Source organism: Arthrobacter sp. G119Y2 (genome assembly GCF_038069765.1).
Lineage (GTDB): Bacteria > Actinomycetota > Actinomycetes > Actinomycetales > Micrococcaceae > Arthrobacter_B.
The window spans coordinates 109,057-164,436 of record NZ_JBBPFS010000004.1; the positions used below are offsets into that span (position 1 = coordinate 109,057).

Below are 55,380 nucleotides of genomic sequence, written 5' to 3' on the forward strand. Positions count from 1 at the left end.
CTCTACCTGGCCCAGCTGTCGGCGGCTTCGGTCCTCGCTTCGCTGCCGGTGGTGCTGGCCGGATGGGTGGCCCAGAAGCAGCTGGTCCGCGGCCTGTCGATGGGCGCCGTGAAGTAAGAGGACGCAGTGAAATAAGAGGACGCCGTGAAATAAGAAGGACGCCGTGAGGCATGGAGGGGGCGTGAAGTACGGCTGAAAACGGGAGCCGCAGGCCGCTTAGTTTTCGCGGGCCTTGCGGGTTTCCTTCGTGTTGGCCTTTTGGATTGCCTTCACGAGTTCGTCTTTGGTCATGTTGGAGCGCCCGGAAATATCCAGCTTGGCGGCCACCTCGTACAGGTGTTTCTTGGACGCGTTGGCATCCACCCCGCCGGCCGTCTTCCGGGATGAATCCCGGCTGCCCGCCGCCTTGGCATCCGAGGGGCCGGATTCTTCCTTGGGCTCCCAGTGGTCGCCCACCTTTTCATGTGTGTGCTTCAGGGAGGCGTAGGCGGTCCGGGCCGCACGCTCCCCCTCGCCGTACTCCTCAACCGCGGAATCGTAGGTCTTCGCGAAGGTATCCTGAGCCTTCTTGTCGGAGCGCTGCAGGGTTGAGGGCAGTTCACTCTTCTTGGCGGAATCATTCTTGCCGGTCTTGGGCATGACGCGTCCTTTCCGGAAGTTGCTTCCGGGCTCACGGGCCTCGGAAGCGGGAAACAGCAGGTGCGGTTAGTAAGGGCACTTACTGTCTATCAAAGGAACGGTACCGGCTCAACCCGCCGCAGCGCCGGGGATCAGCACTCCACCACGTTCACGGCGAGGCCGCCGAGCGCGGTTTCCTTGTACTTGGAGCTCATGTCGCGGCCGGTTTCGCGCATGGTCACAATGACCTCGTCCAGCGAAACCCGGTGGTCGCCGTCGCCCCACAATGCCATTTTGGCGGCGTTCACGGCCTTTGCGGCGCCGATGGCGTTGCGTTCGATGCAGGGCACCTGAACCAGCCCGCCGATGGGGTCGCAGGTGAGGCCCAAATTGTGTTCCATGGCGATTTCGGCGGCGTTTTCCACCTGTTCGGGCGTGCCGCCCAGGATTTCCGCCAGGCCCGCAGCAGCCATGGACGACGCCGACCCCACCTCGCCCTGGCAGCCCACTTCGGCGCCGGAGATGGAGGCCTGTTCCTTGTACAGGACCCCCACCGCGCCTGCGGTCAGCAGGAAACGCACAACGACGTCGTCGCGCTCCTCCTGCGTGGCGGTGTCCATTCCGGGGCCGTAGTGGGTGGCGTAGAACATGACGGCGGGAATGATGCCGGCCGCGCCGTTGGTGGGTGCGGTGACCACCCGCCCGCCGGAGGCGTTTTCCTCGTTGACGGCCAGCGCCACCAGGTTCACCCATTCCTGCCAGAACTTCGGGTCCCGGTTCGGATCCTCGGCACGCAGCCGGGTGTGCCAGGCAGGTGCCCGGCGGCGGACCTTCAGCCCGCCCGGGAGCAGACCGGTGCGGCGGATGGCGGAGTTCTTGCAGTCCTCCATGACGTCGCGGATGTGCAGCAGGCCCGCGCGGATGTCCGCCTCGGTCCGGGAGACCTTCTCATTGGCGAGCATCACGCCGGAAATGTTCAGCCCGTTGTTTGTGCAGTGCTCCAGGAGCCCGACGGCGGTGCGGAACGGGAACGGCAGAGCCGCCTTGGTGGATTCCAGTTCCTGCCGGGCGGCGTCCTCCTCCCCCTCACGCACAATGAAGCCGCCGCCGACGGAGAAGAACGTGGCCTCGTGCAGCACGGCGCCGTCGGCGCCGGAGGCGGCGAACTTCATGCCGTTGGTGTGCCGCGGAAGCACGGTGAGCGGGTGCAGGACGATGTCCGCTTCGCCGTATTCCAGGATGCAGGAATCAGCTCCGGGAACCTGGGAGCACAGCTGCAGTTTCCGGGTGGCTTCGATGGTGGCGAGGCGTTCCTCGACCTCCCCGGGGAGGATTTTCTCCGGGGCAAAGCCTTCCAGCCCCAGCAGGACCGCAGTCATGGTGCCGTGGCCGCGGCCGGTCGCCGCAAGCGAACCGTACAGGTCCACGCGGAGGCCGGCCACGGCGGACAGGATGCCGGCGTCGACCAGCTCCCCCGCAAAAACGGCGGCGGCACGCATCGGGCCCACGGTGTGTGAGCTCGATGGGCCGATGCCTACGGAGAACAGGTCAAAAACGCCGACAGCCACTGGGATTCCTTAAACGTGCGCCGGTGAGGAGGCCAGGTCGGCAACCTCGGTGTAGAGCGGATGTGCGGAGGCCAGCGCGGAAACGCGGTCCTTCAGCGGTGAGAGGTCATCGTCTTCACCGGCAATGAGCGCCAGCGCAATGATGTCCGCCACCTCGCGGAAGGCATCCTCACCGAACCCGCGCGTCGCCAGCGCGGGGGTGCCGATCCGCAGGCCGGAGGTCACCATCGGCGGGCGGGGATCAAACGGGACGGCGTTGCGGTTCACGGTGATGTCAATCTGCGCGAGCCGGTCCTCGCCTTCCTGCCCGTTAAGGGCGGCGTTGCGCAGGTCCACCAGCACCAGGTGCACGTCGGTACCGCCGGAGATCACGGAAATACCCTTGGCGGCGACGTCGTCGGCGAGCAGGCGCTCGGCGAGGATCCGCGCGCCGGCCAGGGTGCGCTCCTGGCGCTCCTTGAACTCGGGCGTTGCTGCGATCTTGAAGGCTGTCGCCTTGCCGGCAATGACGTGCTCCAGCGGGCCGCCCTGCTGTCCGGGGAAGACAGCCGAGTTGATCTTCTTGGCGATGTCAGCGTCGTTGGAGAGGATGATGCCGCCGCGGGGACCCGCCAGGGTCTTGTGCGTGGTGGAGGTGACCACGTGGGCGTGCGGAACCGGGCTGGGATGCAGTCCGGCGGCCACGAGGCCGGCGAAGTGCGCCATGTCCACCATCAGGTAGGCGCCCACCGAGTCGGCGATGCGGCGGAATTCGGCGAAGTCCAGCTGCCGGGCATAAGCGGACCAGCCGGCCACGATCAGCTTGGGCTGGTGCTCCCGGGCCAGGCGCTCCACCTCGGCCATGTCGATCCGCTGGGTGTCTTCGGCAACGTTGTACGGGACCACGTTGTAGAGCCGGCCGGAGAAGTTGATCTTCATGCCGTGGGTGAGGTGCCCGCCGTGCGCCAGGGACAGGCCCAGGATGGTGTCGCCCGGACGGATCAGGGCATGCATGACCGAGGCGTTGGCCTGCGCGCCGGAGTGCGGCTGCACGTTGGCGAAGTTTGCACCGAAAAGGTCCTTGGCCCGGTCAATGGCGAGCTGCTCAATGACGTCCACGTATTCGCAGCCGCCGTAGTAGCGCCGGCCCGGGTAACCCTCGGCGTACTTGTTGGTCAGCACCGAACCCTGGGATTCCATGACGGCCACCGACGTGTGGTTTTCGGAAGCGATCATTTCCAGGCCGGACTGCTGGCGGCGGCGCTCGTTGTCGATCTGCTCCGCCACCTCCGGGTCAATCTGGGCGAGGTGCGAGTTCAGGTAATCGGTCACAGCTCGCCGCCGTTCTTCTCCGCGTACTCCTCGGCGCTGAGCAGGGCGCCCTCGGAGGTGGTGTTGACGGTAAAGAGCCAGCCGGCGCCGTACGGGTCCTCGTTCAGCAGAGCCGGGTTCTCGATGGCTTCCTGGTTGATTTCGACAATCTCGCCGGAGACCGGAGCGTACAGGTCCGAGACTGACTTGGTGGACTCGACTTCGCCGCAGGTTTCACCGGCAGTGATCACGGTGCCAACCTCGGGCAGGTCCACGTACACCACATCGCCCAGGGCGTCGGCGGCAACGGCGGAGATGCCAACCTTCATGGGGGTGGAGCCGTCCACCCACTCGTGTTCGGCTGAATAGCGGAGTCCTGCGTTCACTTTGCTCATGGGATGTGCCTTTCTAGATCTGCTGCATGCTTCGGGTTTAGTTCAAAGTCTAGGTCTGGGCGGCGGAGGAGCGGCATTTCGTCGCCCCTTAGACACCTCGCTCGTTCCTCGCTCGGCGATGCGGGGCTACACGAAATACCCCACCTTCGCCGCGCTCGGCTTGGGGTCTGGCTATTTCCCGCGCTTGTAGAAGGGGAGGGCGACAACCTCGAAAGGTTCGGGCTTGCCGCGGAGGTCCACCTCTACCGCAGTGCCCGGCTCGGCAAAGGCGGCGTCAACATAGGCGAGGGCAATCGGGTAGCCGAGAGTGGGGCTCGGGGCACCGGAGGTGACTTCACCGACCGCTGCACCGTCCTTCAGCACCGGGTAGTGCGAGCGGCCGGCGCGGCGGCCGGACCCCTTGAGGCCGACCAGACGGCGGGCCGGAGCCTGCTGCTTCTTGGCTTCCAGGGCGGCGCGGCCCACAAAGTCGCCCTCCTTGGACAGCGCGACGACGGGGCCGAGACCGGCAGCGTAGGGATCCAGCTCAAGGGAGAGCTCATTGCCGTACAGCGGCATTCCCGCTTCCAGCCGAAGCGAATCCCGGCAGGCCAGGCCGGCGGGAATCAGGCCCGAGTCCGCACCGGCGGTGAGCAGCGCGCCCCAGAGGGCGGCGGCGTCGTCGTTCGGAACGTAAATCTCGAACCCGTCCTCGCCCGTGTAGCCGGTGCGCGCGAGCAGCAGGTTGAGCGTGCGCTCCCCCGCCTCTTCCGCCACAACGAGGTCCACGGTGTCCGCCGCGTAGTACTTCATGCCGGTCACCTTCTCCGCCTGTCCGTTCGAAACCAGGGAAAGGACGATGGCCTCGGCGTTCGGGCCCTGCACCGCCACCAGCGATGTGTCGGCTGAGGCGTCGTGTACCCGGACGTCAAAGCCCGACGCGCGGGCGGCCAGCTCGGCGGCCACCACCGGCGCGTTGCCGGCGTTGGGCACCACCAGGAAGGAATCGTCGGCGAGGCGGTAGCTGATCAGGTCGTCGATGATCCCGCCGTCGGCGTTGGTGATCAGCGAGTACTTGGCCCGGCCCACCTTGACTGCCGAGAGCTTGCCGACCAGGGCGTAGTCGAGGAAGGCACCGGCGTCGGGGCCGGTGACCTCCACTTCTCCCATGTGGGAGAGATCGAAAAGCCCGGCGGCGCTGCGGACGGCGCGGTGCTCGGCCAGTTCGGAGCTGTATTTCAGCGGCATCTGCCAGCCGCCGAAATCGGTGAAGGAGGCGCCGAGGCGTTTGTGCTCTTCATAGAGCGCGGTGAATTTCTCAGTCATGGTCGCGGTTCCTTGCGCTCTAGTTTTCGAAGTCTTCGAGGGGCGGGCAGGAGCAAATGAGGTTCCGGTCGCCGGCAGCGCCGTCGATCCGGCCCACCGGCGGGAAGTACTTGTCCATCCGCTGGCTCCTCATCGGGAAGGCCGCCTGTTCGCGCGGGTAGGCGCGGTCCCACTCGTTGCCGGCAACAACGACGGCGGTGTGCGGTGCGTTGCGCAGCGGGCTGTCCTCAAGGGAGAAGTCGCCCGCCGCCACCTGGTCGATTTCGGCGCGGATGGAGATCATGGCGTCGATGAAGCGGTCTATTTCGCCCAGGTCCTCGGACTCGGTGGGCTCGACCATCAGGGTTCCGGCCACCGGGAAGGACAGGGTGGGGGCGTGGAAGCCGTAGTCCACAAGGCGCTTGGCCACATCTTCGGCACTGACGCCGGTCCGTGCCGTCAGCTCGCGCAGATCCAGGATGCACTCGTGTGCCACGAGCCCGCCCTTGCCCGTGTACAGCACCGGGAAGTAGTCGTTGAGCCGGGCGGCCACGTAGTTGGCGGAGAGCAGGGCGCTCTTGGTGGCTTCGGTCAGGCCTTCGCCGCCCATGAGGTTCACGTAGGCCCAGGAGATCGGCAGCACACCGGCCGAGCCGAAGCGTGAAGCGGACACCGGGATGTCCTCCCCTTCGGTCCAGGTGGCTGCGTCGCCGGGCAGGAACGGTGTCAGGTGGGATTTCACTGCCACCGGGCCGACGCCGGGGCCGCCGCCGCCGTGCGGAATGCAGAAGGTCTTGTGCAGGTTCAGGTGCGAGACGTCGCCGCCGAAATCACCCGGCTGGGCCAGCCCGACGAGCGCATTGAGGTTGGCGCCGTCAATGTAGACCTGGCCCCCGGCTTCGTGGACGGCGTCGCAGACGTCGCGCACGTCGTCGTCGAACACCCCGTGGGTGGAGGGGTAGGTGATCATGATGGCGGCGAGGTTTTCACGGTGCGCATCGATCTTGGCGCGCAGGTCCGCGTGGTCGATGGCGCCGTCGTCGGCGGTGGCGACCACCACCACCTTCATCCCGGCCAGGACGGCGGAGGCGGCGTTGGTGCCGTGCGCCGAGGCCGGAATCAGGCAGACGGTGCGCTGTTCGTCGCCGCGGGAGTGGTGGTAGCCGCGGATCGCGAGCAGGCCGGCCAGTTCGCCCTGGGAGCCGGCGTTGGGCTGGATGGATACCTTGTCATAACCGGTGATGGTTGCCAGTTTGGCTTCCAGGTCGCCGATCAGTTCCCGCCAGCCCTCGGTCTGGGAATCAGGGGCAAAGGGATGGATGGAGGCGAACTCGGGCCAGGTCATGGCCTGCATTTCGGCGGTGGCATTGAGCTTCATGGTGCACGAGCCCAGCGGAATCATGGTGCGGTCCAGGGCCAGGTCGCGGTCCGAGAGGCGGCGGAGGTAGCGCAGCATCTGCGTCTCCGAGCGGTAGGAGGAGAACACCGGGTGGGTCATGAATTCGGAGGTGCGCAGCACCTCGGCGTCCAGCTCGAAACCTTCGGCGGGACCCGCCGCGGAAGCCACGGCGCCGGCAGGAACACCGAAGGCAGCCGCAACGTCGGCCAGCACGGCAGGGGTGGTGGTTTCGTCGCAGGAGATGCCCACCGTGTCGGCATCGATGTGCCGCAGGTTGATGCCGCGTGCATCGGCGGCTGCCACGACGTCGGCGGCCTTGCCCGGGACGCGGGCCGTAATCGTATCGAAGAAGGACTCGTGCAGCAGTTCAACCCCGGCACCCGTGAGCGCGGCGGCCAGGGACCGTGCGGAGTTGTGGGCGCGGCGGGCAATCGCGGTCAGGCCCTGCGGCCCGTGGTACACCGCGTACATCGAGGCGACGATGGCGAGCAGTGCCTGCGCGGTGCAGATATTGGACGTCGCCTTTTCGCGGCGGATGTGCTGCTCGCGGGTCTGCAGCGCCAGACGGTACGCGGGAGTACCGGCGGAATCCTTGGAGACGCCCACAAGGCGGCCGGGCAGCGAGCGTTCCAGTCCCTTGCGGACAGCCATGTAGGCGGCGTGCGGGCCGCCGAAGAACAACGGAACACCGAAGCGCTGCACGGAGCCGACGGCGATGTCAGCTCCCTGCTCGCCCGGAGGCGTGATCAGGGTCAGGGCCAGCAGGTCAGCCGCGACGGTAACGAGGGCTCCGCGGTCCTTTGCTTCGCGGATCAACGCAGCCTGGTTGCGCACGACACCGGAAACACCCGGCTGCTGCAGCACGAGGCCGGTGATTTCGCCTTCGGGCAGGCCGTCGGCCAGGTCCGCCACGACCACGTCGAAGCCCAGGGCCTTGGCGCGGCCCTTGACGACGGCGATGGTCTGCGGAAGCGTCTCGGAGTCCAGGACGATCGCGCCGTTTGCTTTGGATTTGTTGGACCGGCGCATGAGCAGCACCGCTTCAGCGACGGCGGTGGCTTCATCCAGCAGGGAGGCGTTGGCAATGGGCAGCGCGGTGAGGTCCTGGACCATGGTCTGGAAGTTCAGCAGTGCTTCGAGGCGGCCCTGGGAAATTTCCGGCTGGTACGGGGTGTAGGCGGTGTACCAGGCGGGGTCCTCCACGACATTGCGCAGGATCACCGGCGGGGTGTGGGTTCCGTAGTAGCCCTGGCCGATCATCTGCACAGCGGTCTTGTTCCTGCCGGCAATGGAACGCAGCTGAGCGAGGGTTTCTTCTTCGGAGCGGGCCGGGTCCAGAACCAGGGGGCTCGCCTGCCGAATGGCAGCGGGCACGGCCATGTCCGCGAGAGCGTCCAGGGAGTCATACCCCACTGCTTTGAGCATCGCGGCGGCGGCACCGGCACGGGCGCCGATGTGGCGGTCAACAAACGCCGCGGCGGCCGGGGCAGCACCGGTCTCAGCGGTGTTGGCGGTTTCAGCGGTGGACAGATCAGCAGTCATGAGGGGCTCCAGGAAAGTCAGACGGGGTACGCCAACGAATGTTGCGTCCTCCCCGCTCTGTATTGGACCTGAGAGATTCCGCGGGGATGGCCCCGCTTGCACCGTCGGTGAGCGGCGTGCCGGGGCACGCCAACTGCTTTCCAGAGTTGCCTCGCTGTGGCGGTACAGGGGCCTGAGAGATTCCCGGGGAGGGTTTGCTCCTACGGCGCCCGGCGGTGCAGTTTTGCTGTTGCAGCTGCAGTTGTTCGTTGCAGGTGCACTTGTTGCTGCAGCTGCAGCCGCGTTCGGCGGCTGCAGATCGCGGGACTCTCCCGCCACGGCTGATAAAGGCATATTCACTTGTGTATTTCCACCAGTGACCCTACCCTGCGGCAGGTGTCCCATCAAGAGAGTGACGGCCTCCGCTGCTTCTTTGACGGTCTTCTTCATCCCTGCCCTTCCGGCCGGAGTGCTGCTTCCCCTCGGGAGCCGGCGCGGACCCCCGCGCCGGAGAGATCCTGACGCCAAATTGACATCGTCCGCGCCCGGCTTCCAAACTTGATTGTCGGCGGTGGCGCCAACTTCACAGGTGAGCTCTATCAGAGATGCCCGTTCCGTCTGCGCGGGGCGTCACGTGCGCCGGCTGGTGCCTACTGAGAAAGAGCCCAATGCCCGACCGTTTGTCCAGCCCAACACCCGCGCAATCCTCCCTGCCGTCCACCGGCACCTCCCCCGGAGGACCTCCGGCGTCCGGAACCCAAAGTTCTTCCGAGCCTGAGCTCTCCCGGTCCCTTTCCAACCGCCACATCCAACTCCTGGCGATCGGCGGGGCGATCGGCACCGGTCTGTTCATGGGGTCCGGAAAAACCATTTCAGTGGCGGGCCCGTCCGTGATCTTCGTCTACATGATCATCGGTTTCATGCTCTTCTTCGTGATGCGCGCGATGGGCGAACTGCTGCTGTCCAACCTGAAGTACAAGTCCTTCAGCGACTTCTCCGCGGACCTGCTGGGTCCGTGGGCGGGATTCTTCACCGGGTGGACCTACTGGTTCTGCTGGGTGGTGACGGGAATAGCTGATGTGGTGGCCATCTCCCACTACGTCACGTTCTGGTGGGCCGATGCTCCGCTGTGGATTCCTGCGCTGGCCTGCATCCTGGTGCTGCTGGCCCTGAACCTGCCCAGCGTGAAGGCGTTCGGCGAGGCAGAGTTCTGGTTCGCCCTGATCAAGATCCTGGCCATTGTCACCCTCATTGTGGTGGGTCTGGTGATGATCTTTACCCGCTTCGAGTCCGGAAACAACGACGTAGCCGGCTTTGACAACCTCTGGGCGCACGGCGGGCTCTTCCCGACCGGGCCGATGGGCTTCGTGGCCGGATTCCAGATCGCGGTGTTCGCCTTTGTGGGCATTGAACTGGTGGGCACGGCAGCCGCCGAAACCAAGGACCCCGAAAAGAACCTGCCGCGGGCCATCAACTCCATTCCGCTGCGCATCATGCTCTTCTACGTCGGCGCCCTGGCGGTGTTGATTTCGGTGGTTCCCTGGGATGAATTCAGCGCCGACGAAAGCCCCTTCGTGGGCATGTTCGCCCTCGCCGGACTGGGCGCGGCAGCCGCCGTCGTGAACTTCGTGGTCCTGACTTCCGCCGCCTCTTCAGCGAACTCGGGGATATATTCCACTTCACGCATGGTTTTCGGCTTGGCGCACGACGGCGATGCCCCCAAGGCGTTTGGCCGCCTCTCCCGCCGCAAGGTGCCGCAGAACGCCCTCTTCTTCTCCTGCACCTTCCTGCTTGCCGGAGTAGTGCTGCTGTACGCGGGCGAGTCCGTCAGCGCAGCCTTCACCCTGGTCAGCACCATCTCGGCACTGTGCTTCATGTTCGTGTGGACCATCATTCTGGTGAGCTACCTGGTGTACCGCCGCCGGCGGCCGCACCTCCACGAGAAGTCGACGTTCAAAATGCCCGGCGGCGTGGTGATGGTCTACGTGGTGCTTGCCTTCTTCGCCTTCATCATCTGGGCGCTCACCACACAGGCGGACACCCTGCAGGCACTGCTCGTCACCCCGATCTGGTTTGTCCTGCTGGGCGCGGTCTACGCCTTCCTGCGCCGGACTCCGCTGCACCAGGCGCGGGTGGCCGAGCACAAGGCCATGGTCGCGGCGGAACGGGCCGAGCTGGTTCGCTGACAGCGACGCGCTTCAGCCACGGGTAAAGGCGAGGTAGCGGCGGGCGGATTCCTGCACGATGCGGTCTGCGCCGCGGGAAATGATCCGGCCTTGATCAGCAGCGGGCGCTGACCGATGGCGAAGGCACGTTCGCACCCGATGCCGAGCACGCCCGGCCCCTGCGCATGCATGCTGCCACGGTGCGAGGGGGCCCGGCAGCGTGGCCAGAGTGGTCCAGGCCTGGCCCGTTGCCGGCACGGAGCACCGGCGCCGCCGGGATCCGGGACAACACGTGGCATGTCCCTAATAGACCACGGTTCCGGTGCTGCTGACAGTGCTGCCGGACAAGGCCGGCTTGTCGCTCGCCTCAACTTGGATTCCCAGGCTGTGGAGCGGAGTCTCGAGGGCCGCAGCGAGGTTCGGCACCACCGTCCCCTGGATCCGGTCCAGCACCGTCCTGATATCGGCGCGGGCATTGACCGTCACTTTCAGCGTCAGATCGGGTTCCTCGGCGTCTCCGCGCAGCAGCACCGTGGATCCCACCACTCCCGGGATCTGCTCGGTGTCATGCTGCACGGCGGCCGCCAGGACCGAGGGGTCGCAGACCGTGATGCCGCGGGCGGCGTCCTCCTGCAGCCGAAACGGTCCGGCGGCAAGCCTGCGCGGAATCTGCGCCAGTATCCACCAAAGGCCAAGCAGGCCCAGCAGCAGTCCGGCCGTCAGCGCGATGACCGGAGCGTAGTCCGGGCCGGTGACAGCTTCGGGCGGTCCGCTCAGGACCGGATCCGCTGCCGGGCCCGCCGTGCCGGTGGCCAGCAGCAGGGCCCAGATGCCCGCTGCCAGGCAGAGCAGGCCGAGCACGGTCAGCCAAACGCGGTTGGCGGTGCCGGGGTGCTGGCGCATGATGATCCCTTTCGCCCTGAATGTTCGCCCGAACAGCTTTTAACTGCTGGACCGGATGGACACGGAGATGGCCGGAACCGGGTCCAGCCCCGAGGCCTGGAGCCGGGACCGCACGCCGTCCGTGACCCAGTGCTGCAGATCGGCAGTATCCCGCAGTGCGGTATTGACGGTTACCCTGACCTCCCGGTCCGTCGCCGTCGCCGACGCCGATGACACACCGTCGATGTGTTCGCAGGTGGCTGCGGCCAGGCGGGCGACGGCCCGGCGGGACATCACGGCCCGGCTTTCCCCCGTGACCTCCCGGGTGGGCTCCAGCCGCAGGGGCAGTGAATGGAACTGTCCGGGGATGAGCGCGGCCAGCAGCAGAACCAGCCCGAGGACCACGAGGACGCTGCCAGCTATCCAGCTTTCCGTACTGTTCCAGCTCAGCTCCGCCAGCCAATCGGAGACAGCGGTGAAGAAAGCCGGCCACCGGCCCTGGGTCAGCCGGGCAACTGCCGCCCAGACCAGCAGCACTCCCGCAGCCAGCAGGACAAGCCCGCAGATGATGGCCGGCACGGCGCGGCTCGGCCGCGGACGCAGGGCCACGGGCGGCCCCCCGTTCACTTCAGCCTCCGGCGGCCGTCTGCCGGCTCCTCGGGCCGCAGCCAGGAAACGGTGACATCCACCTGGCGCACCTCCACCCCGGTCAACTCCGTAATCCGGCCCGACATCCGGTCCCGCAGCTGGTCAGCGAGCTGGCGGAGCGGTGCCGGATAGGGAAGGCCCACCTCAACCTTCAGCGATGCGACATTACCGGCCAGCTCGACGTCGGCCTGCGGACGCGCAGAGAGGTCCGCCTGCGCACCGATGCCCAGGAACCCTCCGGTGCTGCCGCCGACGCGGGTCTCATCCTTCGCGACCTGGCCGGCGATCTTCTCAAGGACCTTCCGGGACAACACGGTGGTGCCCCGGTCCCCCACTTCCCGGCGGGGCTGTCTGGGCGCCGGCGGCCGGGCACCTTCGATTCCGGGTGCACTCATCTGCTCGACGCTCTGCCGAACATGGATTGAAGGTCAAGTTTGCCGTCGGCAGCCAATCCCACCAGCAGCCCGATCAAACCGAACAGCACAGCCAGCAGGAAGGCATACCAACCGCCGAATGCCAGCACGATCCCCAGGACCAGGCCAACCGCCAAGCACCATTTTGTTGCGGACATGAGGTCCTCCTTCAGTAGATTGCCGCCGCGCGATCCGCCGCGGTAAGGCAGTATTTTTTTGCTCTTCCAACGGCCTTATTCCAGCCGGCCCGACGGCTGCTTCGGAGCCGAAGCGTCCTCGTCGCCGGCGTCGTCGTCGGGCAGGTGCACGTCGGTGACATTGACGTTCACCTCCAGCACTTCCAACCCGGTGGCGTTCTCCACCGAGCGGATGACGTTGCGGCGGATGCTCTGGCTGACCTCGACGATCGAATAGCCGTACTCGACCACGATGCTCACATCAACCGCTGCCTGCCGTTCCCCCTTTTCCACGCTGACACCGTTGCTGGCGTTGGTTTGGGAGCCGGGGATGCGCTCGGTCATCGAGTTGAAGGCCCGGCGCGCCGCGTTGCCCATCGCATAGACCCCCGGCACCTCCCGCGTGGCCATTCCCGCCAGCTTCTGAACCACGGTTTCCTCGATGGTGGTGTCACCGTGCGGAGTATGCAGCGGGCCCGACTTCCTTACCGGTTCCGTGCCGCTGGAGCCGATCACGGGGCTGGCCGCCACGCTCCCGGTGTTTCCGCCGGGCGGGCTGGGCTGCGGCTTCGACACCGAACCGGCGGATGGTCCGGACGGTTTCTGGGCATCTGCCATGTCACTCATCTCCTGCTCGGAACCGGCCCCCGGAGGGGCGGCATGAAGGTTCGGATACGCCGTTAATGACGCTCTCCGCGGGCAATCGTCACGCCGAACGGCAAAGTTGCCGCTCTCCGGCTGCGCGTGGCCCCGGACTGTTCCGCAGGGCCGGGGCGTCTGCGATATTGGAGACGGGCCGGCGCCCGCCGGACCGGACAGGGGCGCCATGGCCACGGCCGAATCGCCGGAAGAGTCCGGCGTCTTTCCGCAGTCCAGCCCGGCATGGCCCGGGCCGGACCTTCCTCCGGGGACCCTGGACGAGGCCACCATCGTGGCACGGGCCCAGGACGGTGACCTGACCGCTTTCGAGCATCTGGTGGAGAGGTACCAGGGGCGGCTTTTCCGGCTGGCTTACCGAATGCTCAATGACCGGGGCGAAGCCGAGGACGTAGTTCAGGACACCTTGACCGCCGGTTGGCGCGCTCTCCCCGGCCTGGACCGGTCCGGAGCTTTTGGCGGCTGGGTCTACCGGACGGCGACCAACCGCTGCCTTGATGTCCTCCGCCGCCGTTCGGCCCACCCGGAAGCCAGCATGGATCCGGCCGGACTGTGGCCGTCGCTTGCGGTGCAGTCCGCAGACCCGCACCGCACCGCGGAGATCGCGGCGGAGTTCGAATGCCTCACCCGCGCGCTGGCGGAGCTGCCGCCGGGCCAGCGTGCGTGCTGGCTCCTGCGCGAACTCCACGATCAGAGTTATGCCGAAATCGGCTCCGCACTGGGGATCAGCCCCGTTTCCGTGCGCGGGCAGCTGGCACGCGCCCGGGAGAAACTGGCCGAGGCAATGATCCAATGGCACTAGAGAACCAGCTTCCCCCTCCGGCCTGCGGACGCAGCCTCGCCCGGATCTGGCAGGACGCGGGCCGCCCGCCGGATCCGCATACCCTGGCCTGTCCGGACTGCCGCCGGGCCCGGAGCCGGCTGCAGACGCTGCACGCCGCCACCGTGAAACTGCGGGAACAGGACCTGAGACACCCGGCGTTCCGTCCGCCCCGCGGCATCAAACAAGCTGTCCTGGCCGAGGCCGGCGCCCAGGTACGGCACGGAGCGCGGCTTCCGCTGACGGGAACTCCGGACGGAACCGTGGAAATCAGCGAATACGACCTCGCCGCCGTCGTCCGTGAGGCCGCCGGCACCGTGGGCGGTGTCCGCGCCCGCCGCTGCCGGGTGGACCTGGTCCCCGGTACCGGCTCCGGACTGCGAATCCACTTACGGACCGCCGTGGCGCCCGGCGTGGACATCTGCCGCGCCATGGACTTCCTGCGCCGAAGAATCCGCGCCGCAGTAGCTGTTTCCGTGGGGGTCCTTCCGCACACAGTCCATCTGACGGTGGAGGATCTGTACGACGACTGAGCAGCGAAAGGCTCCTGTTCCGGAGCCCGGCCGCCCGGCCGCTCGGCGCCGGTGTAAACTGCCTTCCACTCGGTGCCGGCCGGTACCCTCAGTTCAGTTTGATCCAGGGAGATGCACGATGGCCGTAGAAGTAAGCGACATGTCCCCGGCGGAGGGGGCCGAAGAGATCCTGACACCCGAGGCGTTGGCGTTCATTGAGGAGCTGCACCGGCGCTTTAAGGCAACCCGGGACGAGCTGCTGGGGGCCCGCGTCGAACGCCGCAGCCGTATCGCGGCAGGAGAGAGCCTGGATTTCCTGCCTGAAACCGCCGGCGTCCGCGCGGGCGACTGGACCGTGGCGCAGGCCCCGGCCGCCCTGGCGGACCGCAGAGTTGAGATGACGGGCCCCGCGTCACCGGCCAAGATGGCCATCAATGCGCTGAACTCCGGCGCGAAGGTATGGCTGGCCGACCTGGAGGACGCCCATACTCCCAACTGGCACAATGTTGTGGACGCGCAGGTCAATTTGTACCGAGCCTCGCGCGGAAACCTGTCCTTCACCAGCGGCGAGGGTAAGCAGTATTCGCTTCGCGAGGACGTCCCGCTGGCCGTAATGGTGGTCCGCCCCCGCGGCTGGCACCTCCCGGAGAAGCATGTGATGATCGACGGCGAACCGGCCGTGGGCGCATTGGTGGACTTTGGGCTCCATTTCTTCGCGAACGCGAAGCAGCTGCTCAACAACGGCCAGGGGCCGTACTACTACCTGCCCAAGATGGAGAGCCATCTGGAGGCCCGCCTCTGGAACGACGTATTTACCTTTGCGGAGGACTACCTGGGCGTGCCGCCGGGCAGTATCCGCGCCACCGTGCTGATCGAGACCATTCCAGCCGCCTTTGAAATGGATGAAATCCTCTACGAGCTGCGCGACCACGCTTCGGGCCTGAACGCCGGCCGCTGGGACTACCTGTTCAGCATGATCAAGGTGTTCCGCGACGCCGGCAAGGATTTCCTGCTCCCCGACCGCGCCGATGTCGCCATGACAGCACCGTTCATGCGCGCCTACACCGAGCTGCTGGTGAAGACCTGCCACCGGCGCGGGGCCTTCGCCATGGGCGGGATGGCTGCCTTCATTCCCAACCGCAGGGAACCCGAGACCACCGCCAAAGCGTTCGAGAAGGTCACCGCAGACAAGACCCGTGAAGCCAGGGACGGCTTTGACGGCTCGTGGGTGGCCCACCCGGACATGGTGGACACCTGCCGCGGGGTTTTCGATTCCATCCTGGGGGACAAACCCAACCAGGTGGACCGGCAGCGCGACGACGTCTCGGTGACGGCCCGGGATCTTCTGGACGTCAGCACGGCCGGCGGGTCCGTCACCGAGGCCGGGCTGCGGTCCAACCTCTACGTGGCAGTGGCCTACACCGCGGTGTGGCTCTCCGGCAACGGCGCGGTGGCCATCCACAACCTGATGGAGGACGCCGCCACCGCTGAGATCTCGCGCTCCCAGGTGTGGCAGCAGGTGCGCAATGCCGTTGTCCTGGAGGACACCGGCACAACGGTGACAAAGGAACTGGTGGAGCGGATCCTTGCCGAAGAAACCGAGCGGCTGCGCGGCGAGGTCCCCGAAGATATGTTCGCCCGCTACTACGCTCCGGCCAGCCGGCTGATCGCCGACATCAGTCTCTCGGAGGAGTACGTCGATTTCCTGACGCTTCCGGCGTACGACCTGATCGACTGAGGGCCGCTGTTACGCCCCGGCCCGGCAGCCGGGGCGAACAGCGGGCAGATAGCCCCCGCTCCACCGGGCGACCGCGTCATAGGCCCTGCTGCGGACGGATGGCCCGGACAGGAAGACGTCGTGCAGGGCATCGGTGATTCGGGCCACGGTCACGGTGCTGCCCAGCGACAGCGCCCGGCGGGCCACCACGTTCACGTCCAGGGCGACGTCGGCTTTTCCCGCCTCCGCTGACCAGCGCGGCTGCAGATAGCTCTTGTCCGAGAGCAGCACCAGCACGGGAATTTCCAACTGAAGCCCGTTCGATACGATGTCCTGGGCGCGGAAAACCGCGTTCAGGAAGGCCGCAGTCACCGGGAAGCCCCGGAGCGGGCGCCACTGGAGGTTGTAGGTCCATTCACCGCCGAAGGCCGAGAAAACGGCCCGGGAATAGTTACCCACATCCACCGGGGGAAGCGGGGCCAGCGGCCGGCGCTGCGCCTCCAGTCCGATCAGCGGCGCGATGACCCGGCGGCCCAGCTCGGTGGCCTGGAATTCGAGCCAGGGGCTGTTGAGCACCAGCGCCGAGGCGGCAGACGGATGACGGGCCGCCCACAGACTCAGGGTCAGCCCACCCGTCGAGTGGCCCATGAGGATCAGGCTGCGCCCGGCCGCCGCCGCCGGATCCCCGGGAGGCCCGGCTGCTGCCGCCGCCGGGTCCGGGTGTCCCATTGCGGCGAGCGCGGCGGCAATGTCGTCGTCGTATTCCCCAAGGTCGCTCACGTACCCCGGTGTCTGTCCCGGCCGCAGGCTGCGGCCGTAATTGTGCAGGTCCAGGGCATAAAAACGGGCACCGGCTTCCGCCCAGTATTCCGCCAGCTCGCGTTGAAAAAAGTAGTCGGACCATCCGTGCACGTACAGCACGTCCGCTGCCGCCGATCCCGTTCCCCCGGGAGGGGTGTAGCGGACCAGCGTGGCCGGAGCACCGCCGGGGAGACCGAGGGTCAGCTGCTCGTATCCGGGCCCGAGGATATCCATGCGCCATCCGGCAGGCCCGCTGCCGGCGGCCTGTTCTGCGTCTGGCACTGGGTTCCCTTCGTCTGCCTGCGGGCGGAAGGCCGGGCAGTTACCCTCCATGCTTCCGTGCGGCCGCTGCCCGGTCAACGCAGCAGGCACGGGAGGCAGCGCTGCCGCCGCATGCACCCGGATCGGCGGATGTTTGGCAAGATGGCAGCATGACTCCGAGCCCTCACCACACGCCCGCTCTTCCGGCCCAGGAAGTGCGGGCCCTGGCCCGCGCCCTCTCCGCCGGGGATGTCACCGTTTTCGTCGACGGAACGGCGCTGCGCCTGCCGTCCGCCGCGCGGGATGCCGTGCTTGATGTGCTGGCCCGGCTGGGTCGCGGCGAGTCCGTCTCCGTGAGCTCCGGCGCCGGATCCCCGGCCGCTGCCGTGCCGGCCGAAGCCCCGGCCGCCGACGCTGCTCCCGCGGGAGCAGGAACGCGGGAACCAACGGCCCGCAACGGCTCAAACATGCCGCTGCTGACGACGTCGCAGGCTGCAGCTGCGGCCGGAATCTCGCACACCTACCTGCGCAACCTGACCGACGCCGGCATCATCCCCGTCGAATACCGCGGTACCCACCGCCGCATCCGCCTGTCCGACGTCGAGGCGTGGCTCGAAGAGCAGCAGGCCAAGTCCGCCCGGGGGCAGCAGGGTTGACCGCCGGGAGCAGTGACCCGCGCCACTCCCCTATGCTGGTGGGAACCCGGCGGAGATCCCGCCGTACCTGAGATTGTTTTGGAGCCAGCTGTGATCATCGGTATCCCCAAGGAAATCAAGAACAACGAGTTTCGCGTTGCCATCACGGCTTCCGGCGTCCACGAGTTCAAGACGCGCGGGCACACGGTGCTCATTGAGTCAGGGGCCGGTTCCGGGTCCGGCATCAGCGACGCCGAGTACGCAGCCGCCGGTGCCCGCATCCTCGATTCCGCCGACGACGTCTGGAATGAGGCCTCGCTCGTCCTGAAGGTGAAGGAACCGATTCCTGCCGAATACCGGTACTTCCGGCCGGACCTGGTGCTTTTCACGTACCTGCACCTCGCTGCCGCACCGGAGCTGACCCGCGCGCTGATGGACTCGGGCATGACGGCCATCGCCTATGAAACCGTGCAGGAAGGGCGCCTGCTGCCGCTGCTGGCACCCATGTCGGAGGTTGCCGGCAGGCTGTCGGTGCAGGTGGGCGCGCAGTGCCTGACCTCCCCGGCCGGCGGCCCCGGGCTGCTCCTGGGCGGCGTTCCCGGTGTCCGGCCGGCAAAGGTGGTGGTGCTCGGCGCCGGAGTCGCCGGCACCAACGCCGTGGCGGGCGCAGTCGGCTCCCATGCCGACGTCGCGGTCCTGGACATCAACATTGACCGGCTGCGCCAGCTTGACGCGCAGTATGCCGGCCGGATCCGCACCGTGGCCTCGAATGCCTTCGAAATTGAACGGGCCCTGCTCGACGCCGATCTGGTGATCGGTTCGGTCCTCATCCCCGGCGCCCGCGCACCCAAGCTGGTCAGCAACGACATGGTGTCCCGGATGAAGCCCGGCAGCGTCCTGGTGGACATCGCCGTGGACCAGGGCGGGTGCTTCGAGGACACCCGGCCCACCACGCATCAGGACCCTACCTACCGGGTTCACGGCTCCCTGTTCTACTGCGTGGCCAACATGCCCGGCGCGGTTCCGAACACCTCCACCTATGCCCTGACAAACGTGACCCTCCCGTACGCCGTCGCCCTGGCTGACCGCGGAGTGCGGGGCGCCTTTAGCTCGTCGGGCGCGCTGGCCCGCGGCCTGAACATTGCCGGCGGCAAAGTTGCCCACGCCTCCGTGTCGCAGGCGCACGGGCTGGAGCTGGTGGAGGACTGGACGCAGCTGGTGCCGGCTTAGCGGCCCGGGCGCTGCCGCCGGGCAGCGGCGCGCGGCGGCAGTGCCGCCAACCGGCGGCAACCGGCGGCAGCGCCCGTCAACCGGCGGTGAAGTGGGTGGTGCCGGGCTCTCCGTTCAGGCGTCCGACAATCTCCCCGGCCAGGTCCCGGACCTTAATGTTGCGCCCGTTGGAGGCCCGGCGCAGGGTCTCGAAGGCCTCCTGCTGGGTGCACCGGTTCTGGCCCATGATGATTCCGACCGCAAGGTCAATGTCGGTCCGGGACGCGAGCACTGCCTGGAGGTCCTCAACCGTTGCGGCGTGCTGCGACACGCGAACTGCGAGCAGCAGGGCGTGGGAGGCTTCGGCGGCATAGGTGCGGGCCACCCGGCGGAACTCCTCGTCGAAGACGTCCGAATCCTTGGCATAAAAATTCATGGCGGCCTTGGCCTGTCCGCCCAGTCGCAGCGGAACCGAGTACATGGAGCGGATACCGCGGTCCCGGATGTGCTCCATGTACTCCGGCCAGCGCGCGTCGGCGGCGGCGTTGGCAACATGGACCTCGTCCTCAATCCGGATCGCGTGCAGGCATGGCCCGTCGCCGAAGGCGTACTGGATTTCATCCATCTGCAGTGCTTCACTGTCGCTGCTGGCCACTGTAAACCGGTGGTCGCGCGAGCGCTGCAGGGTGATGCCGCAGTAGGTGGTCCCCCGCGAGGAGAGGGAGGATGCGGTCAGCACGGCGAGGGCCTGCAGGAAGTCCTGCACGTCCTCATGGTGCACCAGGAGGTCCTGGAGCTGTGTCCACGAAACGGAATCGGTCTTCTGGTCTTCCACGCTGTTCCTGCCTTTAATTCCGGTCATTCAACGCCGCCGGCCCGGCCCGGTCCGGAATTGTTCGGACCGACGTTCGATATTACGATAAGAACCTCACGGTCAAGACGCGGCCATGGCTTTCTGCGAACCCCCAGCAGAGGACAACCATGGATTCCGCAGTTCAACTCCCCGTCTGCCGTCAGTGCGGCGTGGACGATTACCTTATTTTCGAGTTCTTCACGCCTGCCTCGGACGGCGTTCCCGGGACGGTCAGCTACACGTGCTCCGCGTGCGATTCCTTTGCGGGCCACGAGGTTCCTTCCAATTGGACTCCCCCGGGGTGGCACCGTGAGCCCTGACCAGATGTCGGCCGACCCCGGTTACGTTCCGCGGCTGCTCGCTGCGGCCGCCTTCGTCACCAGGCGGGCCACCGACGAGTCCCTGACTGAACTCCGTCTGACCCAGGAGCGCAGCGCCATTCTGGCCATTCTCTCTTCACTGTGCACCAATGAGCAGACGCTGGCCGAAACCTCGGGGCTGGAACCCGCGTGCGTCCGCGACTGCGTGCAGGCCCTTGAGGGCTGCGGCTATGCCGCGGCCGAACCCCGCGGCCGGTGGACCATCACCGCGGCCGGCGCCGAAATCCGCCGGCAGGCCGAACAGGCGGAAGCCCGGCTGCTGGCGGGCGGCAACGACGACGGCCTCCGGCAGGAGCTTTCCTCCCTGATCCGGGCGCTCGCTCCTCGGCCCCGGCGCCCCGGGGCCTCCCGGCTGCCCTAGCGCCGCATCTCGCGCAAGGGTCCTGCACACAAGGGGAGGCCCCGGTGGTAATCCACCGGGTCCTCCCCTTGTGATTTCTTCTGCTAGGCGACGGCTGTCGGGAAACGCTCCCAGACACGGTGCGCTCCCAGCAGGCCGGCCAGGCCGGCTGTCACATCAGCGGCATCGCCCACGACGACGCCCGGCGCGCCGGCGGGCAGGCCCGCCGCCTGCAGCACAGCGGCGCCGTCGCCCCAGGCACCGATGGCCTTGGCATGGCGGAATGCTTCGGCCAGGAGCAGTGTGACACGCGGGTCAAGCGAGGGGTGCCCCTCGGGGTTGCCGGCCTTCGCGTCGAGGCTGTCGACGGCGTCGGTGGCCGGGGTCCCGGAGGCTGCCACCACCACGGCGTCGAACTCGGTGGAGCGGGCCGTGAGGTAGGTTCGCTGGATCGCCACCTCGCCGCCCAGCTTGCCGGCGTGCGGTGCCACAACCAGCGGCACCATTCCCTCGGCATCGATGGCGGTAAGCACCTCGGTGAGCGCAGCGAGATCAGTTGCCTCATCCGCCACCACGCCGATGATGCGGCCGGCCACCGGCCACGTTCCGCCGAGCTGGCTCAGTGCCGGGCTGGGCTCGGTGTCTTCGACCGCAACAGTGGGGGCCGGCGCTTCCAGGCCCAGGCCGGTTGCGACTTCGGCTGCAAGCCGCTCGTCGATGTTGGCCAGCGACTGCAGCTGGCGCAGGCGGATGTTTTCTTCGTAGCACTTGCCCAGTTCAAAGGTGTAGGCCTGAACCACGTGATCCTGTTCCACCGGGGTCAGGGAGCGGAAGAACATCCGGACCTGGCTGAAGTGGTCATCGAACGTGGCCGGATTCTCGCGCACCTTCCGGGCCGAAGGAACCTCGGCGGGAACGTCAATGAAGGCACCCATGTCCGCGCCGGCCATGAAGGGGCAGCCGCCGTCGAGCGAGTTGGGCTGGTACGGGGCAACGCCGGAATGGACGGCGTCCTGGTGGAACCCGTCGCGGAGCATGTCATTGACCGGAGCGTGCGGGCGGTTAATCGGAATCTGGCTGAAATTCGGCCCGCCCAGCCGGGTCAGCTGCGTGTCGATGTAGGAGAACAGCCGGCCCTGCAGCAGCGGATCGTTGGTGACGTCGATGCCCGGCACCAGGTGTCCGGGATGGAAGGCCACCTGCTCGGTTTCGGCGAAGTAGTTGGTGACATTGGCGTTCAGGGTCATGGTGCCGATGAGCTGGACGGGAGCCAGCTCTTCCGGCACCAGCTTGGTGGGATCGAGCAGGTCGATGCCCTCGAACATTTCGTCCTCGGTGTCCGGGAAAACCTGAATGCCGAGATCCCACTGCGGGAAGGCGCCGGCTTCGATCGCATCAGCGAGATCGCGGCGGTGGAAGTCGGGGTCCATGCCGTTGATGATCTGCGCTTCTTCCCAGACCAGGGAGTGCACGCCCTGGCGCGGCTTCCAGTGGAACTTCACCAGCGTGGTCTCGCCCTTGGCGTTGACCAGGCGGAAGGTGTGCACGCCGAAGCCTTCCATGGTGCGGTAGGAGCGCGGAATCCCGCGGTCCGACATGTTCCACATCGTGTGGTGCTGGGCCTCGGTGTGCAGGGAAACGAAGTCCCAGAAGGTGTCATGTGCGCTCTGGGCCTGCGGAATTTCGCGGTCCGGATGCGGCTTGCCGGCGTGGATCACGTCGGGGAACTTGATGGCGTCCTGGATGAAGAACACCGGAATGTTGTTGGCAACCAGGTCGTAGTTGCCCTCGTCGGTGTAGAACTTCGTGCTGAAGCCGCGGGTGTCGCGGACGGTGTCAGCCGAGCCGCGGGAGCCCAGGACGGTGGAGAAGCGGACAAACACCGGTGTCTCGGTGCCCTTGGCGAGGAATCCCGCCCGGGTGACGCCTTCCGCCGCGCCGTTGGCCACGAAAACGCCGTGGGCCGCAGCACCGCGGGCGTGCACCACGCGCTCCGGAATGCGCTCGTGGTCAAAGTGCGTGATCTTTTCCCGCAGATGATGGTCCTGCAGCAATACCGGTCCTCGGGGGCCTGCCTTGAGGGAATGATCCGTGTCCTGCAGCCGGACGCCCTGCGCGGTGGTCAGATACCGTCCGCTCTGGGCGTTGGAAGCCTTCGGCGCTCCGGTGGGGACGCCCGTCGGAGAGACCGTTTCCGGCCCGTCCTGGTCCGGCTTCGGCGGGAGCGGTTCGCGCGGTTCAGTGGGCTCGGCGAGCTCCGGTGCCGCCGGTGCCGGTGCTCCCGGGATGGGCAGGTCGGGTACGGATGCGTTCTTCTCGGACATGTAGCCTCCATCGTTTTCGGGACCGGGGGGCCGCCGGACTGCAGCGGCCATTCCCCCACCCTACTCAATTAGTAAGCCTACTGACACTTTCGTCTCATCACCCCGCGGCGGAGCCCGCCACCGAGGCCACCAGGACCTCCCAGCCGGCGGTGATTCTTTCCAGGGACATTCCCGCCGTCCGGTGCAGGTGCAGCAGCAGCCCGGCGTCAAGGAAAGCTTCCAGCTGGTACGCGGTCAGCTCCGGATCATGCACCGGGACTGCGGAAAGGAGCATTGTGAGGTGGGCGAGCTCAAGGCGGCGCGTCGGGTGGCGGTAATGCGTGAAGGTGCCCACATCGGCGGCGCGCCGCAGCTCCCCGGTAATCTCCAGTGCCCGGATCCTGGCCCCTCCGAAAGCATGGAGGCGTTCCAGCGGCGGCGCTCCCGGCCCCAGCGGAGCCGGTCCCCGCATGTAGCTCTCCTGGAAATCACGCTGGGCGTGGTCAAGGAGGGCCTGCATCAGTCCTGACCGGCTGCCGAAGCGCCGGAAGACGGTCCCTTTCCCCACTCCCGCACGCCGCGCAAGATCGTCCATGGTCAGGGCATCCACGCCGCGCTCCGACAGAATCGCAAGCGCTGTTTCCAGCAGCAACCGGCGGTTGCGGGCAGCATCGAGGCGTTCCTCGCCGCTGGCTCCGCCGTCCTGTCCGCTCACATGCATGCGGGCCAGTCTAACCCGTACGGGAATATATCCGGACCGCAGTCCGTTTAGAGTGGGAGAAGAACAAACCGTGTCCGGACCGGGCGCGTCCCACAGAGGAGTTTTCTTGAGCACTACAGTACTTACCCTGGTCGGCAGCCTTCGCGCCGGCTCGGTCAACCGCCAGCTCGCCGAAACCGCCGCCGTGACGGCGGGAGACGACGTCGAGATTGTGATCTTTGACCGTATCGGCCACATCCCGTTCTACAACGAGGATATTGACGTTGACGGCTCCGTGCCCGAGGCCGCAGCTGAGCTGCGTGCTGCCGCAGCTTCGACTGACGCCCTCCTGCTGGTGTGCCCGGAATACAACGGCACCATGCCGGCCGTCCTGAAGAACGCGATTGACTGGCTCTCCCGCCCCTTCGGCACGAGCGCCATCTCCGGTACCCCCGCCGCCGTCATTGGATCGGCCTTCGGCCAGTTCGGCGGAGTCTGGGCGCACGACGACGCACGGAAGTCCCTGGGAATTGCCGGCGCGCGCGTGGTCGAGGACGTCCGCCTTTCAATTGGCGGCTCCGTTTCGCGCTTCGCCGAGATCCATCCTAAGGATGACGCTGAGGTAGTTGAGCAGCTCCGCGACGTCATCTCGACACTGGCAGCAGAAGCGGCACCCACCGCTGCCTAACTGCCGGCCGGCGCAACGCAGCTAGCTGAATCACCGAATACACGGAAGGAACGGCCTCACCCGGTGAGGCCGTTCCTTCCGTGTGTGCGTTTACCTGAGGATTCCCGGGCACCGCGCTAGTCCCAAAACCCCCCGGCCCAGGCTGCGTCACGCAGGTAGTCCCGGGCGGGGCCGACATTCCACAACTCCCCCTGTGACTCGACCATGCCCTGGTCCCGCAGGACGTCCACGACATCTTCGGAGCAGCCCAGGACCTCCGACAGATCCCGGGAATCCGCCGCTACTACCAGCTCGTCACGATGTGCCACTGCAGATTCCCTTCTTTGTGCGCCCTCATCGGCCGGACCAGCCCCGGTCCGCGAGTGCGGCTTCGCGTTCAGTGCTCCAGCTCCTGGCGTACAGCCCCAAAACCGCTTCCTCCCGAAGCGACAGCCCGAGCCGGTTGAGGAGCATGTGGGCTTGGTAAACCGTCAGGTGCTGGGCGCTGCGGCTCAGCCGCAGCTTGTCTGCGCGGTATAAATACGTGTCGACGGTCCGGAACCAGCGCCGGCGCCAGTTCTCCACGGCTGATTCCGCCGCCGTGGCCGCCATCAGGTGCTGTGTCGGCATGATTTTTGCCGCCACCTGGACGGTCATTGCCTGGCGCACGCTGGCCGCGCGGGGACCGAAGGCAGCCGTGCAGCTGCGCAGGTGGCTGTCCCAGTAGTAGTCCCAGGAGATCCGCCGGCGGTCCGGCCAGCTGGCCGAGCGGGGCCCCTTCATCATGCTTCGGGCCGAATCAAAAAGCAGCAGGGAACCGAGCGCCCACCGGTTCTGGACCTTCGGAAAGCGGGCCGCGGCCCAGGCTCCCAGCTCCGAAGAAAGCTCAAAAATCTCTTCGGCGAGTCCGAGCCCCTCAACTCCGCCGTATTTAGCCAGATCGGCTTCCATGCGCAGGTTGTGCGGCTCGGTTCCTCCGGGGCTCATGCGGTCCGTCACCGGTTCGGAAAAGTCCTGGGTCATTTCCAGGTGTCCGATGACACCCGACGCCTGCTCCCGGAGTGCTCCCAGCAGGCACTGCAGCTTCTCCAGGAGTTCCGGTTCGGCCAAAATCCGGAGCCGGACGTGAGCATTCGCCGGCTCCATGCACCTCGTGTAATACCAGCGCCGGCCGCCTTTGGCCTGCGCGTGGGCCGCCAGCGGGGTAACCAGTTCTCCAATGATGCCGTCCGCTACATCGAAGCCCCCGGTATAGAAGGACAGCGTCCACCATTTTGCGGTCGAGCGGGTTCGTGAGGCGTTTCGAACCGCTGTCAGCTGACTCATGGTGCGCATCCCTTCCGGGGTTGTTACTTGGTTACCGCCGCTGGGCGGGACTTGCTGTTTCGTTAGTTATCACTTGCTTGGCGTGTACCCCCGTGAGGGGCGGTTGCTAGATCCAGTCCCAAACCTTGCTGGTCATCTTCATTCCCCTCCTGTACCTGCGGCTGGTCCCCAGCCTGTGCGGTTGATTGACTCCGAAAGCTTCCCCCGCTTCCCAAGGCCCCGTCTACCCCTTCGGATGCCCGGTTCCTGTCATGGCCCGATTCACCCTTGATCCCTTCCGCTGCTGTTACGCCGGGAGCCGGGAACGCCCGGGATCGGCGCAGAATAGGGGCCTTTTCCTGCAGCCGGCGACGGGACGGATGCTGGTGGCATTAAGCGGCCATGTCACTGATTTCCGCAGGCCGATCCGTGCCCCGGCTTAGCCCGCCTGTTCCTCGGGCAGCTTCGCCCGCAGAATGTCCCGGATGTAGTCGCGGTTCATCGCGCTCACCGTCAGCCCGTCGCCCCCGTAGTGTTCCACGCACATCGGGCCGTCGAAGCCGGCCTCCAGCGCCATGCCGATGGCCTCCCTGTAATTAATGAACCCGAGCGCGAGCGGTGCGGGCGCCGAGGCATAGGCGCCGGTGGCGGGGTCATAGTCCCGGAAATAGTTCTTCAGCTGCCAGTAGTTGGCAAACGGGAGCATCTTGGTGAGCATCTCCCGCCAATCCTCAACGGGGCGGTGGAGCCGGACAATGTTGCCGATGTCGGGGCACAGGCCCACATTGGGCAGGTCCACCGCCTGCACAAGCTGCACGGAGCTGTCCGCCGTCCCGAGGAACGTACCCTCATACATTTCCAGCGACAGGCTCACGCCGCGTTCGGCCGCGTACTCCCCCAGTTCCCGAAAACGTGCGGCTGCTTTTTCGCGATTGGCGGGCGTGTCCTCATCCTCGACCCCCCGGGCGAGCCAAAACCACGTTGCCTCCGTCTGTTCCCGGGTGAACGGATCGTGCAGCCCGAGGCACACCATCGGCGCTTCCAGGTCGGCCGCTGCGTCAATGGTCCGCTTGGTGTAGGCGATGTTGCGCTGTGCCTGCTCCTCATCCGGGGTGATCACGCTCTTGCGGGTAACCGCCAGATCGCTGAAGGACAGGCCGTAGGACCGGGCCGTGTCCAGCAGCTGCCGGCGCCCCCCGGCGCCGAGGTCCCCGGCACGGACCCACGAGTCCGTCAGGTCGACGTGCTCAAAACCGGCCAGGCTCACCTCGCGCAGGGTCTGCCGCCAGGCCTGCGGTCCGGCGGCAGTCCTGTCGCGGCCGTCCGGGGCCACCCCGGTGAAGTTCAGCAGGGCGGCGCCTATCGGCCAGGTCTGCGGTGTGTAGGTCATGTTCTTCTCCTTGCGTTGAGCAGCAGTGCTGATGGGCAGGCGGGCTCACACCATGTGCTTGCCGCCGTCGATGAAATATGAACCGCCGTTGATGAAGCCTGCTTCTTCGCCGACGAGGAAGCTGACGAGGGCTGCAACTTCGGACGGATGCCCGACCCGCCCCGCCGGGATGTCCCCTGATATGGAGGCCCTGCGTTCATCGCTGAGCGGGCCGCCCATAATGTCCGTATCGATCGGGCCGGGAACAATTGCGTTGCAGGTAATGCCGTGCGGGCCCAGCTCCCGGGCCGCAGCGCGGGTCAGGCCCAGTACAGCGGCCTTTGCTGCGGCGTACCCGGCTTTTGAGAAAGTTCCGCCGCCGTCGTAGGCCGTAATGGACGAGGTGTTTACGATGCGTCCGCCCCAACCGCCGTCGATCATGCGCCGGGCTGCAGCCTGCATCATCAGCAGCGAGCCCGTGGCATTGACGTCGATGACCTCGCTCCAGATCTCCTTCGTCAGTTCGAAGAACGAGTGCGGGCTGGCGATGCCGGCGAGATTTATCTGTGCCAGGACAGGCGGCAGCACGGCATCGATCCGACTGAAGGCCGCCTCCACTGAGGCGGGATCTGCGACGTCGGCCGCAACCCCGAGGACCGGCCGCTCTGACTCGGCACTGAGCTCATCGGCGAAGGAGAGCACCGCTTCCGCGTTCAGGTCCAGGACGGCCAGCGCCCACCCTTCCCGGGCCAGGCGCCGGGCGACATGGCGGCCAATGCCGCGCTCGCTGCCGGTGCCGGTGACTACTGCTGTCCGCAGCTCCGGAAAGGTGGTCATGGATGCTCCTGCGCTGGTGGAAACTGGCGGCTGGTGGACATTGGAGGCGGTGGAACCCGGAAGGGGCGGCCGGACGCCGTCACCCCGCGACGGCGTAGACAACCCAGGCCAGGGCGAAGGACAGGAACCCGATGGCTGTCCCCACAACCGTCCAGGTCTTGAGCGTCGTGAGCGTATCGAAGCCGCAGAACTTGCCGATCAGCCAGAACCCCGAGTCGTTGACGTGGGAGAAGGTAATGGAGCCGGCTGCAATCGCCACAACCACGGCGGCAAGTCCTATGCCGGAAACGCCCAGCTCCATAACGGCCGGAGCCATAATGGAACCGGCCGTGGTGGCTGCAACAGTGGCTGAGCCCTGCGCCACCCGGAAGGCAACCGCAACCAGGAACCCGGCGAGAATGACGGGAAGGCCCATGGCATCCAATCCCGACGCGATGGTTCCGCCAATGCCGGTTTCCGTCAGAACCCTGCCGAAGGCCCCGCCGGCACCGGTGATGAGGATGATGGAACAGACCGGGGCCAGGGCATTGTCCACCAGGTCTTCCAGGGCGCTGCCGATGGTGCCCCGGCCGCGCCGTGGACGCATGTACAGCAGGTACATCGCAGCCAGCGTGGCGATCAGCAGGGCGACGGGCGTGCTTCCGACCAGGCGGGACACCTGGAAGAGGACGTTACCCTCCCCCACCGAGCCGCTTGCTTCCAGGGTGCTGAAGAGTGTGTTGAAGAAGATCAGCACCAGCGGCAGCAGGAGCACGAAGATGATCGTCCAGAAGCCCGGCTTCGGAGTGTCCTCATCGAGGTCGGCTTCCCCCAGAAGGTTCGGCACGGGCATGTTCGGGTACCGCTTGGCGATCACCAGCGCCAGCCGATAGCCGGCGAGATACCACGCCGGCAACCCCACGAGCAGTGCCACCAGAATCACCATGCCGACGTCGGCCCCCATGACGGTAGCGGCTGCGGTCGGGCCGGGGTGCGGCGGCGTCAGTGCGTGCATCATCAGGAACGAGCCAATGGAGGGAAGTACGTACAGCATGAAGGACCCGCCGAGGCGGCGGGCGACAGTGTAGATAATTGGCAGCATCACGATGAAGCCGGCGTCGAGGAAAATCGGGAAGGCGTAAAACAGCGATGCCACGGACAGGGCAAGCGGTGCCCGTTTCTCGCCGAAGCGGCGAAGCATCGCGTCTGCAAGGACCTGGGCACCCCCGGACACTTCCACCAGGCGGCCCAGGACGGCGCCGAATCCTACAAGCAGGGCAACCGTTCCCACCGTGGTGCTGAACCCCGCGACAACAACGGTGACGACATCCGCGATGCCGATCCCGGCGGCCAGGGCGGTGAGCACGCTGATGATGATCAGGGCGAAAAAGGCGTGCACCCGCAGCTTAATGATCATGAGGAGCAGCACCGCGATAGCCGCGACGGCAATGGAGATGAGTGCCCATGACGGCCGCTCGGCCAGGACCAGCGTTTCCGCAGGGAGGGCGGCAGGAAGCTTATGCATTGGCAGAACACCTTTGGTCGCAGGGATACCCTCAGCGGGTGTGACAGCAGTCACTTATTCGACTTGGGCTATACCCTATAGGATCTTTGAACCGTGTCCAGCGGCGCCTCGCGGGCCAACCGGCGCCCCGGCGCCGGCCCCACGGCCGACGAAGGGCTTGAATCCCTGCCCCTGTGGGAGAATCTGAGGCGAACCGGAGTGAGCAAGAGGAGCAGCATGGGCGCGGACGCAGCAGGCGGAGCATGGGTACGGCGCAGTGTCCTGGCCGATCAGGTCTACACGGAAATCCTCGCGCGCCTCATGGACGGGAAGCTGGAATCAGGGGATCCACTCAGCATTGACGGCACCGCAAGGGACCTTGGAGTGTCACCGACCCCCGTTCGCGAAGCCCTCGCGCGGCTGGAGGCCACCGGGATGGTGGTGCGTGCCGCGCTGCGGGGGTACCGCGTTGCCCCCATGCTCAGCCATGCCGAACTGCTGGACCTGATGGATGCCCGGCTGCTGATCGAACCGCACAATGCGGAAATGGCCTGCCTGCATGCGGACGAGGCCTTCCTTGCCGAGCTCGAGCATTCCATTAATGACCTGCGGGAAGCCCCGAACGGGCCGCATTTCTCCGACTACCGCTCATACTGGGAAGCTGACGAGCGCTTTCACCGGTTAATCGCGGAACAGACCCGGAACAGGTTCCTGATCGGCGCCTACAACTCCCTGGGCGGACATGTTCACCGGTTCCGCCTGTTTGGAGGAACCGGCGTCCGGGACGCGCGCAGTGCCATCGAGGAGCACGGCGGGATTGTGGCGGCCATGCGCCGGGGGGATGCAACAGGGGCCCAGGCCGCCATGACGGCGCACCTTTGCGGCGTGCGGGACCGCTCCGTCAGCGAACACGAGACGGCCGAACACGAGACAGCCGGACACGAGACAGTCCGGCGCACGGGCCGGGACGCGGGCCGGGAACCCGCCTAACCCCTGCACTCGCCGGGAACGCAGGCGACGGCGCCCTCCCCCGGGGCCCCCGGGAAACCTACAGTTTCCGGCGGCAGGGGGGGGCCTGCAGAATGTGGTTGACATCACAAACTCCGACATGGATGATCCTATAGGAAAGATGAAATAGTTCCGGGCGACGACGCCGGGACACTCATTGACCAGTGCATCGGAGGACTCGCCAGTGACCCAGCGAAAAGTAGCCGTGGTCGGTTCCGGATATATGGGCGGAGGCATCGCTCAGGTTCTAGCCCTCGGCGGAGCGCGGGTTGCCCTGTCCGACGTCTCGCAGGAAGTGGCCGCAAAGAACCTCGAACGCCTGCTGACCGAAGCGGAGCTGTTCGTTTCCGACGGCCTGTTCCCGGAGGACGCCGTCCAGCGGCTGCGGGAAAACCTGTGGGCGGCGGCCAGCATCGAAGAAGCCGTGGCGGACGCCTCCTATATTGAAGAAGCCGTCCCCGAAATCCTTGACATCAAGCACGCCACCCTGCGGCGGATCAGCGACGCCGCACAGCCGGACGCCGTTATCGGCTCCAACACGTCAACGATCCTGATCGCCACACTCGCCGAAGCAGTTTCACATCCGGGCCGCTTTCTCGGAGTGCACTTTTCCAACCCCGCGCCCTTCATTCCCGGCGTCGAGGTCATTCCCCACGCCGGCACCAGTGCCGAAACCATTGAAACCGCCCGGGAAATCGTCGCGCTGTCAGGCAAACAGGCTGCGGTCGTCAAGGATGTCACGGGCTTTGTGCTCAACCGGCTCCAGTACGCGCTGTTCCATGAGGCCGCCCAGCTGGTTGAGGAGGGAATTGCGACAGCCGAAGATGTGGACACCCTCGTGCGCACCACTTTCGGGTTCCGGCTGCCGTTTTTTGGACCGTTTGCAATCGCCGACATGGCCGGCCTGGACGTCTACTCCTTCTGCTACGCGTCCCTGCAAACGTCCTTCCCCGAACGCTTCGCAACCCCGGCCATCCTGCAGGACCTGGTGGATGCAGGAAAGCTCGGCACGAAGTCCGGCGCGGGCTTCCTGCAGATCCCTGCGGACAAGACCGCGGACCTTGTGGCCTACCGGAACAAGGCGTATGTTGCCATGTCCGGGCTGCTCAAGGAGCTTGGGCCCAGCCCCGCCGAGGAAGCGGGCCGCGACGCCGGCCGTGTTTCCCCGGAAGCCCGCTGACCCTGCTCCCACCACTGGACGGCCCGTTCCGCCGGGCGGGCACGGCCTGACGCCAGTGCCGGCGGTTACCGCAGACAACCAAGGCTGGAATCCATGACCTATCTCCTGAACGATCCCGCGGACTTCGCCGTCGATGCCCTGCGCGGATACGCTGCCGCCCACCCCGAGCACGTGATGCTCGCCCACGGCGGGGTGGTGCGCTCCACAGACACGCCGGTAAACCAGCCGGCCCTGGTCATCGGCGGCGGCTCCGGCCACTATCCGGCCTTTGCCGGCTGGATCGGACCGGGGCTGGCCCACGGCGCGCCGTGCGGCAATATCTTCTCCTCCCCGTCCGCCTCCCAGGTCTATTCCGTTGCCCGTTCCGCCGAGAACGGCGGCGGGGTGCTGCTGGGCTTCGGAAACTATGCCGGGGATGTACTGCACTTTGGCCAGGCCGCCGAGAAACTGCGCGCCGAGGGCGTGGACGTCCGGATCATCCGGGTCTCGGACGACATTGCCTCCGGCCCGGCTGAATCCCACCGGGACCGGCGCGGCATTGCCGGGGACCTCGTGGTCTTCAAGATTGCCGGTGCGGCCATCGCCGCCGGAGCCGATTTGGACGAGGCCGAGCGGGTGGCATGGAAGGCCAATGACGCGACCCGCTCGTTCGGCGTCGCCTTTGAGGGCTGCACCCTGCCGGGCGCCGGCGAGGCCCTGTTTCATGTGCCGGACGGAGAAATGGCCATTGGGCTGGGGATCCACGGTGAGCCGGGTATCCGGGAGGTTCCCATGGGCACGGCGGCGGAAGTAGCCGATCTCCTGCTCGACGGCGTCCTCGAGGAAGAGCCGGAGCGAAGCGGCGCCTACACCGGCCGGGTGGCCGTGGTGCTCAACGGCCTCGGCACCGTCAAGTACGAGGAGCTGTTTGTCGTTTATGCCCGGGTAGCCGAGCAGCTCGCCGAAAAGGGCTTCACCGTTGTTGGCCCGGAGGTCGGCGAACACGTCACGAGCCTGAACATGGCCGGCCTGTCCCTGAGCATCCTGTTCCTGGACCGCGAACTCGAAGAGTACTGGCTGGCGCCGGCCGACGCCCCGGCGTTCCGGCGCGCCGCTGCCGGTTTGCCGGCCGGTCCGCCGCGGACCGAAGTGCATACTCCCGGTGAAGATCCCATTCCGGAAGCGTCCGCCGAGTCCCGCAATTCCGCTGCCCGGATTGTGCAGGCACTGGAACTGCTCCGCGACACCGCAGCGGAACACGAGGAGCACTTTGGCCGGCTGGATGCAGTGGCCGGTGACGGCGACCACGGGCAGGGCATGGCCTACGGCACCAGGGGTGCGGCGGCGGGCGGGCACGGTGCCGCTGCCAAGGGCGCAGGAGCGCGGACTGTCCTGCTCCATGCCGGAGATGCCTGGGCGGAAGAGGCGGGCGGCACGTCCGGAGCACTGTGGGGCGCTGCGCTGACCGCTGCCGGCAGTGTTTTTCACGACGCCCGCGCCGTGGGAGCGCTTGAAGTTGCAGATGCGCTGGCAGCAGGGATTGATGCCGTTGTCCGCCTCGGCGGAGCCAGGCCCGGGGACAAGACCATGGTGGATGCAGCCCTCCCCTTCCGCGATGCCCTCGCAGCCGAATTCGCCTCCACCGGTGATCTCGCCGGATCGGTAAAGAAGGCCGCCGCCGTCGCGCGGGAAGCCGCCGAAGCCACCGCCGGCATCACGTCGCGCCGCGGGAGGTCCCGCATCCTGGGTGAAAAGAGCCTGGGCACTCCGGACCCCGGAGCGTATTCCTTCTCTGTCCTGATGGACGCACTGGGCAACTTCCTCGCCTCCCCTGAAAGCACTCCCGAGGCGGCCCCGAAGACCTCCCCCGAAAATCCCTCCGAGACCTCCCCGGATCAGCAGTGACCGTCTGGGTCGGCACCAGCTGGAAAATGAACAAAACCCTCGCCGAAGCGAGGCAGTACACGTCAGAGTTGCTCGAAGGCTTGGACAGGCTGGAGCTTGGCACGGTTCAGCCCTTCATTATTCCCCCGGCCACCGCGCTCTCCGCGGTGGCCGGCGCACTGGTCGATGACGGGCGGGTGCTCCTCGGCGCGCAGAACGCCCATTGGGAGGACAACGGGGCCTGGACCGGCGAGGTTTCGGTGCCGCAGGTGGCCGACGCCGGAGCCCAGCTGGTGGAAATAGGTCACTCCGAGCGGCGGGAGCATTTCAGAGAGACGGATCAAACAGTGCGGCGGAAGGTGGCTGCCGTGCTGCGGCACGGGTTGACTCCGCTGCTGTGCATCGGCGAGCCGGCCGAGGTCCGGGAGGCCGGCGGATCCTCCGATTTCATTCTGGGGCAGGCCGCCCGGGCGCTGGAGGGACTTTCCGCGCCGGAGCTGTCCCGCGTTCTGATTGCCTACGAACCCGTCTGGGCCATCGGGGCCGCCGGCCGCCCCGCCGCCCCGGAGGAGCTGCGGAGTTCCTTCGCCGCTCTGGCGGGGTCCTTTGGGCAGCACACGGCCGGACTGCTCTACGGCGGATCAGTGGCCGAGGACAACGCCGCCGCACTCCTGGGGATCCCGCACGTCGACGGACTGTTTATTGGCCGTGCCGCGTGGGAGGCGGACGGCTATCTGCGCCTGCTCGAAACAGCCGCAGCAACAGCGGGCACCCCGGCGGCAGGCCGGTTGAGCCCGGACACCAACGAGTCAGCAGAGGAAGTAGGGACAAAATGAGCGAGACCAGGAAACTCAGGATCGTCATCGGCGGAGACGACGCCGGATTTGATTACAAGGAGGTCCTGCGCCGGGACCTGGAGGCCGATGACCGCGTTGAGAGCGTCGTCGACGTGGGGGTGTCGGAGACGGAAAACACGGCGTATCCCCACGTCGCAGTGGACGCGGCCCGCAAGGTGGCGGCGGGCGAGGCGGACCGCGCCCTGCTGATTTGCGGCACGGGGCTGGGCGTGGCGATTTCCGCGAACAAGGTGCCCGGCATTCGGGCGGTGACCGCCCACGACTCCTACTCCGTGGAGCGCTCCGTACTCAGCAACAACGCCCAGGTGCTGTGCATGGGGCAGCGTGTTGTCGGCGTGGAGCTGGCCAGGCGCCTCGCAAAGGAGTGGCTGGGCTATGTTTTTGATCCTGCCAGCGCCTCCGCGGGAAAAGTGGAGGCAATCACCGGGTATGAAAATGCGTGAGCGCTCACCCTGACGGCTTTGCACTCCTCCGAACGGCAGTACTGAACCGGCGCCCTGGCCCTGCCCTGATCCGGAGCCGGGCCCGGAATCCTCCGGAGCCCGAAGCATGAGGTAGCCTCAACGGGTCGAGAGGAGCAGGTGCCGTGGACCATATATCCCTGGCCGTGTACCGGTACGCCGTAAGCAGCCCGGGATGGACTGTTGACCAGGCGTCCGAGGCGCTTGGATTCACCACACGTTCCATTGAAACGGCCATCAGAGAGCTGGCGGAGCACTGCCTGCTGGTGCAGGTCAGCTCCGAGCGTCCCAGCTACGCGGCTGTTTCCCCCGACGTCGCCCTGGCCGAACTGGTGGATCCCGACGAGCGTGCCCTCCTGGACCTGCGTGCCCGGATCGGCTCGAAGCGGCGGGAGCTGGCCGGCCTGGTGCCTGTCTTTGCCGAGGCCAGCCGCCGGGTTTCCACGGATTCCGCCGTCGAAGTCCTGGAGGACCCGGGCCAGGTGATGAGCGTCCTGATCGAGTATGCCCGTGCGGCCTCGGACTGCGTCCTGATGGCACGCCCCGGCCCGGGAGCCACGGCCGATACCCAGGAGGACAGCGTCCAGAAGGATGTCGACATGCTTCGTCAGGGGGTGCGCCGCAGGACCCTCTACCATTCCAGCATCCGGGATCACATGCCCACCCGCCGGGCCGTCGAGATTGTCACGGCGGCGGGCGGAGAGTTCCGCACCCTGCCCCACATGCCGCTGCGGGCGGTGATCTTTGACAGCAAAGTGGCCGTGATCCCGCGCGGCCGGTGCCCCGATGACAGGGCAGGCCTCGTCATCCGCGACCCCGACATGATCCACGTTTTCGTGCGCATGTTTGATTTCGCCTGGGAACTGGGCGAGCCGTTTCTGACGGAGGAACCGCAGCCGGGGCAGCTGAACAGCATCCAGCGTTCGATCCTCCGCGCGCTGGCCGCCGGGCAGTCCGACGAGGTGGTTGCCCGGCGGCTGGGGATCAGTGTCCGGACCTGCCGCCGCCACATCGCGAAAATGCTGGAAGACCTGGGTGCCGAAAGCCGGTTCCAGGCCGGGGTCAAAGCGCACCGGGCGGGGTGGATTTAAGGCAACGGATGTTGCCTATTTGTGAACAACAGAGGCTAGGATGTGGGGATGACTTTCGAGGATACTTCCGCCCCCGCACTGTCGCCGGAGACGCGGACAGCCTTAGAGCGCGCCGTCACGTCCGGCCACCGGCATGAGGCGCTGTTCTCGGACCGGGCATTCCATATCAAGCAGTCCGCCGTGCGGGATGTCTTCGACATCTCCATCCGGCCCGGCCTCGTGTCGCTGGCCGGCGGCAGCCCCTCCCTGCGTTCACTGCCGCTGCGGGAGCTGGGCGAGTCGGCCCGCAGCATCATCGCCGACCACGGCCTCGAATCACTGCAGTACGGTGCCGGCCAGGGCATGGAGGAGCTGCGCCGCCAGGCCTGCGAGGTCATGGCAGCCGAAGGAATTTGCGGAGCCGACCCCGACGACGTCGTCATCACCACCGGTTCCCAGTCCGCACAGGACGTCGCCGCCAAGGTCTTCTGCAATCCCGGAGACGTGGTCCTCTGCGAGGACCCCACGTATGTGGGTGCCCTGAACGCGTTCGAGGCCTACGAAGTGGACCTGCAGCCGGTGCCGACGGACTCCGACGGGCTGATTCCCGAGGCGCTGGAAGCGGCAATCGCGTCTCTGCGGAAGCAGGGCAAGTCCATCAAGATGCTTTACACGATTCCCAGCTTCAACAACCCCAGCGGCGTCACTCTGGCGGCCGGGCGCCGGCAGCGGATCGTCGACATCTGCGCGGAGGAGAACATTCTCATCCTCGAAGACAACCCCTACGGAATGCTGCGTTTCGACGGCCGCCCGCTGACTCCCCTGCGCGCCGGAAACCCGCATGACGTCCTGTATCTGGGCTCATTTTCAAAGATCTTCGCCCCCGGCGTGCGGGTGGGCTGGGCGCTTGTCCCGAAGCACCTGCACCGGCGCTTCTACCTGGCCTGCGAAGCAGTGGTCCTTTGCCCGTCGCCGCTCACACAGATGCTGGTTTCCGCTTATCTGCGCGATTACGACTGGATGCAGCACATCCGCGACTCCCGCGTGCTGTACGCGGCGCGCTGCGCCGCCCTGCTGTCCGCGCTGGCGGAACACCTGCCCGACGGCGTCAGCTGGACAGTGCCCGACGGCGGTTTTTTCGTCTGGCTGAGCATGCCTGACGGAGTGGACACTTATCCGCTGCTGTACGAGGCCATCGACGCCGGCGTGGTGTTCATCCCCGGCGCGGCCTTCACCCCGTCGGATGAGCCCTCCAACAAACTGCGCCTGGCCTTCAGTGCCGTCTCCGAGGACGACATCCGGGAGGGTGTCCGGCGGCTGGCGCCCGTACTGCGGCAGGCCCTGGCGGCTTCCGCAGGCTAGCGGCGGTTGCGCCTGCGCCGTTCCAGGTAGGGAAGGGCGACGGCGAACAGGGCGATGATGATCAGCAGCCGCCACACGGTGCCCAGCCCCGGAAAGAGGATGATCAGCAGGCTGGAAACAATAAAGGCCACTGCCAGCAGCATCAAGGTGCGTTTGAAGTCGATCTGCGGGGCGCCGCCGCCCTGGCCCCGGGGGCCGCGAGGATTTGTCATAGTTACCTGATCGTATCTGCCGGGGCGGCGTACTGAAACAGCTAGTCCAGCAGCAGCGCCGGTTCCTCGAGGATGGCAGCAACATCGGCCATGAACCGGGCCGAGAGGTCCCCGTCCACCACCCGGTGATCGAAGGAACCGCCCAGCGTCGTGATCCAGCGCGGGATCACTTCGCCGTCAAGCACCCAGGGTTTCTGCTTGATGGTTCCAAAGGCAACAATCGCGACTTCCCCGGGGTTGATGATCGGTGTCCCGGTGTCGATGCCCAGGGCTCCGATATTGGTGATCGTCAGCGTGCCGCCGCGCATGTCTGCCGGCGGCGTCTTTCCGGCGCGCGCCGTGGTTGCCAGGGCGTTGAGCGCCAGGGCCAGTTCCTTCAGGGACAGGTCCTGCGCATCCTTGATGTTCGGAACCATGAGGCCGCGCGGCGTGGCTGCGGCAATCCCGAGGTTCATGAAGTGCTTGACCAGGATCTCGTCGCCGGCCCAGGTCGCATTCACCGAGGGGTTGCGGGCCGCCGCCCAGATCACGGCCTTGGCCAGGATCAGCAGCGGAGAGACCTTGATGCCCTCGAAGTCGCGCGAGGCCTTGAGGCGTTTCACGAATTCCATCGTGCGGGAGGCATCCACGTCAACGAAGATGCTGACGTGCGGTGCGGTGAAAGCGCTGTCCACCATCGCCTTGGCGGTGGCCCGCCGGACGCCCTTGACCGGAATCCGCTCAATCCGTTCATCCTGGGGCTGCTGCGCACCGGCCCAGAAGGTGTCGGCGGAATCCTGCTCTGATTCGCGCTGCGCCTGATAGCTGATGAGGTCCTGCTTGGTCACCTCGCCGCTGGCACCCGTTGCCGGCACATCGGCGAGGTTGATGCCCAGATCCTTGGCCGCCTTGCGGACCGGCGGCTTGGCCAGTACCCGCTGGATCAGCCGGTTCAACCTGTCCTGCACGACGGCGCCGGCTGCCGCCACGCTCTGGGCGCGGGAATCCGCGGCGACCGGGGCGGAGGCCGGGGTCGCCGGGGCGTCAGTGGCGGGGGCGTCAGCAGCCGGGGCCTCAGTGGCAGCCGGTGCGGCAGGGGCAGCACGAACTGCGGCCGGTGCGGCCGCCGGAGCAGAAGGGGCAGGCCGGTTGACCCGCGGACGGCGCTTCACGGCGTCGGCCTTGGGCCCGGTGCCCGTGAGGGACGCACTGGGCTGTTCGTCGTCGGGAGCCGCCGCCGGAACGGGAGCCGGTGTCATGGGAGCACCGGGCTGCCCGCCGTCGTCCGCCGGAGAACCGGCGGTGACACTGATGATCGGTGACCCCACGTCGACTGTCTGGCCTTCCTGCACCAGCAGTTTTGAGACCGTGCCGGCGTAGGGCGAGGGAAGTTCCACCAGCGACTTTGCGGTTTCGATTTCGACGAGCACGTCATTGACGGCAACCGTGTCTCCGGCCCGCACCTTCCACTCGACGATGTCGGCCTCGGTCAAACCTTCTCCCACATCGGGAAGGTGGAACGTTCTCTCAGTCATGGCTTCTCAATCTTTGTATGCGGCGCGTGGGGTGCGGCAAGCTTCAGCGGCGGTCGCCCGCCGTCCGGGATGGGGCTAGTAAGCGAAGGAGCGGTCCAGCGCGTCCATCAGTTTGTCGATGTCCGGCAAATAGTGTTCTTCAACCTTCGCCACCGGGTACGGCATATGGAAACCGCCGACGCGGATGACCGGAGCCTCCAGCGACAGGAAGGCGCGCTCGGTCACCCGGGCGGCAATTTCGCCTCCGATCCCCCCGAAGGTGGGGGCTTCGTGGGTGACGATTAGGCGCCCCGTCTTCCGGACCGACTCGGTCACGGTGTCAAAGTCGATCGGGGAAATCGAGCGCAGGTCCACCACTTCAATGCTGCGGCCGTCATCCTCGGCGGCTTTTGCCGCAGCCAGGGCCACCGGCACCAGCGGGCCGTAGGCGACGATGGTGGCGTCGGTGCCCTCCCGCAGCACATGCGCAGAGAAGGGGTCCCCCGTGGGCTGTTCCGTATCCACGTCACCCTTGAGCCAATAGCGGCGCTTGGGTTCGAACACGATCACGGGATCCTTGCAGGTCATTGCCTGCTGGATCATCCAGTAGGCGTCCTGCGGATTGGACGGCGTCAGGATCCGCAGTCCGGCAGTGTGGGCAAACAGTGCTTCCGGAGATTCGGAGTGGTGCTCGATGGACCCGATGCCGCCGCCGTAGGGGATACGGATAACCACCGGAGAGCTGAGGGACCCTTCGCTGCGCGAGTGCATCTTGGCCAGCTGGGTGGTGATCTGGTTGAACCCGGGGAAGACAAACCCGTCGAACTGGATTTCGCAGACCGGCCGGTATCCCCGGAGCGCGAGGCCGATAGCGGTGCCGATGATGCCCGATTCAGCCAGCGGGGTGTCCATGACCCGGCTGGCCCCGAAATCTGCCTTCAGCCCTTCGGTGACGCGGTACACGCCGCCCAAGTCCCCGATGTCCTCTCCCATGAGGAGTGATTTGGGGTTGTTTTCGAGTCCGGCCCGCAGTCCGGCGTTGATGGCTTTGGCCATGGTCATGGTGCTCATGCGGTGGGCTCCTGGGAGTCGGCAAAACCGGCCTCGTACCGGCGGTGGAAATCCAGTTCCTCCTGGATCAGCGGATGTGCCTCTGCATACACGTCGGTGAAGGCATCCTCGAAGCCCGGGGCCTGCATGGCCAGCACGTCCTCGCGGAGCTTGTCGGCCATCACCTGCCCGTCCTTCGCCAGTTCTTCAAAGAACGCATCATCGGCAAGGCCGGCGGCGCGCAGGTACTTCTCCAGCCGGGTCAGGGGATCCCGTGAGACCCAGGCCTCCTCGTCGGCGGTGAGCCGGTACTTGGTGGGGTCATCCGCGGTGGTGTGGGCGCTCATCCGGTATGTGAAGGCTTCGATCAGCACCGGCCCCTTGCCGGAGCGGGCGTGTTCCAACGCCCAGCGGGTCACCGCATGGACCGCCACCACGTCATTGCCGTCCACCCGGATGCCGGGGAAGCCGTACCCCTTGGCACGGTTGGCGAGCGGAATCCGAGACTGTACTTCAGTGGGCACGGAGATGGCCCAGTGGTTGTTCTGGCAGAAGAACACCACCGGTGCGTCGTAGGACGCGGCAAACACCATGGCCTCGTGGACGTCCCCCTCCGAGCTGGCGCCGTCGCCGAAATAAGCAACGGTGGCGGCCTCCGGAAGCTGCGGATCCGCGGCCCTGTCACGGGCCATTCCCATCGCATACCCGACGGCGTGCGGCACCTGTGCGGCCAGGACCAGAGTGTAGAGGTGGAAGTTGGCCTCGGCGGGGTTCCACCCGCCGTGGGAAATGCCGCGGAAACGCCGCAGGAGGTGCGCCAGTTTCAGCCCGCGGGTCAGCGCGACGCCGTGCTCGCGGTAGGTCGGGAAGACGTAATCCTGAGGCTGCAGGGCGCGTCCGGATCCAATCTGGGCGCCTTCCTGGCCCGACATGGGAACCCACATCACCAGTTCGCCCTGCCGCTGCAGTGCCGTGGCTTCCTGGTCGAAGCGGCGGATCGTGAACATGTCCCGGTAGAGCCCGCGCAGTTCCTCGGCACCCAGTTCAGCGGCGTAGGCGCCGTAGGTGCTGTCTTCCACCAACTGTCCGTCGGGGGTCAGCAGCTGCACCATGCCGGTGCTTTCCGGGCGGGGGCCGGTACCGCCGTCAACGGTGCCGCCCCGGGCTGCGCCGTCGTCGCCGTCGTCGCCGGGCAGGCGTGTGGCATCAACGTCCGCCGTTCTGGCAGGCAAGTGCTTGAGGTCCATGCTTACTCCTCGCCGGGCAGCCGCCTGACCGACCCGCGCTAGATATATTCCCGCACGGGAATGGATCACCCCGGAAGAATATATGTGGAACTTACTTCCCTCAGCCTAACCAGCGGCCGGCCCCGGACCGCACTTAGGACACGCTAGGAAACGCCGGGTCCCTTTGTATAGGTCGCACATAGAGCGAGGAACCGCGTATTCGCTTCCTCCTCGCCGATGGTGACCCGCACACCCTCCGTGCCGAAGGCACGCACGGCAAGGGCCTGCTGCTCGGCCAGGACCGCAAACTCGGGGGTATTCTCCCCCAGAGCCAGCCAGACGAAGTTCCCCTGGGCCTCCGGTATCTGCCAGCCAAGCTCCCTGAGCCCCTCGACCACACGGGAGCGTTCCTGCACCAGTCCTTGTATTCTTTCCACAAGTTCACCGTGATGCCGCAGCGACACCACCGCAGCCGTTTCCGCAAGCTGCGAGACGGCAAACGGCACGGCGGCCACCCGCAGGTGCTGGGTGACGGCTGGATGCGAGACGGAGTATCCGACCCGCAGGCCGGCCAGGCCCGCGCCCTTCGAGAAGGTGCGCAGCACCACCACGTTGGGGTGACGGCGGTACATGTCGATGCCGTTCACGGCCTCCGGATCCCGGACAAAGTCCTCGTAAGCCTCGTCGATCACCACGATCACGTCCGATGGCACGCTCGCCAGGAAACTTTCGACCTGTGCGGCGGTGAGTGCGGGGCCGGTGGGGTTGTTGGGCGTGCACAGCAGGATAACGCGTGTGCGTTCCGTGACGGCGGCCGCCATGGCATCAAGATCATGCGTGCCGTCTTCGCGCAGCGGCACCTGAATGCTCTCGGCACCGGACAGTCCGACGCTGATCGGATAGGCCTCGAAGGACCGCCACGGGTAAACGACCTGGTCCTGAACGCCGCTTTCGTCCTGGCCGGCGAAGGTGGCCAGCAACTGGTTCAGCACCCCCAGGCTTCCGCCCCCGGTGACAATGTCCTCGGCCGGAACGTCCAGGAAGGAGGACAGCTCCGTGCGCAGCGCCGTGGACAGCGGATCGGGGTAGCGGTTGATTTCCTGCCCGCTGCTGATCGCTTCGAGGACCGCGGGCAGCGGGGGAAAGTGATTCTCGTTCGATGACAGCTTGTAGCTCTGCAGCCCCTCAATGACGGCAGGCGGTTTTCCGGCCGTATAGCGGGGAAGCCTGCCCACGACGCTGCGGGGCCGGATTTCCGGCGCTGGCAATCCGGCTGCGTTGGTGTCATTCTCGGTGGTCGTCATGTACTTAACCCTAAACCGCGCGGCGGCCGGCGTGCCGTGGAACACCGATAGCGGCCGTCATGTGACACGGCGGTCGGAGACGTGGTGCCGGCCGGGGCATGTGCCAGCATGGAGGCATGCGCTTTCTGATTCGGATCCTTATCAATGCCCTGGCTGTCTGGGTCGCGGGCCTGCTGCTGCCCGGCATTGCAGTCATCGAAACCGGCGGCGCCGTCACCGGCAACCCCACTGCCGACCTGGTGCTCGCCTACCTGTTCATCGGGCTGATCTTCGGCCTGGTCAACGCACTGATACGTCCAGTGGTGAAGCTGCTGTCGCTGCCGCTGACCATCCTGACTCTGGGCCTCTTTACGATCGTCATCAACGCGGGAATGCTCATGCTCACCTCCTGGCTGAGCAGCTACACGCCGGTGGAACTGGTGGTGGACTCCTTCTTCTGGACCGGCATCCTCGCTTCGATCATCATCTCCCTGGTGTCCCTGGTGGCCGGCTCACTGACCGGTACCCGGCGGTAACCACCGCCCCGGGGGCACAACGGGGGGAACCGGCATCGGCACAACAGGGTCCATCGGCATTGGCGCAACAGGGTTCACCAGTACCGGCGGCAGCTGCCCCGGGAGGGGCAGCGGCAGCACGGTGCCGGGCGAGATGGGGCCCGTTGGCGCCTTGGCCGGCGCCTTGGATTCCGGTTTCCGCGAGAAGCTAAAGAGGTTCCGGGTGGCAACCCTCCCCGAACCAATGACCTCGGTCAGATGCGCCAGCATTTCAGTCAGCGACGGGTCGCTGCTGGCATCCGCCTGCGCGGCCAAGTCCAAGTAGACATCGAGTTCATGGGCCGGCCCCAGCGGTCCGCCCCCAGCCTGAACCGGTGCCGTCCCGGTTACGGTGATCCGGTCAGGGGTGTCCGGGTTCGAGTCGCCGTCCCAGCCGGGCACCATGTCCATGCCATGTTCCAGGTGCAGTACTTTGACACCTGCCGGGACGTCCCGGTCCCCGGCCGGCGCTCCCGCAGTCAAAATCATCTCGACGTTGAAATCCCCGTCCTCCGCCAACCGCGCGCCGGTGTTGACTGCGTGGATCCCGCCCTGGCTGTAGCCCACCAAAATGACGGCGTCCTCAGCCGAAGTTCCGGCCTGGCGCAGGGCCTCGGCAACCGCGTCGGCCACGTAGCGGCTGTCCCGCGCCCGGGCTTCCGCATTGCCGTATGCGTCAAAGGGGTTCTCCCCCGCCTCCACACTTGGGTCTCCCTGCGTTCCGGGAAGAGTCACCACCCGGACGTCGCTTCCGTCCTTCCTGATGCTCAGGACCTCAACGACGTGCGAGGTGCTTTCCGTCTCCAGCAGGATGCGTGAACGCTGCAGCAACCCGTGGGCAGTCGTGGGAGCAGCAATCTTTCCGTGGGTGCCGGGAACTCGGCTGACCGTTAGAGACGACAGACCCGCTGACACAACGAGCCCGGACACGGTAATAACCCCGCCGAGAATGCTGCCGGGACTGGGAGCCAGCAGCTCGGGCACTGCCCCCCTCGGATACCCCCAGCCGCCGAGATGCCAAAGCGTGAATCCGAGCGCCGGGGCTACTCCCGGCAGGGCCTTCAGTCTTCGTTCCAACCGACCCTCAACCTCGAGGTAGTTCTCAACGGCCCTTCGTAGCGAGGCGGCCGCGTCCTCCAAGTCCTCAATGTTCCGCCGCAGGCTCAGCACAGCGTCATTGACTGCATCGGCCGCGCCGGCGGCGGCTGCAGGCAGTGCGGAGCCGCCGTTCAGCCCGTAAAGCTTGTAGCAGATAGCCACCCCGTGATCCCGTACCCCTTCAAGACGCTCGGCGATAAGCTCCAGTTGCCCGCCCGCCGCCTGAAGTTCTCGGTACTCCACCGTCAGGCCCCGGGAGCCGCCTTTGATGCGCAGGCCGGGGTCCCGGCTCCCTGACGCGCGGATCGCCACTGCGGCGCTCATGACCAGTCCCCCGTGTCCAGGAGCTGCAGTTCGGTCGCATACCGCTTGAGCACTTCGGCTGCGCCTTGGTAATCCCCCGCTGTCTGCTCCACGCGCCGAATGCACCCCGACAGGTATTCCGCGAACTCGTCGGCTGCCTCCGAGCGCCAGTTCATCTGCAGCAGCCCCCGGAGCTCCCGCTGCAGTGACTCGAGGTCCCCGAGAACTCCCTCAACGTAGCCGAGCCCGTCTGCGGCCTCCGCCGTCCCGGGCGGATCCTCCCCTACCGATCCCACGTGTCCCCCTCCTCATCAGCTTCCACCGTGCCTCTACGTTCCGTTCTTTCATCCACGGCGGCTTCCCGCCGGGCCTCCGGCCCGGTTGGGGATAAAAAGGCAGCATCGGCCCTGCGCCCCCCTGTGTGGAGGAGAAGTCACAGAGCGGGGCGGGCCGCCGGAGCGTGAAAGAATTGCCGCATGGCTGAATCCGCTGCTCCCCGCGTCCCCCTTGCCTCCGTCACTCCCGCCATTGCGCTGGGCCCGCTGGACGGCCGCTACCGCGGCGTCACGGCCCCGCTGGTGGACTACCTGTCCGAAGCCGCCTTGAACCGCGACCGCACCCACGTCGAGGTGGAATGGCTGATCCACCTCACCTCCAACTCCGTACTGCCGGGCACGTCGCCGCTCAGCGGCGGGCAGCAGGCACAGCTGCGCGAGATTGTCTCCGGCTTCGACGGCAATTCAGTGTCGGAGCTGGCTGAAATCGAGCAGGTAACCGTCCACGACGTCAAGGCCGTGGAGTATTACATTGGCCGCCGGCTGGCAGCGATCGGCATCGAAAACCTGACCTCGCTGGTGCACTTCGGCTGCACCTCCGAAGACGTCAACAACCTCTCCTACGCCCTCGGCGTCAAGGGCGCCGTGGAAAATGTGTGGCTGCCTGCCGCCCACGACCTGGTGGACCGGATCACCGTCATGGCCGAGGAAACCCGTGCCGTCCCGATGCTCTCCCGCACGCACGGCCAGCCGGCTACCCCCACCACGCTGGGCAAGGAACTGGCCGTCACCGCCCACCGGCTGTCCCGGCAGCTGCGCCGCATTGAAAAGACCGAATACCTGGGCAAGATCAACGGCGCGACCGGCACCTATGCGGCCCACTACGCATCGGTGCCCGGGGTGGACTGGCAGCAGGTTTCCCGCAGCTTCGTCGAGGGCCTCGGCCTGGACTGGAACCCGCTGACCACGCAGATTGAATCCCACGACTGGCAGGCCGAGCTGTACGCCGACATGGCCCGCTTCAACCGGATCCTGCACAACTTCTGCACCGACGTGTGGAGCTACATCTCCATCGGCTACTTCAAGCAGATACCGGTGGCCGGCGCCACGGGTTCCTCCACCATGCCGCACAAGGTCAACCCGATCCGCTTCGAAAACGCCGAAGCCAACCTCGAGATTTCCAACGGCCTGCTGGACACCCTCGCTTCCACGCTGGTGACCTCACGCTGGCAGCGTGACCTCACCGACTCATCCTCGCAGCGCAACATCGGCGTAGCCTTCGGCCACTCGGTGCTGGCGATTTCCAACGTGGCCAAGGGCCTCGAGCGCCTGGACGTGGCCGACGACGTGCTGGCAGCCGATCTGGACACCAACTGGGAGGTGCTCGGCGAAGCCATCCAGATGGTCATGCGCGCCGAGGCCATTGCCGGCGCCCCCGGCATGGAAAATCCGTACGAACGCTTGAAGGACCTGACCCGCGGGCAGCGCGTGGACGCCGAGCGGATGCGCGAGTTTGTCTCCGGGCTGGGCCTCCCCGCCGAGGCCGAAGCACGCCTGCTGGCCCTGACACCGGCCAGGTACACCGGGATCGCCGACGCCCTGGTGGATCACGTCACCAAATAGTCCGGTACAAAGGCAGCCCATAGGGTACGAGCCTTAACGTATGACGACGGCGGGAGGCCGGGCTGCGCAGGCCCGGCCTCCCGCCGTCGTTTCCGGCTATGTCCCGGGTCAGGCGCAGTCAGGCCCGCCGCCGGGCCACGAGGCTAAAGGTCAGCGGCAGCCGCTCAGCCCGGTCAGGCAGCGCCCAGCCGCCGGGGACCTTGATCATGAAGTGGAGCGCCTGCCACGGCAGCACGCGCTGTTCGTCGAAGGCAAGCAGCTCCAGTCCGGCGTCCAGCAGCGATTGGATGATCTCGCTCATCGAGTGCTGCCACTGGTAATTCTCCCGGTGTGCGGCTATCGCGCTGCCCGTGTAGGAGAGCTCATCCTCATACCGAACGGGTCCCGCCGCAAAATACGGCTCGTCAAGGACCAGGAGATTATCATTTCGCTCGGCCAGGGCACTGACCACCGGGTGGCCCTCTCGGATAAAGAACAGGCCGCCGGGCGCGAGCAGGTCGGCGATCGTCCTTGCCCAGGTGTCCAGCCGCGGGAGCCACGCGAGCACTCCGATGCTCGTGTAAACGACGTCATAGGGCCCCTCTGCGACACGCGCTGCTTCGTAGACGTTCGCTTCGATGAACCGGAGGTCCAACTTGGCCCGCCGCGCCAGACCGCGGGCCGTTTCAAGCGACTTCGGTGAGAGATCGACGCCGGTGGCATCCGCCCCCAGCCTCGCCCAGCTGATGGTGTCCGTGCCGATGTGGCATTGGAGGTGGATGAGCCGCAGGCCGCGCGCGGAACCTCCCGGGAGGAAGGGTGCGAGAGAAGCGGCGTCAGCCTCGACGACGTCGGAAATCCGGCCGGGGCTCTCGGCGAAGTCAACGGCACCGTATGACTGGGTGTGTCCGGGGGTGCGCGCATCCCAGTTCAACCGGTTCGCCTCGAAGTGGGCCTGGTTCGACATGCGACCGATTGTAGCCGCGAACTTGCCCTCGGCTGTGTGGTCCTAGTCCGCGGCGGCCAGCTGCCCGCAGGCGCCGTCGATTTCCTTGCCGCGGGTATCACGCAGCGTGGTGGGGATGCCGGCGTCAATGAGGTGGTTGATGAAGTCGCGGGTCACATGCGGTTCCGGCGACGTCCAGATGGAACCGGGCGTCGGATTCAGCGGAATCGGGTTCACATGCACCCAGCCGCGGCCGCGGGCGTTGAGCTTCTTCGCCAGCAGATCGGCGCGCCACGGGTGGTCGTTCATGTCCTTGATCAGGGCGTACTCGATGGAGACGCGGCGGCCGGTGACGCGGTAGTAGTTGTACGCGGCGTCGAGGGCCTCGTCCACCTTCCAGCGGCTGTTGACCGGGATCAGTTCGTCGCGCAGCTCATCGTCCGGGGCGTGCAGGCTGAGCGCGAAGGTCACCGGGATATTCTCCTCGGCGAGCTTGTTGATGGCCGGCACCAGGCCCACGGTGGAAACGGTGATGTTGCGCGCGCTCATGCCCAAGCCTTCGGGCACGTCGGCTGCCATCCGGTGCACGGCGTTCATGACGCGCTTGTAGTTGGCCAGCGGCTCACCCATGCCCATGAAGACGATGTTGGTGACGCGCTCGGCGTCGTGCCCGCCGTCGCGGCGCTTGCCGCCGAGGCCGCCCTCCTTGATGACCCGGTTGGCCTGGACAATCTGGTCCAGGATTTCGGCGGTGGACATGTTCCGGGTCAGGCCCGCCTGGCCGGTGGCGCAGAACGGGCAGTTCATGCCGCAGCCGCACTGGCTGGACACGCACAGGGTGATGCGGCCGGGGTAACGCATCAGCACTGACTCCACGAGTGAGCCGTCGAAGAGGCGCCACAGGAACTTGATGGTGTCGCCGTTGTCCGTGGTCAGGCGCTTGACCTCGGTGAGCAGCGTCGGGAACATTTCACGGACCAAATCATCGCGGCGCTCCTTGGGCAGGTCGCTCATCGTCTCGGGATCCGTGGTGTAGTGCTGGAAGTAGTGCACCGAAAGCTGCTTGGCGCGGAACGCCGGCAGGCCCAGCTCCTTGAGCTTCGCCTGGCGCTCCGGCAGGGTCAGGTCCGCCAGATGCACCGGCGGCTGGGACACCCGCGGGGATTTGAACTGCAGCAGCGGGCGGCCGTCCGGCTCCTTGGCCTGTTCCCAACCCTCCGGGGCAGGGCGGACCTGCGCCTTCCGCGCCTGCAGCTGCGCCTTGGAGGTGCCGACCGGCTTGGACGGGGTTGCGGAGGAAGTATCGAGGGAAGTCATCCCTTCTATTTTTGCACGCATCCGCTTCCTCTGCTTTCTGTTAGCAAACTGGCCACGGCAGTGAAACACGGTTGAAACCGCCGGCGCCTAGGTTAAGGGCAAAGCCCGCACCGGGTACCCGCACAGGAGGTCCCACATGCTTGCCGACCAGCCGCCAAACCTCACCATCCGGGAAGTCCCCTGGAGCAACCCGGTGGGAGCGGACCTGCGGGAAGCCCAGCAGTCTGAACTTGATGCCCGGTTCGGCAGCATCGATCACGACCCGTCGCCTCCCACCGCTGATGATGCCGCAGTATTTCTGGTCGCCTACGAAAAGAGTTCCGGACAGCCGCTCGGCTGCGGCGGACTGCGGCACCTTGATGACATCACGGCGGAAATCAAGCGCATCTACGTACTGCCCTACGCCCGCGGGTCCGGCGTGGCGACGGCTGTCCTCACCGCCCTTGAATACCGGGCCCGGGCAGCGGGGTACGACGTGGTTACTGCTGAAGCCGGGTCGGCGCAGCCGGACGGACGCCGGTTTTATGAACACGGAGGCTACACGGTCGTGCCGAACTTCGGCCCGTACGTCGGACGGGACGGCTCCGTTTGCTTCGCCAAGCGCATCAGCGCGGAGACCCGGACACCGCTCCGTCCGCCGCCGGGCGCTTCCGTCCGCCGGTATCAGTAGTCCGTGCGGTATCAGTAGTCGATCCGGTCTTCCTCCGCATTCCAGGCGTCGAACGGTGCCATGGCCTGGTTTCCATCAAGGCTTAGCTGTTCCACGGGAAGGATGCCGCGGCCGGCGGAGCCCTCGAAGTACTCGTAGAAGGCTGCGTCATCAAACCCGGCACCGGCTGCGTCATAGCGGTTGGCGGCGTACACCACGCGTGTCACGCGTGCCCAGAGCGACGCCGCGAGACACATCGGGCACGGTTCGCAGCTGGTGTAGAGAACCGCTCCGCTGAGGTCAAAAGTGCCCAGTGCCGCACAGGCGCCGCGGATGGCGCTGACCTCGGCATGAGCAGTGGGGTCGTTTGCTGCGGTCACCCGGTTAACGCCGTCAAACGCCCGGCCGTCCGCCGTGACGATGACCGCGCCGAAGGGGCCGCCGCCGTTCGCCACATTGGCTGAGGCGAGGGCGATGGCCCGGGTCAGGAACTCGGCATCGGTGGTGGACATCTGCATCTCCTTGAAACGTCGAATTCAGCGTCACGAGACTAGCACCGATCCTCTGCCGCCGAGACCGGGCGGCCTCTCTCAAGCGGCAGCTCGGAATCCATCAGGGGACGGAGCGGTTCAACCTCCACGAGGGCCCGGGCGGAGGTAGCAAAACCAGCAATTCAGCAACAGTGACTGCACGGCAGTGGTGATCTCTGACAGCATTGTTCTCATGCTGCTGCAGCGGGACTTCTTCCAGGGGTTCCTCCCCGAGGGCGACACTCCCCATTTTGGATCAGCCGGCAAGGAGGTGCTCAACGCCCTCAGCTGCGAAAGCCGCGAAGAGGTGGACACGTTCCTCGCCAACTGCACCAAAGGCGGCGGCGCCCTGTACCAACCGGCGACAGAACAGATGCCGGGCATGTACTCGGGTTCGGCAGCTGACCCCGACGGCCACATCTGGGAGTTCTTCTGGATGGATCCGTCCATCCCGGAGTAATCGGCAAGGAACGGGAGGCCGCACTTGTTTCCGGTAATTTATCCGCGCCTCCCGGTGGCGGATCTGGACCGGTCCACGGGGTTCTACCTTGAGCTGGGCTTCTCCCTCAATCAAAAGCTCAGCACCTCGGAGCGTTCGGCCATGAACGTCTCGGCCGCCATTGTGCTGATGCTGGTCCGGGAGCTCCCGGGATCCAACGCCCGTCTGGCGCTGGCCTTTCCCACCCGCGCGGATGTGGATGACATCCTGTCCGCGTGCGTCCCGGGCGGCGGTACTGTTACCTCGCGGGCCCGCAGGCGAAGCAACGGAATCTATTCCGGAACGGCTGCTGACCCGGACGGCCACCGCTGGGTGTTCCTGTGCATGGAGGACGGACCTTGAAAGCAGCGGGCCAGGGTCAGGGTCAGGGTCAGGGTCAGGCTTAGGGTACGCGCGGGATCCCGGGCGACGACGGCGGGAGCCCTCGGCGGACGGGCATTGTGCCGGCTGCGGCGCAGACGGAGAATCAGACGTACCGCCGCGCCGGCGGAACAAGGGGATGGAGACGCAAAAGGCATGGCACCAACAACCGAAACTCCGGCAGCAGCGCCGCATGCCGCGGACCGGCAGGATGCCATCCGGGTCCAGGGTGCCCGCGCGAACAACCTCAGGGACATCAGCGTGGAAATCCCCAAGCGCCGGCTCACGGCCTTCACCGGTGTCTCCGGCTCCGGCAAGAGCTCGCTGGTTTTCGGAACCATTGCAGCGGAGTCGCAGCGGCTGATCAACGAGACCTACAGTGCCTTTGTCCAGGGCTTCATGCCCAACCTCGCCCGCCCCGACGTGGACCGGCTGGAGGGACTGACCACGGCAATCATCGTCGATCAGGAACGGATGGGTGCCAACCCCCGCTCCACTGTGGGAACCGCCACCGATGCCAACGCCATGCTGCGCATCCTCTTCAGCCGGCTCGGGAAACCATCCATCGGCTCCCCCAACGCCTATTCCTTCAACGTGCCCTCCGTGAAGGCCAGCGGCGCCATCACGGTGGAGCGCGGCGGCAGGACCAAAGCCGAAAAGGCAACTTTCAACCGGCTCGGCGGCATGTGTCCGCGCTGCGAGGGCATGGGCTCCGTCACCGACTTCGACTTGTCCGCGCTGTACGACGACGGCAAAACGCTGCGCGAGGGCGCCCTGACGATCCCCGGCTACAGCATGGACGGCTGGTACGGACGGATCTACACCGGTACGGGTTTCCTGGATCCGGACAAGCCAATCGCGAAGTTCACCAAGCGGGAGCTGCACGATCTGCTCTACAAGGAACCCACCAAGATCAAGGTTGACGGCATCAACATCACCTATGAGGGCCTGATTCCCAAGATCCAGAAATCGATGCTGTCCAAGGATCCGGAGGCTATGCAGCCGCACATCCGCACCTTCGTGGACCGCGCCATCACCTTCACCACCTGCCCCGAGTGCGCGGGCACCAGGCTCAGCCCGGAGGCACGCTCCTCGAAGATCAACGGCAGAAGCATTGCCGATGCCTGTTCCCTGCAGATCACCGATCTGGCGGAATGGGTCCGCGGACTCAACGAACCCTCCGTGGCGCCGCTGCTGGCCGGACTTCAGCACCTGCTGGACTCGTTTGCCGCCATCGGGCTCGGCTATCTCAGCCTCGACCGGCCCTCCGGCACCCTTTCCGGCGGCGAGTCCCAGCGGACCAAGATGATCCGCCACCTCGGGTCTTCACTGACCGACGTCACCTACGTTTTTGATGAGCCCACCATCGGCCTGCACCCGCACGACATCGAGCGGATGAACGGACTGCTCCTGCAGCTGCGCGACAAGGGCAACACCGTTCTCGTCGTCGAGCACAAGCCCGAGACCATCGCCATTGCCGATCACGTCATCGATCTCGGGCCCGGCGCCGGTGATGCCGGCGGTGCCGTCTGCTTCGAGGGCACGGTTCAGGGCCTGCGGACCAGCGGCACCATCACCGGGACGCACCTCGATGACCGGGCGCAGCTCAAGGACATGGTGCGGACGCCCTCCGGCGCACTCGAGGTGCGCGGCGCATCCGCCAACAACCTGCGCGGCGTCGACGTCGACATTCCCCTGGGCGTTTTCTGCGTACTCACGGGGGTGGCCGGCTCCGGAAAGAGTTCCCTGATCCACGGTTCCGTGGCCCGACGGGACGGCGTGGTGGTCATCGACCAGAGCGGAATCAAGGGTTCCCGGCGCAGCAATCCGGCAACGTACACCGGGCTGCTGGAGCCGATCAGGAAGGCCTTCGCCAAAGCCAACGGCGTGAAACCGGCGCTTTTCAGTTCGAATTCCGAAGGCGCCTGCCCGGCCTGCAACGGAGCCGGGGTGATCTTCACTGACCTGGGCGTCATGGCCACCGTGGAATCGACGTGCGAGGAATGCGGAGGCAAGCGGTTCCAGGCGGCGGTGCTGGAGTACAAACTGGCGGGCAGGAATATTGCCGACGTGCTGGGCATGTCGGTGGCGGAGGCCGAGTCGTTTTTCGGCGGCGGGGACGGCAACGGCGACGGCGGCTCCTCCGTGCCGGCGGCGCAAAAGATCCTGGGGCGGCTGGCTGACGTCGGGCTCGGCTACCTGCATTTGGGCCAGCCGCTCACCACACTCTCCGGCGGCGAGCGGCAGCGTTTGAAGCTGGCCACGCAAATGGCGGAGAAAGGCGGCGTCTACGTCCTGGACGAGCCAACCACCGGCCTGCACCTGGCAGATGTGGCGCAGCTGCTTGGCCTGCTGGACCGGCTGGTGGACTCCGGCAAGTCCGTGATTGTCATTGAGCATCATCAGGCCGTAATGGCGCACGCGGACTGGATTATCGATCTGGGCCCGGGCGCCGGGCGCGACGGCGGCCGCATCGTCTTCGAGGGCACTCCCGCCGATCTGGCCGCCGGCCGCACCACGCTGACCGGGAAACACCTCGCGGCCTACGTGGGCCGCTGAGAAGCGTCTGGGCACCGGTTGGCTGCGGCTCCGCCCTACCCGGCCGGGGAGACGCAGATGGTGTCCATCGTCAGGGTGGTCGCGCCGTCGCCCTCTGCAGCCGTGAGGGTGACCTGGATGCCGCCGGTCTCCTGCAGCGACGCCGCGTGGGTGCCGCCGCAGGGAATGCTCACCGTGCCCTCCGGCAGGTCCACGCTCCACCGCCGGAGATCCGTCAGCCGGCCGCCGTCGCACTCGATACGGACTTCCGCCCCCGTTGCCGTCCAGTCGGCCATGAGCGCATTGATACCCGCCTCCACCGCCGGGAGGTCTTCCAGCAGCACCTCCGGCCGGAAACCCTTGCGGCGCAGCGACTTGCCGAGCCGGTAGACGTCAACGGAACCGTGCTCCGTAATCGTGGAGGTCTCGATCGCCAGCGCGTCGAAGTTCGGGTTGCCGGCCGCATCCGGCAGGACATCTTTTTTCCAGGCTCCGGCCAGCTGCCGGTTCAGTGCAAGGGAGGCGAGGTGGCACGCGGTGTGCCCGGCGGAAAGCGCGGCCCGGTACGCCGGATCCACTTCGATCCGCACCGGGTCCCCTTCCTGCACTGCCGCTCCGGCCGGCAGCACATGCGCAACCGCGAAAATCCATCCCTCCGTACCCTTCTTCACCGGGATATCGGCTCCCAGGAACAGAGACGTTCCGTCGGTGGCGGCCACGACGGCGTCCTGCACGTCGTACGCACTGCCCGCGGCTGTTTTCAGCACGGCGCGGTCGGCGCCCTGGTCCGGCCAGGCGGCATCCACGGGATGGACCGCCGTGGTGTCCAGCAGGACCGCCCGGGTACCGTCGGGCAGGTCCTGAACATGCAGGACCTCACCGGTGGATTCCACGGCTCCGGAGGGATAGGTAACTGTTGTATCTTCGGTAGGAAGGCTCACAAGCCCACCCTACCCACTGATTCCGACCCGGCATCGTGACGGCCGTCACTGGATTCTTCATCCGGGCCCACATGGGGGTACAGTTCTAAGTACGACGCGGGGTGGAGCAGTTCGGTAGCTCGCTGGGCTCATAACCCAGAGGTCGCAAGTTCAAATCTTGCCCCCGCAACTCAAATGAAATCCCGATCCGGGTCACCGGATCGGGATTTTTTGTGTTCGCGCATCGATCATCCCCGCGCTCGGCCGGCTCCGTGTAGCCTGTGGCCATGAGTCTCAAACGCCGCGCCCTCCTGCTTGCCGGCATACCGGTCCTTGTGATGACGGCCATCGGCAGTGCACTGTATGCCCAGGGCGATCCCGACGACGGCCGCAGCACCATAGCCGCGGGTGTGATCATCGGAGCCGTGGCCGGAGCGAGCACCATCTACCAGTTGGAGCGCTGGCCGCTGTGGCGGCAGTCCGCAGTCCACTTCGCCCTGATGGCCGTGACGGTGCTGCCGGCTCTGTTCCTCAGCGGCTGGTTTCCGGTGGGCGGGCCCGCAGACGCACTGAAGGTAGTCGGCATGTTCCTCACCGTCGGAGCGGTCCTGTGGAGCGCCCTGTTCCTGATCATCCGCCAGCTGGAGCGCCGGGCTGCGGCGAACACTGCCAAGGCCCCGACCTCGGCCTAGACCCTCTCCGCGTCCCGGAACCCCCGGCCCGGAACGGCCAGCCCGACGTCCCGGTTACGGTGCCGGCGGGAAACCGTCTCTGGGCCACCAGACCGGCAGCAGGTGGCGTAGCGAGCCCAAACGCGCTTCGACGTCGTCGTCAGCGCTCGCCACCCACTCCCCGAACCAGGAGGCGTAGCCGCCGCTGAGGAAGGCGGCTGTGGCGTCGAAGTCCAGGGGCACCGGCGGCACACCGTGAGCGTGCCAAACGTGCAGCGCCAACAGGATCCGCACCTTCAGCTGGTCGGCCAGGATCCCCAGGAAGGCCTCGGTGGCAAAAAGCGTCCGGTAGACACGTTCCTCGGCCTTGGTGTGCTGCAGGATCTGCCGGATGGACTCGACGTACAGGTCTCCGATCTCCGCGACGGTCCGGCCCGTTCCGCGCTGGTCCAGCTCCACAGTGCCCAGCCGGTCCACGACGCCGGCGTACACCGATGCGGCAAAGTCAAAGATGTTGCGGTAATGACCGTAGAAGGTGGTGCGGTGCACCTCAGCCTGCCTGCACAGTGCTGCCACGCTGATCTCCGCCAAGTCGTGCTCCCGCAGCAGTTCCCAGAGTCCGGCCTCCAGAGCTTCCCGGGTACGGGCCATCCGCGGCTCATCAGGGGGTGAGCGCCGCAGGGGCGTAGTTTTGTCCGTTCCAGGCATGGAACTCATCTTCTCAGATACACGGAAGGGCCCCGCCGAAGCGAAACCCTTCCGTGCTGCGGCGCCGGGGGACGCCGCAAACTTACAGATGTAGTTGGCCCTAGTGGTTGGCCAGGCCGGCTGTTTCGCCTCCGTCA

The 55,380-nt window shown here is 66.5% G+C and carries 57 protein-coding genes, 1 tRNA gene and 1 riboswitch (2 of these 59 cut by a window edge); of the genes, 25 read left to right on the top strand and 33 right to left on the bottom strand.

The genetic code is table 11. The features are described 5' to 3' along the window. A protein-coding gene (locus WKB88_RS09810; protein ID WP_445818896.1) for a carbohydrate ABC transporter permease crosses the window boundary here: on the top strand, positions 1-117 show its 3' portion. The gene continues 774 nt to the left of window position 1, outside the view; only the last 117 of its 891 coding nucleotides appear in the window; its start codon lies beyond the left edge, outside the window; the stop codon is at positions 115-117. Between the two features lie 99 nt (positions 118-216). Here the strand turns inward: WKB88_RS09810 and WKB88_RS09815 are convergent, their stop codons facing one another. The 6 genes from WKB88_RS09815 to gcvP form a co-directional block, all read right to left on the bottom strand. Next, positions 217-639, bottom strand: a complete 423-nt coding sequence (locus WKB88_RS09815) for a ChaB family protein (RefSeq protein WP_341394383.1) — start codon at positions 637-639, stop codon at positions 217-219. A gap of 131 nt (positions 640-770) precedes the next feature. Next, complete coding sequence (locus WKB88_RS09820) at positions 771-2,186, bottom strand: L-serine ammonia-lyase (protein ID WP_341394384.1); 1,416 nt, start codon at positions 2,184-2,186, stop codon at positions 771-773. A 9-nt stretch (positions 2,187-2,195) separates the two neighbouring features. Beyond that, positions 2,196-3,497, bottom strand: coding sequence for a serine hydroxymethyltransferase (gene glyA / locus WKB88_RS09825; RefSeq protein ID WP_341394385.1), 1,302 nt, complete (start codon positions 3,495-3,497; stop codon positions 2,196-2,198). Continuing rightward, positions 3,494-3,871 carry a glycine cleavage system protein GcvH gene (gcvH, locus tag WKB88_RS09830; RefSeq protein ID WP_341394386.1) on the bottom strand — a complete coding sequence of 126 codons (378 nt, stop codon included), beginning with the start codon at positions 3,869-3,871 and terminating at the stop codon, positions 3,494-3,496. Before gcvH ends, glyA begins: the two co-directional genes overlap by 4 nt. 171 nt (positions 3,872-4,042) lie before the next feature. Beyond that, positions 4,043-5,176 carry a glycine cleavage system aminomethyltransferase GcvT gene (gene gcvT / locus WKB88_RS09835; protein WP_341394387.1) on the bottom strand — a complete coding sequence of 378 codons (1,134 nt, stop codon included), beginning with the start codon at positions 5,174-5,176 and terminating at the stop codon, positions 4,043-4,045. A 19-nt stretch (positions 5,177-5,195) separates the two neighbouring features. Beyond that, positions 5,196-8,096: an aminomethyl-transferring glycine dehydrogenase gene (gene gcvP / locus WKB88_RS09840; RefSeq protein WP_341394388.1), complete on the bottom strand. Its 2,901-nt coding sequence runs from the start codon at positions 8,094-8,096 to the stop codon at positions 5,196-5,198. Positions 8,097-8,246: 150 nt separating this feature from the next. After that, a riboswitch (glycine riboswitch) is annotated at positions 8,247-8,420 on the bottom strand. A 323-nt stretch (positions 8,421-8,743) separates the two neighbouring features. On the opposite strand from gcvP, the gene cycA reads away from it, so the two are divergent. Further along, positions 8,744-10,261 (top strand): D-serine/D-alanine/glycine transporter, encoded by a 1,518-nt coding sequence (cycA, locus tag WKB88_RS09845; protein WP_341394389.1) that lies wholly within the window; start codon positions 8,744-8,746, stop codon positions 10,259-10,261. Positions 10,262-10,543: 282 nt separating this feature from the next. Here the strand turns inward: cycA and WKB88_RS09850 are convergent, their stop codons facing one another. From WKB88_RS09850 to WKB88_RS09870, 5 genes are all read right to left on the bottom strand, one after another. After that, the gene (locus tag WKB88_RS09850; protein WP_341394390.1) at positions 10,544-11,143 is read right to left on the bottom strand and encodes a hypothetical protein; all 600 of its coding nucleotides are present in this window, start codon (positions 11,141-11,143) and stop codon (positions 10,544-10,546) included. 39 nt (positions 11,144-11,182) lie between these two features. Then, the gene (locus tag WKB88_RS09855; RefSeq protein ID WP_341394391.1) at positions 11,183-11,731 is read right to left on the bottom strand and encodes a DUF6286 domain-containing protein; all 549 of its coding nucleotides are present in this window, start codon (positions 11,729-11,731) and stop codon (positions 11,183-11,185) included. A 14-nt stretch (positions 11,732-11,745) separates the two neighbouring features. Further along, on the bottom strand, positions 11,746-12,165 hold the full coding sequence (locus WKB88_RS09860) for an Asp23/Gls24 family envelope stress response protein (protein WP_341394392.1): 420 nt from the start codon (positions 12,163-12,165) through the stop codon (positions 11,746-11,748). Further along, positions 12,162-12,341 (bottom strand): hypothetical protein, encoded by a 180-nt coding sequence (locus tag WKB88_RS09865; protein ID WP_341394393.1) that lies wholly within the window; start codon positions 12,339-12,341, stop codon positions 12,162-12,164. The genes WKB88_RS09860 and WKB88_RS09865 overlap by 4 nt, the downstream gene beginning before the upstream one ends. Positions 12,342-12,416: 75 nt before the next feature. After that, positions 12,417-12,986 (bottom strand): Asp23/Gls24 family envelope stress response protein, encoded by a 570-nt coding sequence (locus tag WKB88_RS09870; RefSeq protein WP_341394394.1) that lies wholly within the window; start codon positions 12,984-12,986, stop codon positions 12,417-12,419. Positions 12,987-13,185: 199 nt separating this feature from the next. Here WKB88_RS09870 and WKB88_RS09875 point away from each other — a divergent pair, with 199 nt between their 5' ends. From WKB88_RS09875 to aceB, 3 genes are all read left to right on the top strand, one after another. Next, entirely contained in the window at positions 13,186-13,818 is a 633-nt protein-coding gene (locus tag WKB88_RS09875) for an RNA polymerase sigma factor (RefSeq protein ID WP_341394395.1), read from the top strand. Next, positions 13,809-14,369 carry a hypothetical protein gene (locus WKB88_RS09880; RefSeq protein WP_341394396.1) on the top strand — a complete coding sequence of 187 codons (561 nt, stop codon included), beginning with the start codon at positions 13,809-13,811 and terminating at the stop codon, positions 14,367-14,369. Before WKB88_RS09875 ends, WKB88_RS09880 begins: the two co-directional genes overlap by 10 nt. A gap of 118 nt (positions 14,370-14,487) precedes the next feature. Next, positions 14,488-16,086, top strand: coding sequence for a malate synthase A (aceB, locus tag WKB88_RS09885; protein ID WP_341394397.1), 1,599 nt, complete (start codon positions 14,488-14,490; stop codon positions 16,084-16,086). Between the two features lie 9 nt (positions 16,087-16,095). On the opposite strand, the gene WKB88_RS09890 is transcribed toward aceB, so the two are convergent. Continuing rightward, positions 16,096-17,100, bottom strand: a complete 1,005-nt coding sequence (locus tag WKB88_RS09890) for an alpha/beta hydrolase (protein WP_341394736.1) — start codon at positions 17,098-17,100, stop codon at positions 16,096-16,098. A 197-nt stretch (positions 17,101-17,297) separates the two neighbouring features. Here WKB88_RS09890 and WKB88_RS09895 point away from each other — a divergent pair, with 197 nt between their 5' ends. Together WKB88_RS09895 and ald are read left to right on the top strand one after the other, a co-directional pair. Continuing rightward, positions 17,298-17,783, top strand: a complete 486-nt coding sequence (locus tag WKB88_RS09895) for a helix-turn-helix domain-containing protein (RefSeq protein ID WP_341394398.1) — start codon at positions 17,298-17,300, stop codon at positions 17,781-17,783. Positions 17,784-17,873: 90 nt separating this feature from the next. Further along, positions 17,874-18,992, top strand: coding sequence for an alanine dehydrogenase (ald, locus tag WKB88_RS09900; RefSeq protein WP_341394399.1), 1,119 nt, complete (start codon positions 17,874-17,876; stop codon positions 18,990-18,992). 76 nt (positions 18,993-19,068) lie between these two features. Here ald and WKB88_RS09905 read toward each other — a convergent pair whose 3' ends face one another. Beyond that, positions 19,069-19,806 (bottom strand): GAF and ANTAR domain-containing protein, encoded by a 738-nt coding sequence (locus tag WKB88_RS09905; protein ID WP_341394400.1) that lies wholly within the window; start codon positions 19,804-19,806, stop codon positions 19,069-19,071. Positions 19,807-19,952: 146 nt separating this feature from the next. Here WKB88_RS09905 and WKB88_RS09910 point away from each other — a divergent pair, with 146 nt between their 5' ends. Continuing rightward, positions 19,953-20,144 (top strand): hypothetical protein, encoded by a 192-nt coding sequence (locus WKB88_RS09910; RefSeq protein WP_341394401.1) that lies wholly within the window; start codon positions 19,953-19,955, stop codon positions 20,142-20,144. Further along, the gene (locus WKB88_RS09915) at positions 20,134-20,565 is read left to right on the top strand and encodes a hypothetical protein (protein ID WP_341394402.1); all 432 of its coding nucleotides are present in this window, start codon (positions 20,134-20,136) and stop codon (positions 20,563-20,565) included. Before WKB88_RS09910 ends, WKB88_RS09915 begins: the two co-directional genes overlap by 11 nt. An 83-nt stretch (positions 20,566-20,648) precedes the next feature. Here WKB88_RS09915 and WKB88_RS09920 read toward each other — a convergent pair whose 3' ends face one another. Continuing rightward, positions 20,649-22,868: a catalase gene (locus tag WKB88_RS09920; protein ID WP_341394403.1), complete on the bottom strand. Its 2,220-nt coding sequence runs from the start codon at positions 22,866-22,868 to the stop codon at positions 20,649-20,651. 97 nt (positions 22,869-22,965) lie between these two features. Further along, positions 22,966-23,568 carry a TetR/AcrR family transcriptional regulator gene (locus WKB88_RS09925; protein ID WP_341394404.1) on the bottom strand — a complete coding sequence of 201 codons (603 nt, stop codon included), beginning with the start codon at positions 23,566-23,568 and terminating at the stop codon, positions 22,966-22,968. 106 nt (positions 23,569-23,674) lie between these two features. Here WKB88_RS09925 and WKB88_RS09930 point away from each other — a divergent pair, with 106 nt between their 5' ends. Continuing rightward, positions 23,675-24,235 carry an NADPH-dependent FMN reductase gene (locus WKB88_RS09930; RefSeq protein ID WP_341394405.1) on the top strand — a complete coding sequence of 187 codons (561 nt, stop codon included), beginning with the start codon at positions 23,675-23,677 and terminating at the stop codon, positions 24,233-24,235. Positions 24,236-24,351: 116 nt separating this feature from the next. On the opposite strand, the gene WKB88_RS09935 is transcribed toward WKB88_RS09930, so the two are convergent. From WKB88_RS09935 to WKB88_RS09955, 5 genes are all read right to left on the bottom strand, one after another. Next, positions 24,352-24,543 carry a hypothetical protein gene (locus WKB88_RS09935; protein ID WP_341394406.1) on the bottom strand — a complete coding sequence of 64 codons (192 nt, stop codon included), beginning with the start codon at positions 24,541-24,543 and terminating at the stop codon, positions 24,352-24,354. Positions 24,544-24,568: 25 nt separating this feature from the next. Further along, positions 24,569-25,540, bottom strand: coding sequence for a lantibiotic dehydratase C-terminal domain-containing protein (locus WKB88_RS09940; protein ID WP_341394407.1), 972 nt, complete (start codon positions 25,538-25,540; stop codon positions 24,569-24,571). Positions 25,541-25,958: 418 nt separating this feature from the next. Further along, positions 25,959-26,909 (bottom strand): sugar phosphate isomerase/epimerase family protein, encoded by a 951-nt coding sequence (locus WKB88_RS09945; protein ID WP_341394408.1) that lies wholly within the window; start codon positions 26,907-26,909, stop codon positions 25,959-25,961. Between the two features lie 45 nt (positions 26,910-26,954). After that, positions 26,955-27,725 (bottom strand): SDR family NAD(P)-dependent oxidoreductase, encoded by a 771-nt coding sequence (locus WKB88_RS09950; protein WP_341394409.1) that lies wholly within the window; start codon positions 27,723-27,725, stop codon positions 26,955-26,957. Between the two features lie 79 nt (positions 27,726-27,804). After that, positions 27,805-29,229: a GntP family permease gene (locus tag WKB88_RS09955; protein WP_341394410.1), complete on the bottom strand. Its 1,425-nt coding sequence runs from the start codon at positions 29,227-29,229 to the stop codon at positions 27,805-27,807. A 216-nt stretch (positions 29,230-29,445) separates the two neighbouring features. Between WKB88_RS09955 and WKB88_RS09960 the strand changes: the two genes are divergently transcribed. The 7 genes from WKB88_RS09960 to WKB88_RS09990 all read left to right on the top strand — a co-directional run bounded on the left by WKB88_RS09960 (position 29,446) and on the right by WKB88_RS09990 (position 37,009). Then, positions 29,446-30,198: a GntR family transcriptional regulator gene (locus WKB88_RS09960; RefSeq protein WP_445818908.1), complete on the top strand. Its 753-nt coding sequence runs from the start codon at positions 29,446-29,448 to the stop codon at positions 30,196-30,198. A 202-nt stretch (positions 30,199-30,400) separates the two neighbouring features. Then, positions 30,401-31,396 (top strand): 3-hydroxyacyl-CoA dehydrogenase family protein, encoded by a 996-nt coding sequence (locus WKB88_RS09965; protein ID WP_341394412.1) that lies wholly within the window; start codon positions 30,401-30,403, stop codon positions 31,394-31,396. A gap of 93 nt (positions 31,397-31,489) precedes the next feature. Next, entirely contained in the window at positions 31,490-33,280 is a 1,791-nt protein-coding gene (locus tag WKB88_RS09970; RefSeq protein WP_341394413.1) for a dihydroxyacetone kinase family protein, read from the top strand. Continuing rightward, entirely contained in the window at positions 33,277-34,095 is an 819-nt protein-coding gene (locus WKB88_RS09975) for a triose-phosphate isomerase (RefSeq protein ID WP_341394414.1), read from the top strand. Before WKB88_RS09970 ends, WKB88_RS09975 begins: the two co-directional genes overlap by 4 nt. Further along, complete coding sequence (locus tag WKB88_RS09980) at positions 34,092-34,559, top strand: ribose-5-phosphate isomerase (RefSeq protein WP_341394415.1); 468 nt, start codon at positions 34,092-34,094, stop codon at positions 34,557-34,559. Before WKB88_RS09975 ends, WKB88_RS09980 begins: the two co-directional genes overlap by 4 nt. 143 nt (positions 34,560-34,702) lie before the next feature. Further along, positions 34,703-35,668, top strand: coding sequence for a helix-turn-helix transcriptional regulator (locus tag WKB88_RS09985; protein WP_341394416.1), 966 nt, complete (start codon positions 34,703-34,705; stop codon positions 35,666-35,668). A gap of 48 nt (positions 35,669-35,716) precedes the next feature. Then, positions 35,717-37,009 (top strand): aminotransferase-like domain-containing protein, encoded by a 1,293-nt coding sequence (locus WKB88_RS09990; RefSeq protein WP_341394417.1) that lies wholly within the window; start codon positions 35,717-35,719, stop codon positions 37,007-37,009. Here WKB88_RS09990 and WKB88_RS09995 read toward each other — a convergent pair. From WKB88_RS09995 to WKB88_RS10015, 5 genes are all read right to left on the bottom strand, one after another. After that, positions 37,006-37,221, bottom strand: a complete 216-nt coding sequence (locus WKB88_RS09995) for a hypothetical protein (protein ID WP_341394418.1) — start codon at positions 37,219-37,221, stop codon at positions 37,006-37,008. The two genes, WKB88_RS09990 and WKB88_RS09995, sit on opposite strands and share 4 nt — an antisense overlap. 41 nt (positions 37,222-37,262) lie before the next feature. Next, positions 37,263-38,735 carry a dihydrolipoamide acetyltransferase family protein gene (locus WKB88_RS10000; RefSeq protein WP_341394419.1) on the bottom strand — a complete coding sequence of 491 codons (1,473 nt, stop codon included), beginning with the start codon at positions 38,733-38,735 and terminating at the stop codon, positions 37,263-37,265. A 75-nt stretch (positions 38,736-38,810) separates the two neighbouring features. Then, the gene (locus WKB88_RS10005) at positions 38,811-39,785 is read right to left on the bottom strand and encodes an alpha-ketoacid dehydrogenase subunit beta (protein WP_341394420.1); all 975 of its coding nucleotides are present in this window, start codon (positions 39,783-39,785) and stop codon (positions 38,811-38,813) included. Next, complete coding sequence (gene pdhA / locus WKB88_RS10010; protein ID WP_341394421.1) at positions 39,782-41,011, bottom strand: pyruvate dehydrogenase (acetyl-transferring) E1 component subunit alpha; 1,230 nt, start codon at positions 41,009-41,011, stop codon at positions 39,782-39,784. Before pdhA ends, WKB88_RS10005 begins: the two co-directional genes overlap by 4 nt. A 143-nt stretch (positions 41,012-41,154) precedes the next feature. After that, positions 41,155-42,294: a histidinol-phosphate transaminase gene (locus WKB88_RS10015; protein WP_341394422.1), complete on the bottom strand. Its 1,140-nt coding sequence runs from the start codon at positions 42,292-42,294 to the stop codon at positions 41,155-41,157. A gap of 116 nt (positions 42,295-42,410) precedes the next feature. Between WKB88_RS10015 and WKB88_RS10020 the strand changes: the two genes are divergently transcribed. Next, on the top strand, positions 42,411-42,809 hold the full coding sequence (locus WKB88_RS10020; RefSeq protein WP_341394423.1) for a phage holin family protein: 399 nt from the start codon (positions 42,411-42,413) through the stop codon (positions 42,807-42,809). Here WKB88_RS10020 and WKB88_RS10025 read toward each other — a convergent pair. Next, a complete protein-coding gene (locus WKB88_RS10025) occupies positions 42,786-44,249 on the bottom strand; it encodes a hypothetical protein (RefSeq protein ID WP_341394424.1) in 1,464 nt (487 codons plus the stop codon). The genes WKB88_RS10020 and WKB88_RS10025 overlap by 24 nt on opposite strands. Continuing rightward, on the bottom strand, positions 44,246-44,524 hold the full coding sequence (locus tag WKB88_RS10030; protein WP_341394425.1) for a hypothetical protein: 279 nt from the start codon (positions 44,522-44,524) through the stop codon (positions 44,246-44,248). The genes WKB88_RS10025 and WKB88_RS10030 overlap by 4 nt, the downstream gene beginning before the upstream one ends. Before the next feature lie 180 nt (positions 44,525-44,704). On the opposite strand from WKB88_RS10030, the gene purB reads away from it, so the two are divergent. Next, positions 44,705-46,126, top strand: coding sequence for an adenylosuccinate lyase (gene purB / locus WKB88_RS10035; RefSeq protein WP_341394426.1), 1,422 nt, complete (start codon positions 44,705-44,707; stop codon positions 46,124-46,126). A gap of 118 nt (positions 46,127-46,244) precedes the next feature. Here the strand turns inward: purB and WKB88_RS10040 are convergent, their stop codons facing one another. Both WKB88_RS10040 and rlmN read right to left on the bottom strand, forming a co-directional pair. Further along, on the bottom strand, positions 46,245-47,072 hold the full coding sequence (locus tag WKB88_RS10040) for a class I SAM-dependent methyltransferase (RefSeq protein WP_341394427.1): 828 nt from the start codon (positions 47,070-47,072) through the stop codon (positions 46,245-46,247). Positions 47,073-47,114: 42 nt separating this feature from the next. Further along, complete coding sequence (rlmN, locus tag WKB88_RS10045; protein ID WP_341394428.1) at positions 47,115-48,368, bottom strand: 23S rRNA (adenine(2503)-C(2))-methyltransferase RlmN; 1,254 nt, start codon at positions 48,366-48,368, stop codon at positions 47,115-47,117. A 136-nt stretch (positions 48,369-48,504) separates the two neighbouring features. Here rlmN and WKB88_RS10050 point away from each other — a divergent pair, with 136 nt between their 5' ends. Next, positions 48,505-49,038 carry a GNAT family N-acetyltransferase gene (locus WKB88_RS10050; protein WP_341394429.1) on the top strand — a complete coding sequence of 178 codons (534 nt, stop codon included), beginning with the start codon at positions 48,505-48,507 and terminating at the stop codon, positions 49,036-49,038. Positions 49,039-49,049: 11 nt separating this feature from the next. Here WKB88_RS10050 and WKB88_RS10055 read toward each other — a convergent pair whose 3' ends face one another. Further along, a complete protein-coding gene (locus WKB88_RS10055) occupies positions 49,050-49,535 on the bottom strand; it encodes a nucleoside deaminase (protein WP_445818897.1) in 486 nt (161 codons plus the stop codon). Between the two features lie 178 nt (positions 49,536-49,713). Between WKB88_RS10055 and WKB88_RS10060 the strand changes: the two genes are divergently transcribed. From WKB88_RS10060 to WKB88_RS10070, 3 genes are all read left to right on the top strand, one after another. Then, a complete protein-coding gene (locus tag WKB88_RS10060; protein WP_341394431.1) occupies positions 49,714-50,007 on the top strand; it encodes a VOC family protein in 294 nt (97 codons plus the stop codon). Positions 50,008-50,031: 24 nt separating this feature from the next. Further along, on the top strand, positions 50,032-50,388 hold the full coding sequence (locus tag WKB88_RS10065) for a VOC family protein (RefSeq protein ID WP_341394432.1): 357 nt from the start codon (positions 50,032-50,034) through the stop codon (positions 50,386-50,388). A 174-nt stretch (positions 50,389-50,562) separates the two neighbouring features. After that, entirely contained in the window at positions 50,563-52,965 is a 2,403-nt protein-coding gene (locus tag WKB88_RS10070; protein WP_341394433.1) for an excinuclease ABC subunit UvrA, read from the top strand. Positions 52,966-53,000: 35 nt separating this feature from the next. Here WKB88_RS10070 and WKB88_RS10075 read toward each other — a convergent pair whose 3' ends face one another. Beyond that, a complete protein-coding gene (locus WKB88_RS10075; protein ID WP_341394434.1) occupies positions 53,001-53,885 on the bottom strand; it encodes a metal-dependent hydrolase in 885 nt (294 codons plus the stop codon). 95 nt (positions 53,886-53,980) lie between these two features. Between WKB88_RS10075 and WKB88_RS10080 the strand changes: the two genes are divergently transcribed. Together WKB88_RS10080 and WKB88_RS10085 are read left to right on the top strand one after the other, a co-directional pair. Next, a tRNA-Met gene (locus tag WKB88_RS10080) sits at positions 53,981-54,054 on the top strand. Positions 54,055-54,151: 97 nt separating this feature from the next. Next, a complete protein-coding gene (locus tag WKB88_RS10085; protein WP_341394435.1) occupies positions 54,152-54,556 on the top strand; it encodes a DUF3021 domain-containing protein in 405 nt (134 codons plus the stop codon). A gap of 54 nt (positions 54,557-54,610) precedes the next feature. Here WKB88_RS10085 and WKB88_RS10090 read toward each other — a convergent pair whose 3' ends face one another. Both WKB88_RS10090 and WKB88_RS10095 read right to left on the bottom strand, forming a co-directional pair. Continuing rightward, positions 54,611-55,243: a TetR/AcrR family transcriptional regulator gene (locus WKB88_RS10090; RefSeq protein WP_341394436.1), complete on the bottom strand. Its 633-nt coding sequence runs from the start codon at positions 55,241-55,243 to the stop codon at positions 54,611-54,613. 100 nt (positions 55,244-55,343) lie between these two features. Beyond that, positions 55,344-55,380, bottom strand: partial view of a glucose 1-dehydrogenase gene (locus WKB88_RS10095; RefSeq protein WP_341394437.1) — the end only. It continues 698 nt past the right edge of the window; only the last 37 of its 735 coding nucleotides appear in the window; its start codon lies beyond the right edge, outside the window; its stop codon occupies positions 55,344-55,346.

Excerpts from the sequence above, each read along its gene's own strand:
- WKB88_RS09880 (WP_341394396.1), top strand. The coding sequence starts at position 13,809 with ATGGCACTAGAGAACCAGCTTCCCCCTCCGGCCTGCGGACGCAGCCTC.
- WKB88_RS09995 (WP_341394418.1), bottom strand. The coding sequence starts at position 37,221 with ATGACAAATCCTCGCGGCCCCCGGGGCCAGGGCGGCGGCGCCCCGCAG.
- WKB88_RS10055 (WP_445818897.1), bottom strand. The coding sequence starts at position 49,535 with ATGCAGATGTCCACCACCGATGCCGAGTTCCTGACCCGGGCCATCGCC.
- purB (WP_341394426.1), top strand. The coding sequence starts at position 44,705 with ATGGCTGAATCCGCTGCTCCCCGCGTCCCCCTTGCCTCCGTCACTCCC.
- WKB88_RS10020 (WP_341394423.1), top strand. The coding sequence starts at position 42,411 with ATGCGCTTTCTGATTCGGATCCTTATCAATGCCCTGGCTGTCTGGGTC.
- WKB88_RS09890 (WP_341394736.1), bottom strand. The coding sequence starts at position 17,100 with ATGGATATCCTCGGGCCCGGATACGAGCAGCTGACCCTCGGTCTCCCC.
- aceB (WP_341394397.1), top strand. The coding sequence starts at position 14,488 with ATGGCCGTAGAAGTAAGCGACATGTCCCCGGCGGAGGGGGCCGAAGAG.
- WKB88_RS10015 (WP_341394422.1), bottom strand. The coding sequence starts at position 42,294 with ATGACGACCACCGAGAATGACACCAACGCAGCCGGATTGCCAGCGCCG.
- WKB88_RS10090 (WP_341394436.1), bottom strand. The coding sequence starts at position 55,243 with ATGCCTGGAACGGACAAAACTACGCCCCTGCGGCGCTCACCCCCTGAT.
- WKB88_RS09990 (WP_341394417.1), top strand. The coding sequence starts at position 35,717 with ATGACTTTCGAGGATACTTCCGCCCCCGCACTGTCGCCGGAGACGCGG.
- WKB88_RS09850 (WP_341394390.1), bottom strand. The coding sequence starts at position 11,143 with ATGCGCCAGCACCCCGGCACCGCCAACCGCGTTTGGCTGACCGTGCTC.
- WKB88_RS10040 (WP_341394427.1), bottom strand. The coding sequence starts at position 47,072 with ATGTCGAACCAGGCCCACTTCGAGGCGAACCGGTTGAACTGGGATGCG.
- WKB88_RS09875 (WP_341394395.1), top strand. The coding sequence starts at position 13,186 with ATGGCCACGGCCGAATCGCCGGAAGAGTCCGGCGTCTTTCCGCAGTCC.
- gcvT (WP_341394387.1), bottom strand. The coding sequence starts at position 5,176 with ATGACTGAGAAATTCACCGCGCTCTATGAAGAGCACAAACGCCTCGGC.
- WKB88_RS10070 (WP_341394433.1), top strand. The coding sequence starts at position 50,563 with ATGGCACCAACAACCGAAACTCCGGCAGCAGCGCCGCATGCCGCGGAC.
- WKB88_RS09865 (WP_341394393.1), bottom strand. The coding sequence starts at position 12,341 with ATGTCCGCAACAAAATGGTGCTTGGCGGTTGGCCTGGTCCTGGGGATC.
- WKB88_RS10025 (WP_341394424.1), bottom strand. The coding sequence starts at position 44,249 with ATGAGCGCCGCAGTGGCGATCCGCGCGTCAGGGAGCCGGGACCCCGGC.
- WKB88_RS09815 (WP_341394383.1), bottom strand. The coding sequence starts at position 639 with ATGCCCAAGACCGGCAAGAATGATTCCGCCAAGAAGAGTGAACTGCCC.
- gcvH (WP_341394386.1), bottom strand. The coding sequence starts at position 3,871 with ATGAGCAAAGTGAACGCAGGACTCCGCTATTCAGCCGAACACGAGTGG.
- WKB88_RS10005 (WP_341394420.1), bottom strand. The coding sequence starts at position 39,785 with ATGAGCACCATGACCATGGCCAAAGCCATCAACGCCGGACTGCGGGCC.
- WKB88_RS09960 (WP_445818908.1), top strand. The coding sequence starts at position 29,446 with ATGGGCGCGGACGCAGCAGGCGGAGCATGGGTACGGCGCAGTGTCCTG.
- WKB88_RS09925 (WP_341394404.1), bottom strand. The coding sequence starts at position 23,568 with ATGCATGTGAGCGGACAGGACGGCGGAGCCAGCGGCGAGGAACGCCTC.
- WKB88_RS09895 (WP_341394398.1), top strand. The coding sequence starts at position 17,298 with ATGACTCCGAGCCCTCACCACACGCCCGCTCTTCCGGCCCAGGAAGTG.
- WKB88_RS09945 (WP_341394408.1), bottom strand. The coding sequence starts at position 26,909 with ATGACCTACACACCGCAGACCTGGCCGATAGGCGCCGCCCTGCTGAAC.
- WKB88_RS10085 (WP_341394435.1), top strand. The coding sequence starts at position 54,152 with ATGAGTCTCAAACGCCGCGCCCTCCTGCTTGCCGGCATACCGGTCCTT.
- WKB88_RS09870 (WP_341394394.1), bottom strand. The coding sequence starts at position 12,986 with ATGAGTGACATGGCAGATGCCCAGAAACCGTCCGGACCATCCGCCGGT.
- pdhA (WP_341394421.1), bottom strand. The coding sequence starts at position 41,011 with ATGGACCTCAAGCACTTGCCTGCCAGAACGGCGGACGTTGATGCCACA.
- WKB88_RS09970 (WP_341394413.1), top strand. The coding sequence starts at position 31,490 with ATGACCTATCTCCTGAACGATCCCGCGGACTTCGCCGTCGATGCCCTG.
- WKB88_RS09860 (WP_341394392.1), bottom strand. The coding sequence starts at position 12,165 with ATGAGTGCACCCGGAATCGAAGGTGCCCGGCCGCCGGCGCCCAGACAG.
- WKB88_RS09980 (WP_341394415.1), top strand. The coding sequence starts at position 34,092 with ATGAGCGAGACCAGGAAACTCAGGATCGTCATCGGCGGAGACGACGCC.
- WKB88_RS09940 (WP_341394407.1), bottom strand. The coding sequence starts at position 25,540 with ATGAGTCAGCTGACAGCGGTTCGAAACGCCTCACGAACCCGCTCGACC.
- WKB88_RS09910 (WP_341394401.1), top strand. The coding sequence starts at position 19,953 with ATGGATTCCGCAGTTCAACTCCCCGTCTGCCGTCAGTGCGGCGTGGAC.
- cycA (WP_341394389.1), top strand. The coding sequence starts at position 8,744 with ATGCCCGACCGTTTGTCCAGCCCAACACCCGCGCAATCCTCCCTGCCG.
- WKB88_RS10000 (WP_341394419.1), bottom strand. The coding sequence starts at position 38,735 with ATGACTGAGAGAACGTTCCACCTTCCCGATGTGGGAGAAGGTTTGACC.
- WKB88_RS09920 (WP_341394403.1), bottom strand. The coding sequence starts at position 22,868 with ATGTCCGAGAAGAACGCATCCGTACCCGACCTGCCCATCCCGGGAGCA.
- rlmN (WP_341394428.1), bottom strand. The coding sequence starts at position 48,368 with ATGACTTCCCTCGATACTTCCTCCGCAACCCCGTCCAAGCCGGTCGGC.
- WKB88_RS09955 (WP_341394410.1), bottom strand. The coding sequence starts at position 29,229 with ATGCATAAGCTTCCTGCCGCCCTCCCTGCGGAAACGCTGGTCCTGGCC.
- gcvP (WP_341394388.1), bottom strand. The coding sequence starts at position 8,096 with ATGACTGCTGATCTGTCCACCGCTGAAACCGCCAACACCGCTGAGACC.
- WKB88_RS09950 (WP_341394409.1), bottom strand. The coding sequence starts at position 27,725 with ATGACCACCTTTCCGGAGCTGCGGACAGCAGTAGTCACCGGCACCGGC.
- WKB88_RS10050 (WP_341394429.1), top strand. The coding sequence starts at position 48,505 with ATGCTTGCCGACCAGCCGCCAAACCTCACCATCCGGGAAGTCCCCTGG.